Source organism: Ferrimonas balearica DSM 9799, assembly GCF_000148645.1.
In the GTDB taxonomy this organism is placed as follows: domain Bacteria; phylum Pseudomonadota; class Gammaproteobacteria; order Enterobacterales; family Shewanellaceae; genus Ferrimonas; species Ferrimonas balearica.
Genome location: NC_014541.1, coordinates 3,088,385 through 3,145,494 on the forward strand (window position 1 = coordinate 3,088,385; position 57,110 = coordinate 3,145,494).

Consider the following 57,110-nt stretch of genomic DNA (forward strand, 5'->3'; position numbering starts at 1 on the left):
CGCCTCATCGAGGTCGGGCGCCTGCTTCAAGGCCTTATCAAGATTGAATTTTGCCTGCTCCATGTCACCACGGCGCAGGTAAGTCAGGCCCAGGGCGATGCGCTCCCGGGCCGCAGAGACGGCGTCATAGGTCGGTTCGACAACCCGTTGGTCAGTGCCACTGTAGGTGGTCTGTTGTACGCATCCGGTGAGGCAAATCCCGGCCATCACCATCAGCCATGTGCGCTTCATTTCGACCCTGATCCTTTACCAAACAGGCGGTTAGACCATTGTGACGGAAATGCCGTCCTCTTGCATACGTTTTTTCAACATACGCTTGGTGCGGTCCCGCACGTCACCCACCAGCTGGCCACAGGCGGCATCGATGTCATCGCCACGGGTTTTACGCACGATAACGGTCATGCCGTACTCCATCAGAACCTTCGCGAAACGGTCGATGCGGGAGTTGGAGCTTTTGCCGTAGGGGCTGCCCGGGTAAGGGTTGAACGGGATCAGGTTGATCTTACACGGCGTGTCTTTCATCACCTTGGCCAGTTCATGGGCCTGGTCGGTGCTGTCGTTGATGTGATCCAGCATCACGTACTCAACGGTCACACGGCCTTTGTTGGCGTAGGACTTGGTCAGGTAGGTGCGCACCGAGGCCAGGAAGGTCTCGATGTTGTACTTTTTGTTGACCGGTACCAGCACGTCACGCAGCTCGTCGTTGGGCGCGTGCAGGCTGATGGCCAGGGCCACGTCAATCATGTCACCCAGCTTGTCCAGGGCCGGTACCACACCGGAGGTGGACAGGGTCACACGGCGCTTGGACAAACCAAAGCCGAAGTCATCCAGCATGATGTCCATGGCCGGAACCACGTTGGACAGGTTCAACAGCGGTTCACCCATGCCCATCATCACTACGTTGGAGATGGGACGCTCGCCGGTCTCGTTTTTCAGGCCCAGGTACTTGGCTACACGCCATACCTGGCCGATGATCTCGGCAACGCTCAGGTTGCGGTTAAAACCCTGCTGGGCGGTGGAGCAGAAGCTGCACTCCAGCGCACACCCTACCTGAGAGGAGACGCACAGCGTGGCGCGGTCGGATTCCGGGATGTACACGGTTTCCACTTCCTGACCGTTGCCCACATCGATGGCGAACTTGATGGTGCCATCGGAGGAGTGCTGGCTGGTGCTGATTTCGGGCGCAACGATCACCGCGCGTTCGGCCAGCTTGGCCCGCAGCGCTTTATTGATGTTGGTCATCTGCTCGAAATCATCGGCACCGAAGTGATAGATCCACTTCATCACCTGGTCGGCACGGAACGGCTTTTCGCCCATCTCGGCAAAAAACGCGCGCATCGCTTTGCGATCCAGGTTGAGCAAGTTGATTTTGTCTGTCATCGATCGGTTGCCTCGTGATAAAACCCGCCGAAAATGGCGCGCAATTGTACAGGTCCAAGCGCCGGTGAGTCCAGTCCGGCCGCTGCGGGTGTGGCTTTATAAAAGGTCGTCAGAGGTTAAGCTTCCGACCCAAAGGTAAAGTCGTGGTAAAATGCGCGCTCTTTTCACTATGGATCGTCTTATTGTAAGGCCAACCCGGCAATGACACTTTTGATCATCTACGTCACCGTCGCCATCGGCGTGTCGTTTATCTGCAGTATTTTTGAAGCGGTTCTGCTCAGTGTAACCCCTTCTTACATCGCGGGCCTTCGGGCCGAGCGACCCAAAGCGGCGGCCAACCTGGCTGAGCTGAAAGACAATGTCGAAGCCCCGCTGGTCGGGATCCTGACTCTGAATACCATCGCCCACACCGCCGGCGCTGCCGGTGCAGGCGCCCAGGCCACCATCGTGTTTGGCAGCGAAGCACTGGGCATCTTCTCGGCGGTGCTGACCTTCGGCATCCTGTTCTTCTCTGAGATCATCCCGAAAACCCTGGGTGCCAACTACTGGCGTACCCTGGCACCAACCGCCGCCGTGATCCTCAAAGGCATGGTGGTTGTGTGCAAGCCGTTGATCTGGATGTCGATGCGCATCACCTCACTGATGGGCAAAGGCGAAGCCGGTCATTACGTCCGTGCCGAAATGTCCGCCATGGCCGACATCGGTGCCGAATCCGGTGAACTGAACGAGCAGGAATCCAACATCCTTAAGCAGATGCTGAAAGCCCGTTCTGTGCCGGTCAGCGCGATCATGACCCCGCGTACCGTGATCCACTCTGTCAGCCAGAACATGACCCTGACCGAGTTTACTCACCTGCACGGTAAACGCCGCTTCTCCCGCATTCCGGTGTTCGATGAGGACAGCGATGACATCGTGGGTTACATCAACCGCTCTGAAGCCCTGCTGGCAGAGAAGCACACCCCGGACGCATCGCTGAAGTCGATCCGCCACAGCATCACCGCCGTGCCGGAAACCGCCCGCCTGATGAGCCTGTTTGAGTCCCTGCTGAAAAAGCACACCCAGATCGCCATCGTGGTGGACGAATACGGCAGCGTAATGGGTCTGGTGACCATGGAGGACATCGTCGAGTCCCTGCTCGGTCTGGAGATTGTTGACCTGAGCGACCCGGCCACCGACATGCAGCAGGTTGCCCGCAAGCTGTGGGAACACCGCCAGAAGCAACGCAAGATCCGCATCAGCCGCGACCAGGACTGATGACACAGACACAAAAAAAGCGCCCCTCGGGGCGCTTTTTTTTTGACCAGCGTATCGCTTAGCGAGTGCGCGGGCAGATCTCTTCAGCAGAGAAGAAGTACGCGATTTCGCGCTCGGCAGAAGCCAGGGCGTCGGAACCGTGTACGGCGTTCTCGTCGATGCTGTTGGCGTAGTCGCTGCGCAGGGTACCGCGAGCAGCGTCAGCCGGGTTGGTGGCGCCCATGATTTCGCGGTTGGCCAGAACGGCGTTCTCACCTTCCAGAACCTGAACCATGATCGGGCCAGAGGTCATGAAATCAACCAGGGCGCCGAAGAACGGACGCTCTTTGTGCTCAGCGTAGAAGCCTTCAGCTTGCTCGCGAGTCAGGTGAACCATTTTGGAGGCAACGATCTTCAGACCAGCGGACTCGAAACGGTTGTAGATAGCGCCGATCAGGTTTTTCGCTACGGCGTCAGGTTTGATGATGGAAAAAGTGCGCTCAAGGGCCATCGTCCACTCCATGTTGTATTCGGACAGTAATTTCTCGGCGCGGATTATATGCTAACTCCCGCCGCAAACACAGCCCCCTGTCACAGACAGCAAAAAGCCGGGCTGGGCCCGGCTCTCATTTCATGGCTTTGGCTTGCGCCGCATCACCATTTGGCGACGTACTTCACACCCACCCAAGCGCAATGCTTGTCGCAGTTTCGACGGTAGCGGGTTACAAAGCCTTTCTGGTTCGCGCAGGCGATGGCCGAATTCAGCTGTTCTCCCTCCCCTTTGGGCAGAGTGAGCATTAATCGACCGCCGTTACCCAAACGACGCCAGGATTGGTCCATCAACGGCTCATAGGGTTCGGTCAGGCGCTCCGGCAGGATGGCGATAGCGTCACACTGCTGCAGGTCAGCACTGGGGCCGGGAGCCACCACTTTCACCTGAGGCAGCAGGGTGAGATCACGTTGCAGGCTTTGGCGCTCGATGTCACTGACACCGGGCTCAGTCAACACGGTAACCTGACCGGTCTGGCCAACGGCCATGGCCAGCATCTCAACGATACCGAGGGCATGGGTGCCCATCAGCAAGACGTGTTCACCGCGTTTCAGGCACAACTTACGCAGCAGAAAGCGCAGCTGCCAAAGAGACAAAGTGCTTTCAACAGGGGATTGCACCTGTTGAGGTTCGATACTGCGGACAATTGGAGTCATTGTTGTCTCCGCAAGGCGTTTTTAAGAGTTATGAGAGAAGGCTCAGAGTCTGCAAGATGCAGATTCTCTGGCTAATAAAGCGACAACCAAGTGCCCAACATAAAGTGTACCGGGTGCAAAAAAAACCCCCATCGATGGATTTTTTCTCACTCTGCGACTAGCAATATTCCTAAGTCCTTCACAGGTCACAAAAAGTGGTTGTGACACTACTCTTATTTCATTTGTAAGTTGGAATGGTCGCCCCGCCCAAACTGCGAAAAAATGACGGTTGCGTCACGGATCCGAACCAAAACCGTGCAGCGCCCCTTTTTAGGGCAATAAAAAACGGAGCCCGAAGGCTCCGTCTGCTTAATCCATCTCGTCGATCCAGGCCTGCTGGATGGCTTCGAGGATCTTCTCACCGCAGTGGTCAGGGTCGTCATCAAACTCATCCAGCGCCAGTACCCATTCCCGTAAATCGGTAAAGCGCACCAGGGTGGGGTCCACCTCGGGTTTCTGCTCTGCCAGTTCGATGGCAATGTCCTGTACATCAATCCATTTCAGGCCCATGGGATCTCCTTAGTGGTTTTCAGATACCTGGTTGATGGTGTAGCGCGGGATCTCAACCACCAGATCCTCATCCGCGACACGCGCCTGGCAAGAGAGACGGGACTCCGGCTCAAGACCCCAGGCTTTGTCCAGCATGTCGTCTTCCAGCTCGTCGCTCTCTTCCAGCGAATCAAAGCCTTCACGCACAACGCAGTGGCAGGTGGTGCAAGCGCAGGACTTCTCGCAGGCGTGCTCAATGTGGATGCCATTTTTCAGTGCCACATCCAGAATGGTTTCACCGGCCTGGGCTTCCACTTCCAAGCCGTTAGGACACAGTTCCTGGTGGGGTAAAAAGACGAGTTTCGGCATCGTATCCTCTTATACGTTATCCACGGACTGGCCCGACAGCGCGCGGCGGATGGCCAGGTCCATGCGGCGAGCGGCGAAATCGCCACTGGCCTTGTCCAGAGCCTCGATGGCGGCCTTGATGGCTTCACCGTCGGTGCCCTCACACAGGGTTGTAAGTTCGCTCATGCGGGTTTCGAGATCAGCCCGCTCTTCGGCGTTCAGCAGTTCGTCACCGTCTTCGGCCAGGCCACGGCCCAGGCTCTCGATAACGCGACCCGCCTCGATGCGCTGTTCGGTCAGCATCCGCTTCACGATGTCATCCTTGGCGTGGGTCATGGAATCTTTCAGCATCTGCATCACTTCGCCGTCGGAGAGGCCGAAGGAGGGCTTCACTTCGATGGCCGCCTGCACGCCGGAGGTTTTCTCCATCGCGGTCACGCTGAGCAGACCATCGGCATCGACCTGGAAGGTCACGCGGATCACCGCGGTACCGGCCGCCATCGGCGGAATGCCCTGCAGCACAAAGCGCGCCAGTGAGCGGCAGTCATCCACCATCTCACGCTCGCCCTGCACCACGTGGATTGCCATCGCGGTCTGGCCATCCTTAAAGGTGGTGAACTCCTGGGCACGGGCCACCGGGATGGTGGTATTACGCGGCACCACCTTCTCAGTCAGGCCGCCCATGGTTTCCAGACCCAGGGACAGCGGCAGCACGTCCAGCAGCAGCATGTCGGAATCCGGTTTGTTGCCGGCCAGGATGTCCGCCTGCACCGCAGCACCGATAGCGACCACGCGGTCAGGGTCGATGCTGGTCAGGGGCTCACGACCATAGAATTCGCCGACGGCACTGCGAACGCGGGGCACGCGGGTGGAACCGCCCACCATCACCACTTCCAGCACTTCGTCTTTATCGACACCGGCGTCTTTCAGGCAGCGGCGGCAAGCGAGCAGCGTCTGCTTGATCAGCGGTTCAATCAGGGCGTCGAAGTCGGCGCGGGTGATCTCACCCTGCCATTCGCCCAGTTGAGCGGTCACGCTGTCGTTGTCGGTCAACGCTTCTTTGATGCGGCAGGCTTCCACCAGTACCGCACGCTGAAGGCCGGCGCTGTCGATGTCAATGCCGGCGCGGCGGGCCAGCTCGTCGGCCAGCAGGTGGTCGAAGTCATCGCCGCCAAGCGCGGAGTCGCCGCCGGTGGCCATCACTTCAAACACGCCCTTGTTCAGGCGCAGGATGGAGATGTCGAAGGTACCACCACCGAGGTCATACACCGCGATAACGCCTTCCTGACCGGAGTCGAGGCCGTAAGCGATGGCAGCGGCGGTGGGTTCGTTCAGCAGGCGCAGCACCTTAACGCCGATCAGTTCTGCGGCGTCTTTGGTGCCCTGACGCTGGGCGTCATCAAAGTAGGCCGGCACGGTGATGACCGCACCGGTCAGGTCACCACCCAGGGTCTCTTCCGCGCGCTGGATCAGCGGGCGCAGCACCTCGGCAGAGACCTGGATCGGGTTGACCCGGCCCTGGCGGGTCTCAAACAGCGGCAGGCCGTTGTCGGACGCGGCCAGTTGATAAGGCAGTTTGGGGTAACGCCCCTGAACGTCCGCCAGAGAGCGGCCAAGGAAGCGTTTTACCGAGATGATGGTGTTGTGGGGGTCGTTGACCGCCTGAGCCTGGGCTTCGAAGCCAGTGCTCAGCCCCTGCTCCAGATAACGCACCACGGAAGGCATACGATGACGGCCTTCGGCGTCCGGGAGGGTATCGGCCTGACCGCTGCGAACCGCAGCGACCAGAGAATTGGTGGTGCCGAGGTCGATGCCTACAGCCAGCTTATGCTGGTGAGGCGCGGCGCTCTGGCCGGGCTCGGCGATTTGCAGTAGTGCCATGATGCTGTGTTATCCGTCGCTCACTGCGCCCACTGCTCTTCCAGCAGGGACAGCTCGTCTTCCAGTTTATGGATGAATTTGAGTTTTCGCACCGTGTCGGCGGCGCCATCCCACTGCTGCTCTGCGAATTGACGCTGGAACTCAGCGAACATCGCTTTGCGGTCGCCAGCCAGGCGGTCGGCCAGGTCCATGGCAGCGCTTTCGGGGTCGGCACTGTCGGGCAGTTCCGCCATCGCTTCGCGCAGCTCCAGCTGCTCCATCAGGAACATCGGGTCCTTGATGGTGGTGGACTCACCGCGCAGCTCCAGCCCGTTCAGGCGAAGCAGGTATTCGGCACGGCCAAGGGGCGATTTAAGAGTTTGGAAGGCGTCGTTGATTTCGGCGGTTTTCTGAACCGCCATCAGGCGTTCTTGCTCACGGGCAGAAGCGAAATTGTCAGGATGGACCGCCCGTTGCAGCTCGCGATAGCGGCTGGCCAGGGCGGCTCCGTCAATTTCGAAACCCAGAGGCAGGCCAAAGAGTTCGAAGTAGTTCATGGTCAGACGGTAAAGCTCTCGCCGCAACCACACTCCCCTTTGGCGTTGGGGTTCTCAAACTTGAAGCCCTCGTTGAGGCCCTCTTTGACGTAATCCACCTCGAGCCCGTCGAGATACACCAGGCTCTTGGCGTCAATGATGAGGTTGACCCCCTGGGCTTCGATCACCTCGTCGCCCGGGCTCAGGTCGTCAACGAACTCCAGCACGTAGGCCAGACCCGAACAACCAGAGGTTTTCAGACCCAACCGCAGGCCAATCCCCTTGCCCCGATTTTTCAGGTAGGTTTTGACGCGCTCAGCAGCGGCTTCGGTCAGCGAAATGCCCATGGGTACAACTCCAGCTTGATTACTTGTCTTGCTTGCTCTTGTAGTCCGCAATGGCCGCCTTAATGGCGTCCTCTGCCAGGATAGAGCAGTGAATTTTCACCGGCGGCAAGGCCAGCTCTTCAGCAATGGCGGTGTTCTTGATCTGCTCCGCTTCATCCAGGGTTTTACCCTTCACCCATTCGGTGACCAGGGAGCTGGAAGCGATGGCGCTGCCACAACCGTAAGTCTTGAACTTGGCGTCTTCAATCACGCCGCCTTCGCTGATCTTCAGTTGCAGCTTCATTACGTCACCACAAGCGGGCGCACCCACCATGCCGGTGGCCACGTTCGGGTCGTTCTTGTCGAACGAGCCAACGTTGCGCGGGTTTTCGTAGTGGTCGATAACTTTATCACTGTAAGCCATGACTAACTCCAATACTTACTCTGTTCGTGAGGGCGATCCCGCCTTAATGACGGGACCCCGAAAACCCTTAGTGGGCGGTCCATTCCACCTTGGACAGGTCAACCCCGTCCTTAAACATCTCCCACAGCGGGGACATGTCGCGCAGCTTACCGATGGCATCGTTGATGATGCTGACGGCGTAGTCCACTTCCTCTTCAGTGGTGAAGCGACCAATGGAGAATCGGATGGAGCTGTGTGCCAGCTCGTCGTTCAGGCCCAGGGCACGCAGCACGTAGCTCGGCTCCAGAGACGCTGAGGTACAGGCACTGCCGGAGGAGACGGCCAGGTCTTTCAGGGCCATGATCAGGGACTCACCTTCAACAAAGTTGAAGCTGACGTTGAGGTTACCGGCCACACGTTGCTCGATGTCACCGTTGACGTACACCTCTTCCATGTCCTTGATGCCGTTCCACAGACGGTTACGCAGCGCCAGGATGCGGTCGTTCTCAGACGCCATCTCGGCTTTGGCGATGCGGGCAGCTTCGCCCAGGCCCACGATCTGGTGGGTCGCCAGGGTGCCGGAGCGCATGCCGCGCTCGTGGCCACCGCCGTGCATCTGGGCTTCCAGACGAACGCGGGGCTTACGACGTACGTACAGGGCACCGATGCCCTTGGGGCCGTACATCTTGTGGCCGGAGATGGAGATCAGGTCGACCTTCATGGTTTTCACGTCCAGCGGGATCTTACCGGCGCTCTGAGCCGCATCCACGTGCAGCAGAATGCCTTTGGCGCGACACAGTTCGCCGATGGCGGCGATATCGTGGATCACACCGATCTCGTTGTTCACGTGCATGATGGAAACCAGAATGGTGTCTTCACGCATCGCTTCTTCGAAGCGGGTCAGCGGGATGATGCCGTTGGCGTCCGGCTCCAGGTAGGTCACTTCGTAACCTTCGCGCTCGAGCTGACGAGTGGTATCCAGTACCGCTTTGTGTTCGGTTTTGCTGGTGATGATGTGCTTGCCCTTCTTACCGTAGAAGTGGGCCACACCTTTGATCGCCAGGTTGTTGGATTCGGTTGCGCCGGAGGTGAAGACGATCTCGCGGGGATCGGCGTTGATCAGCTCAGCCACCTGGTTACGGGCCACGTCCACGGCCTCTTCGGCTTGCCAGCCAAAGCGGTGGGAGCGAGACGCCGGGTTACCAAAGTTACCGTCCGGGGTCAGGTATTTAATCATCTCCTCGGCGACACGGGGGTCGGTCGGAGTGGTGGCGGAATAATCAAAATAGATCGGGAGTTTCATCTTCTTCTCCGCTTGCGGGCCGGTCAAATGTGGTACCGGCGAAGTACAACATAAAAGCGTGTGTTCAGGCGCGAGCCTGAACCCGGGTCTGGGCCTGCTCTTGGCGCAGGCTGACCACCTGGACATCACGATTGGCCATCAAATCGGCCAGGCTGATGCCGTTCAAAAAACTGGAGATGCGATCACTGAGATCGCCCCACAATGAGTGGGTCAGGCACCGGGCGCCGCCCTGGCAATTGCTCTTGCCGTGGCAACGGGTGGCATCGACGGATTCATCCACCGCATGCACCACCATACCGACAGCGATCTCCGCCGCCGGACGGCCCAGCAGGTAGCCACCGCCTGGTCCACGAACACTGGACACCAGGCCATGCTTACGCAGCTTGGCGAACAACTGCTCCAGGTACGACAGGGAGATGCCCTGTCGCTCAGAGATGTCCGCCAGGGGCACCGGCCCTTCGGGGGAGTGCAGTGCCACGTCCAGGATGGCTGTCACCGCGTAGCGGCCTTTCGATGTGAGTCTCATGCCAACTTCCTTCCTACTGTCTGCCGCCCAGTCTACATACCCGACCATTTTAGTCAAGTATTAAACCCAGTAATCTACTCGGGATTATTTCAGGGAATACCCCGGCGGCGGGCCCGGGTATTTAACCCCATTGACCGCTCGGGATCAATGACCGAACCCGCGGGAATTGACCGATTACATCGACCGGTTTTTTGAACTGGATCACGGCATTGCGCCAACGCGGCGTGACAGGGCAGCAACTTCCTCGGTTCAACTGCCTTTTTTTCGACCAGTCGTCTTATCCACTGAGGTCAATACACCGCGAAGAATGGCCAGTTCGGTCTGCTCAGGACGAGCACGATTGAACAGGCGACGCAGCTTGTTCATCACCTGCCCGGGGTGGGCCTTAATGATAAAGCCGGTGTGGCTGAGGGTCTGTTCGAGGTGCTGGTACAGCCCCTCCATCTGGCCCTGAGTCGGGTATTCCACCTCGGCCTCCGGGCTGGGTTGCTCGGTCTGGGCCAGGTGAGCCATGCGGGTCTCATAGCTGAGCAGCTGCACCGCCTGGGCCAGGTTCAGGGAGCTGTATTCCGGGTTGGCGGGAATGCAGACGTGGTAATGGCACATCTGCAGCTCTTCATTACTCAGTCCGGAATTCTCACGGCCAAACACCAGCGCCACCGGGCCGGTGTTGGCTTCGCTGGCCAGTTTGACCCCGGCTTCACGGGCGTCCAGCATGGGCCAGCTCAGGGTGCGACTGCGCGCGCTGGTGCCAATAACCAGTGAGCAATCGGCAATGGCGGACGCCAGATCGTCGGTGACCACCAGATTCTTAAGCAGGTCAGAGGCGCCCGCGGCCAGCGCAATGGACTGGCCATCCGGCGCCACTTTGGGTTCCGCCAGGAACAGTTGGGACAGGCCCATGGTTTTCATGGCACGGGCGGCGGAGCCGATGTTGCCGGGGTGGGTGGTGCCCACCAGGACGATACGGACGTTACTGAGCATTCTCTGTGGCCGATAGGTCAATTTCTGTGGTGGCGGAGTCTACCACAGCCACCGTCTATGCTAGATATCTATCCAACGGAAAGCGGGCGCGTGTGATGCAGTCGCTTGCACTGGGTGGCAGTTGCGGGTAGTATTTTGCGCCCTGCCGCAGGCGAGTGCCTGAGCCCGGCTCACCGTTCTTTCACATCCTGGGGTATCGATATGCATCCGATGCTGAACATCGCTGTGCGCGCTGCGCGCAACGCGGGTAACGTTATTGCCCGTGCTTTTGAAGATCTGGACAAAGTAGAAGCCGAACAGAAAGGCCTCAACGATTTTGTCACCAACGTAGACCGGGATGCGGAACGCGCCATCGTGGCCACCATCCAAAAGGCCTACCCGAAGCACACCATCATTGGTGAAGAGTGCGGCACCATCACTGGCGAACACGACGAGTTCCAATGGATTATCGATCCCCTGGATGGCACCACCAACTTCATGAAGGGTATCCCCCATTTCGCCGTCTCCATTGCTCTGCAGATCAAGGGCAAGATTGAGCACGGCGTTATCTACGACCCGATCCGCAACGAACTGTTCTCCGCCAGCCGTGGCGCCGGCGTTCAGCTAAACGGCTACCGCATTCGTGTTGCCAACAAGCGTGACCTGAAAGGTACCATTCTGGGCACTGGCTTCCCGTTCAAGCAGCGTCAGCACATGGAACCCTACATGGCGATCTTCGCTGAGCTGTTCAACGACGTGGCCGACATGCGTCGCGCCGGTTCTGCTGCGCTGGACCTGGCCTACGTGGCTGCTGGCCGCCTGGACGGTTTCTGGGAGATCGGCCTGAAGCCGTGGGACATCGCCGCTGGTGAACTGATGGTTCGCGAAGCCGGTGGTCTGGTCAGCGACTTTGTGGGTGGCCACGGTCAACTGACCTCCGGCAACATCGTTGCTGGCGCCCCGAAAGTGACCGCTTCCATCGTCAGCAAGATGCGCGCGCACCTGACCGAATCCCTCAAGCGCTAAGCTTGGGATTCCAAAACATCAAAAAACGCCGTCCTGTGACGGCGTTTTTTTTATCTTCATTGCCAGGCCGTTCAGGCCGTGGTGCGGCGCTGACTGTGCCACCAGCGACTGGTTCGCATCAGCGCAAACCACCCCAGTAGCCCAAGCGCCACCACCGGCGCCGTCAACACACACAGCAACCCCACCCAAAACGCCGGCAATCGCCTCGGATGCAACCAACGCTGGTGACGTGTCGATTCGTTTTGCATAGCGCCCCCTGATCCCGCAGCCCTGTGACATTAAGCATGGACGAAAAAATGCCGGGCGCGAGGGCCCGGCCAATAACGAGAAGCCATGTGAAAAAGTCTGGCGCCGGATCGCTCCGACACCCGGCACTGTGCATCATCATGATGACATTGCCATGACACGGGGCCCCAAAACCGCGCAATGGCAACCCGCCAGCCACCGGGGCAAGCGAAAAGACGCACAATTTCAGTTGGTACGGCAATTGCTGACGGACAGGCAGAGGCCTTTTCTAGGAGAGTGTTATGCCGTGGATCCCGTTACCGCCCGCTGACCTGCCATCCCTGCCCAACCACTTGCAGCTGAGTCAGACGTTTCCGGACCTGTTGCTGTATCAGGACCCCTACAGCCACCGCCTCTACGCCATGCACAACCGCAACCCGCTGAACCTGGCCGAAGCGTTGATGGATGGGGTTGTGGTGCACCTTGGGGAGCATCCTGTACTGGCGATCGCCGACGCCCATTTCGCCCTGGCCACCGGCGATTGCCTGGAGCTGCCGGCAATGGCACTGCCGGTGGTGCCAACCCGGCGTTGGCAACAACAGATGGAGATCTACCTGCCGAGCCATTGATTGAGTTCGCTTTATTGACAGAAATCCCTCTCGGCTGCGGGCACCAATTCTGCGATTGCGATCACAACATCCGACGTGGGCAGTTACATCCCCTGCCAGTAAACTAGTTCTCAGTCAATCCAACGGATCGAGTCAATGAACGGACTGTATAAACGCTTCGGCAGCAAAAGCCTGAAGATCGCCGAACACGGCATCCTGATCATCATCTCCATCGCGACCCTGTTCGCCATCTTTGAAGAGGTGATGCTGATGTTTAACCGCGGCAGTGTCGAACTGGGCGACCTGCTGCTGCTGTTTATCTACCTGGAAGTGCTGGCCATGGTGGCCAACTATGCGGAGGTGGGGAAACTGCCTATCCGGATGCCAATCTACATCGCCATCGTGGCGTTGGCGCGTTACCTGATTCTGGATATGAAGGCGATGGACGACTGGCGGGTACTGGCGATCGCCTTCTCCGCGCTGGTGCTGGCCGCCGCGGTTATCGTGATCCGCTTTGGCCAGCTGAAACTGCCCTATCCGAAGGACAATATCGACTGATTCTCAGCCGTGATTGCAGACCCGGGCGGCGTTTACCTGGTAACCGTCGCCCAGCTGGGTCAGCTTGTCCCGCTCCAGCAAGAACGCCAGCAAGGCATCGGTGGTCAGTTCACTGGCCTTGCAGGTGTGAAAGCGCACCTCGGCACCGAATCGCTCGGCGGCCATCTCTTTGAGCTGCGCCAGGGTTTTCGGCTCTTCCGCTTCGGCAACCATGGCCAGAAACTCGTGGGCGTGTACACTGCTCATAAATCGCTCCTTATCAGTTAATGGGTAGATGATATGCATCTTTTTGGCTGGGTTCGGTGATCCCGCTCCGATTTCTGCATCATCCCCTGGGCCACACGCCTGCATGGAAAACCTCGATCTCATCATCAGCCTGACCCAACAGATGAGCCTCTACCTGGTATTGGCCTACCTGTTGACCAAAACCCCGGTGCTCCGCCCCATGGTGGACCTGGCGGTGCACCTGCCCCACAAGCTGATGCTCTACATGGCCTTTTCGCTGTTGTGCATCATGGGCACCTATTTTGGCGAAGCCACCCACGGCGCCATCGCCAACACCCGCGCCATCGGCGCCATCCTCTCCGGCCTGCTCGGCGGCCCGGTGGTGGGCACGCTGGTGGGGCTGACCGGCGGGCTGCATCGTTACTCCCTCGGTGGGTTTACCGACGTCGCCTGCGCCATCTCCACCACTGCAGAGGGGTTGTTGGCGGGCCTGATGCACCAGCGCCTGGTGCGCAAAGGCAACCTCGACCGGCTGTTCGACCCACGCCGGGTGGCATTGACCGCCCTGACCGCCGAAACCGTGCAGATGCTGATCATCCTTGCGGTGGCCCGTCCCTTTGATGAGGCACTGGCCCTGGTCAAGGTGATCGCATTGCCGATGATGCTGGTGAACTCCCTCGGTGCGGCGCTGTTTATGAGCATGATCCGCGACCAGCGGGCGATTGCGGAAAAGCTGTCGTCGGTGCACTCCGCCAAGGCCCTTAAGATTGCCGAGCGCACCGTCGGCGTGCTGGTGAATGGGTTTAATCAGGAAACCACCGCCAAGGTGGCACGCATCATCTTTGAAGAGACCAAAGTCAGCGCCGTGGCCATCACCGACCGTGAAAAGCTGCTGGCCTTTATCGGCACCGGGGCGGACCACCACATTCCCGGCACGCCCATCTCCTCGAAAATGACGCTGGAAGCGATCGCCACCAACCAGGTGGTGTTTGCCGATGGGGTCGAGCGCCCCTACCGCTGCTCGCTGTCCGACCACTGCCAGCTGGGCTCCAGCCTGATTGTGCCCCTGCGCAGCGAGAATGAGGTGATCGGCACCATTAAGCTGTACGAAACCAAAAAGCGGCTGTTCCTGAGCCTGAACCAGACATTGGGCGAGGGGATCGCCCGCCTGCTGTCGAACCAGATCCTGACCGGCCGTTACCTGGAACAGAAAAGCCTGCTGACCCAGGCTGAGCTCAAGCTGCTGCATGCCCAGGTCAACCCGCACTTCCTGTTTAACGCGCTCAACACCCTGGCCGCCATCACCCGGCGTTCGCCGGAGCAGGCGCGGGAGCTGATCCAACACCTGGCCGCATTCCTGCGGGGCAACCTCAAGCGGGGCACCGGCGAGATCACCCTGGCGGAGGAGCTGGAGCACATCCAGGCCTACCTCACCATCGAACAGGCCCGTTTCGGCGACCGCCTGCAGGTGTCAATTCAGGTGCCGGATGCCCTGCGTCACTGCCGACTGCCCACCTTCACCCTGCAGCCGCTGGTGGAGAACGCCATCAAGCACGGCACCTCCACCCTGCTGGAGCCGGGCAAAATCGAGATTGGCGCACGGCAAGAGCAGGAGACCCTCGCCCTCTGGGTCAGCGACAACGCCGGCGCCTATGAAGCCAAGAGCAGCTCAGATGGACTGGGCATGAACATCGTCGACCGCCGTATCAAGAATGAGTACGGTGAACAATATGGCGTGCAGGTGCACTGCGAACCGCAGGTGCGTACCGAGATTGAAGTGCGCCTGCCCAAGAGAGAACTGGCATGATTCGAACCCTGTTGATCGATGACGAACCGCTGGCCCGGGAGGAGCTGGCCATCCTGCTGGAACACCACGACGACATCGAGATCGTCGGCGAGGCCAATAACGCCATTGAGGGCATGGCCCAGATTAACCAGCTCAAACCGGATCTGGTGTTTCTCGACATCCAGATGCCCAAGATCACCGGTATGGAGATGCTGGCCATGCTCGACCCGGGCACCATGCCCCGGGTGGTGTTTGTCACCGCCTACGACCAGCACGCCGTCGCCGCGTTTGAAAAGAACGCCTTTGACTACCTGCTGAAGCCGGTGGTGGAGTCCCGCCTGGCCACCACACTTGAGCGGGTGCGGGCGGCGCAATCGCCCCAGCAGCCCCTGGCCGAGGTGCTGGGAGAAACCATCCGCCACCTGCCCTGCTATCAGCGTAACACCCTGAAAGTGGTACGGATGGAGCAGGTGGAGTACGTCTTTTCTGACCTCAGCGGCGTGCACGTAGCCACCGCCGCCGACACCAGCCACACCCAGCTCACCCTGAAGGTGCTGGAGGAGCGTTCGCCCCTGATCCGTTGCCACCGCCAGTATCTGGTGAACCCGGAGGCGATTGCTGCCATCCGGCTGCAGGAAGGGGGGTATGGCGAGATTGAAACCCACAGTGGCCAGAAGCTGCCGGTCAGCCGCCGCTATATGAAAGGGCTGAAACAAACCTTCGGATTTCAGTAGCCCTTGTGGCACATCGCCGTGCCCCGTCTACACTCAGATAACCCCTGCGGGGTGCATTTTGATGTGGTAATTGAGTGAGGTACTGGCATGTCTCTGACCAAGGCGGACTTAACCGCCCACCTGGTCGACCATCTTCACCTCAAGGTCACCGACGCTAAGGTGCTGGTGGACACTTTCTTTGAGGAGATCCGACATACCCTTGAAAAGGGTGAAGAGGTCAAGCTAAGTGGATTCGGTGTGTTTCATCTGAGAGACAAAAACCCCAGGCCGGGACGGAACCCGAAAACCGGTGAAGAACATGAGATCACGGCCAGGCGGGTCGTGACCTTTGCCGCAGGGGGCAAGCTTAAAGGGCGGGTAGCCACCCTAAAAGCCTGAATCACAACGCCGCGGTTTCCGCGGCGTTGTCTTTATGGGCAGAACCAAACCGCTTATCCCCCATTTTCTGCCACTCACTGCGCCAGCCTGCCGCTCGCCCTCCCCTACCACCGCTCGGGTGAAAAATCCTTCCGCTTAGCTGAACGAAACGCCGTTTACCGGTTTGGCCGAACCGCTTATCGCCGGATAGTGCCGCTCAACCAGTGTTGGCAACCGCTCGACAGATAGCACAGGAATGAGCGCGATTCAGTCAGTAAACTGCCGCTAATCTCATTCGAGGACAATAACAATGCTCTGGTTCTTCACTTGCGTTGGCCTGCTGATCGGCGGCTACTTCATCTACGGCGCCTTCATCGAGAAGGTGTTTGGCATCAACGAACAGCGCCAGACTCCGGCGCACACCAAAACCGACGGCGTGGACTACGTGCCCATGTCCAAGAACAAGGTGTACCTGGTTCAGCTGCTCAACATCGCCGGTGTCGGTCCGATCTTCGGCCCGATCATGGGTGCCCTGTACGGCCCGGCCGCACTGCTGTGGATCGTTATCGGCTGTGTCTTCGCCGGTGCCGTTCACGACTACTTCTCCGGTATGCTGTCCGTGCGTAACGGCGGTGCCTCCGTACCGTCCATCGTGGGCAAGTACCTGGGCAACGGCGCCAAGCACTTTATGAACCTGTTTGCGATTGTCCTGCTGCTGCTGGTGGGTGTGGTGTTCGTTTCCGCGCCGGCTGGCATGATCACTAGCCTGATCAACGAGCAAACCAGCATGACCGTCAGCCTGGGCATGATGGTGGCCGTTATCTTCGCGTACTACGTGATCGCCACCATCGTTCCGGTGGACAAGATCATCGGTCGCTTCTACCCCTTCTTCGGCGCCCTGCTGATCTTCATGTCCGTTGGCCTGATTGGCGCGCTGATCGTCTCCAGCGAGCACAGCCTGATGGCGGGTTACCAGGTGAGCGACATGTTCACCAACATGAACCCGAACGACATGCCGCTGTGGCCTGCCCTGTTCATCACCATCGCCTGTGGTGCCATCTCCGGCTTCCACGCCACTCAGTCTCCGCTGATGGCGCGCTGCATGGAGAACGAGAAGAACGGCCGTTTCGTGTTCTACGGAGCCATGATTGGTGAGGGTGTGATTGCCCTGATCTGGTGTGCCCTGGCCCTGTCCTACTTCCCGGACGTACAGTCTCTGGCCGAAGCCGTGAAGAACGGCGGCCCGGGTAACGTGGTGTACTCCGCTTCCTTCGGCCTGCTCGGCGTGTTCGGCGGCATCATCGCCTTCCTGGGTGTGGTGATTCTGCCCATCACCTCCGGTGACACCGCGTTCCGCTCCAGCCGTCTGATTCTGGCTGAGTACTTCAACATGGAGCAGACCAGCATCAAGAACCGCCTGGTGATTGCTGCCCCGCTGTTCGCCATCGGTGCGGTACTGACCCAAGTGGACTTCGGCATCATCTGGCGCTACTTCGGTTTCGCCAACCAGCTGACCGCCGTCATGATGCTGTGGACCGCCAGCGCCTACCTGGCCCGTGCTGACAAGCTGCACTGGATCACCACCATCCCGGCCATGTTTATGACCTCGGTCGTGACCACCTTCATCCTCAACAACGCCACCCTGGGCTTTGGTCTGGATATGACCATCTCCACCGCCTGTGGCGTACTGACCGCTGCCGTTGTGGCCTTCGTTGTCACCAACGTTATCGGTAAGCAGGCACTGCCGGCTGATGCGGAAGCCTAATCCCGCAGACTGAGTCAAACGCAAAAACGGAGCCAGCTGGCTCCGTTTTTTTGTGCCCTTTCGGCACGGGGTTTGTCTTCGCTTTGTCACTGCTGCGCCGCCAAACCGTCATTGACCGACGCCAGACTGCGCCCGTGTTTTATCAAGACCGGTTGACCCGCCATGCCATCACCTGACATCGACCTGACCGCCACCACCGACGCCAGCCGCACTGACCACTGGAAGGTGGAAGGGATATGGCGGGGCCCGCAAGGGAGCGCCCGAGACATTCGCCACTTCCGTGGCAGCCGCAGCCATGTGGAGCGGGTGCTTACCCGTCTGGAGGGAAAAGGTCGGCTGCTGCGTCGCCTCAGTCTGCAGCCAGCGTGATCGCACCAGGGGTGAACCGCCCCGGCTTAAGTTGGGCCAGCTCAGTGGCGTACTGCGCCTGCTCCGCTGCGCTCAGCACCAGCAGGATTTGCTCGCCTTCACTCAGCTTTGCGGCAAAGTCGGTTTCGGGAGAGAACCGGTGTCGCTCGGCATCCCGTCGACAGAAACGTTCCAACGAATCAGGCAAAGGTTGCGTGCTGTAAAGCCCATCCAGGCCCTGTAGCACCTCCAGCGAGGCGATGGGCAACCGGGTAGGGTCAGAGGCCGGGTCTATTAGCCAACAGCGTCCTGGGGCGTTCTGGCCCCGTTCTGCTCGGCTCAGCCGTGCTGGTGTGTGTTCATCCCAGTTCAATCCATTGTCACTGAGAAAACGCTGCCACACCGCTCTGGGTTGCGCCTGTTCCCGCATCACCCGGGGTCGCTGCTCGCCGATAAAGCGCGCCAACCGACCCAGGGTGGCCGGCAACACCCCCTCCAGCAACGCCCGCAGGCTGCGCACCAGCACCGGGGCCCCGCCTTCGCTGCCGATGGCCACCACCACGGGAGCCCGGTCCACAATGGCCGGGGTAATGACGCTGCAGGCTTCGGGGTCATCCACCACGTTCACCCATAATCCCCGGGCGCGGGCGTGTTCACTGACGGTGCGATTGAGGGCGGGATCATCGGTGGCGGTGATCACCCCCTGGTGACCATTGAGCTGCTGATCATGGTAGAACTGGGCCAGATGGCGGATTCGACCGCTGCGGATAAGGGTCTCGATGGCGGGCACAATGCGCGGTGCAATTACGGTGAGGTGGGCTTCGGTTCGGCTCCATAACGCCAGCTTTCGGGCCGCCACTTCGCCACCGCCAATCACCACCACCGACAGATTCTGGGTGTCATGGAACAGGGGGAAGTAACGCATCAGGCCTCCGGCTCGGCGCCACAGCGCCAGCACACCTCGAAATGGCCATCATTTTGTTCACCACAGGCGGCACACTGCCACGGCGCCAGCTCCTGCTGATAGCGTTGCAGCAGGGTCAGGGCCTCGCTCTGGTGACGGCGCTCCACCAGCAGGCGCACCTCCTGGCTTTCCACCGGTAACTCACCGGCTGCACCGCCGAGCGCTTCTCCCAGCACCCGCACGAGAATGCCGTGCTGTTCCAGGTAACCTTTGACAGCATGGGCTTCGATCATATTGGCTGCGCGATACAGCTCGACATAACTATCCATGTGGACTTCATCTCCTTGTCGCATGGATGACGGCATTACCCCATCCGGGCCAGCTAACAAAAAGCCACCCCGAGGGGTGGCTTGTCAAGTGACTTCGCAAAAGTCAGGGGATCAGCGGGTCCTGATCCGCCCCTTCCTTCTCGACCTGCACCGGCAGCATGTGCTCGCGGGTCAGGCCCAGGCGGATGGAAGCGTAGCTGGCCACGTAGATAGAGGAGTAGGTACCCACACCAATACCCAGCAGCAGCGCCGTGGCAAAACCGTGGATCATGGTGCCGCCCAGCAGGAACAGGGCCACCACTACCGCCAGCGTGGTGCCGGTGGTGATGATGGTACGGCTCATGGTCTGGGTTACGGAGGTGTTCACCACGTGTTCCGGGCTGCCCTTACGCATCTTGCGGAAGTTTTCACGAACCCGGTCAAACACCACGATGGTATCGTTCAACGAGTAACCCACCACCGCCAACAGCGCGGCCAGTACGGTCAGGTCAAACTCCATCTGCAGTAGCGAGAACACACCCAGGGTCACGATCACGTCGTGCGCCAAAGCGATTACGGCACCCAGTGCCAGACGCCATTCAAAGCGCGCTGCCACGTAGGCGAGGATACAGATCAGCGCCACCAGTACGGCCAGGCCGCCCTGCTCCGCCAGCTCTTTACCCACCTGCGGGCCGACAAACTCTACCCGCTTGATCTCGGCGCCATTGCCCAGACCCTTAGCGGCGGCTTCCACCTTGGTCACCAGCTCGTTGCCTTCGCCGGCTTTCGGTGGAATGCGGACGATCAGGTCACGGGCGCTACCGAACTGCTGCACCACGGCGCCTTCGATATCCTGCCCTTCGACCGCACGACGCAGGTCAGCGGGGGAGACCGCTTTGCCGTAGTTCACCTCGATAACGTAACCGCCGGTGAAATCCAGACCCCAGTTGATGCCGCGCACACCCAGGCTGACCAGAGAGGCCACCACCAGAACGATCGACAACAGGCTCACCACCTTGGCGTGCTTCAGGAAGTCGATGGTGCCTTTGACTTTTAATAGCTCAAACATCACATCGCTCCTTTAAATGTCCAGCTTCTTGAGGCGCTTACCGCCCCACAGCGCATTCACCACGGCGCGGGAGCCCACGATGGAGGTGAACATGGAAGTGGCGATACCGATCATCAGGGTCACGGCAAAGCCTTTCACCGGACCGGTACCCACCGCAAACAGGATCAGTGCGGTGATCAGGGTGGTGATGTTGGCGTCAGCAATGGTCGACAGGGCGTTGCTGTAGCCTTCATGAATCGCCTGCTGGACGCTGCGTCCGGCTTTCAGCTCTTCACGAATACGCTCGAAGATCAGCACGTTGCCATCCACCGCCATACCTACCGTCAGTACGATACCGGCGATGCCAGGCAGGGTCAGGGTGGCCCCCGGAATCATCGACATGATGCCGACGATCATCACCAGGTTCACCACCAGGGCGCCCACGGCGATCAGACCAAACTTGCGGTAGTAGATGGCCATAAAGACCACCACCGCCAGCATGCCCCACATCAGCGCGGCCATACCGTTGTTGATGTTTTCCTGACCCAGGGACGGACCGATGGTGCGTTCCTGCACGATGGTGATCGGCGCAATCAGGGCACCGGCACGCAGCAGCAGCGCCAGGTTGTGGGCTTCGGCCGGAGAGCCGATGCCGGTGATGCGGAAGTTGCGACCCAGACGCGCCTGGATGGTGGCGACGTTGATCACCTCTTCGATCTTGTCGAACTGCGGGCTGCCATCAGCGTTACGCTCGCCGGTCGGCTTGTACTCGATAAAGACGGTGGCCATGGCGGCACCAATCTTGTCACGGGTAAAGTCGGCCATCTTGTTACCACCGGCGGCATCCAGGTTGATGTTCACCTGCGGTTGGCTGGTTTCGCTGAAGCCGGACTGGGCGCCGGTGATGTGATCACCGGTCAGGATAACCTGCTGCTCCAGTACCACCGGACGACCATCGCGGTCTTCATACAGACGGGTGCCCGGCGGAACCAGGCCACGGGTCGCGGCATTCAGGTCAACGTTCTGGGCCACCATGCGGAACTCCAGGGTCGCGGTCGCGCCCAGGATCTCTTTGGCACGAGCGGTGTCCTGTACACCGGGCAGTTCCACCGTGATGCGCTCGGCACCCTGGCGCTGAACCACCGGCTCGGCAACGCCCAGCTCGTTCACACGGTTACGCAGAATGTTGATGTTCTGGTTGAGGGCGTACTCTTTGATCTCTTTCAGGTAGGGCTCAGAGAGGGTGGCCAGGATCACCAGGTCATCGGGCTGGCTGAACACCAGGTTGGCGTTGCGGCCACGCAGGTAGCTGTAGGCCTGTTCGGCCACAGCGGCGTCACGGAAGCGCACCTCTACGGCGTCTCCCACCACGCGCACACCGGAGTAACGCAGGCGCTGCTCACGCAGGTCGGCGCGGAAGTCGGTGACAATCTGCTCCTGCTGCTTGTGCACCGCCTCGTTCATGTCCACTTCCATCAGGAAGTTCACACCGCCGCGCAGGTCGAGACCCAGCTTCATCGGGTTGCCGCCCAGCGACTTCAACCATTCGGGGGTGGCCGGCGCCAGGTTCAGAGCAACGATGTAGTCGCCCCCCAATGCCTGTGCTACCACTTCCTTGGCTTCGATCTGATCCTCGGCGTTGCTGAAACGCGCCAGGATCTGACCCTCTTCCATAATGACGCTCTTGGCAGACAGCCCTTCCCCTTGTAAGGCGGTCTGGACCTGGTCCAGCGTGGCGCTGTCCAGAGCCACGTTCCGGGTTGCAGAGATCTGCAGTGCCGGATCCTCACCGTAGAGGTTTGGCGCCGCGTAGAGCGCCCCGATGGCGATCACGAAGATCACCAGCAGGTTTTTCCACATCGGGTATTTATTCAACACGCCGGTGCCCCTTAATGTCTTGGTGGTCTTATTCTTCTATTACAGAGACTTCACAGAGCCTTTCGGCAGCACTGCGGTGATGAAGTCTTTCTTGATGGTCACTTCGGTGTTCTCGCCCAGGGCCAGAACCAGGTAATCATCGTCAGCAGTCACTTTTACGATCTTGCCTACCAGGCCGCCGTTGGTCAGCACTTCGTCGCCCTTGGCCAGAGACTCAACCAGGTTCTTGTGCTCTTTTACGCGCTTGTTCTGCGGACGCAGGATCATGAAGTAGAAGATCAGGCCGAACACCGCCAGCATGATAACCATCTCCATGCCACCACCCTGAGGGGCACCGGTATTGGCGTAGGCGTTTGCGATAAACATAAGCGTTAACTCTCTCGTTAGTTATTGTGATTCAGTCGTTTAACGGCGGTACTTCCCGGCCTTGGCGGGCGTAGAATTCGGCCACAAAGTCGTCTAGGGTACCGCGCTCAATGGCCCCCCGCAAACCTTCCATAACGCGCTGGTAGTAGCGCAGGTTGTGGATGGTGTTGAGGCGTGCACCGAGGATCTCATTACAGCGATCCAGGTGGTACAGGTAGGCCCGGGTGTAGTTCTTACAGGTGTAACAATCGCAGTCGGCATCCAGCGGCGAGGTATCGTCGCGGTGCTTGGCGTTACGGATCTTCACCACCCCTTCACCGGTAAACAGGTGACCGTTACGGGCGTTACGGGTCGGCATCACGCAGTCGAACATGTCGACGCCACGACGCACGCCTTCCACCAGGTCTTCCGGCTTGCCCACGCCCATCAGGTAGCGCGGCTTATCTTCCGGGATTTTCGGGCAGATGTGCTCGAGGATGCGGTGCATGTCCTCTTTCGGCTCACCCACGGCCAGGCCACCAATGGCGTAGCCATCGAAGCCGATGTTCATCAGGCCGTCCAGGGACTCGTCACGCAGGTATTCGTAAACGCCACCCTGGATGATGCCGAACAGGGCGTTCTTATTACCCAGTTTGTCGAAGGCATCACGGGAACGCTGCGCCCAGCGCAGGGACATGCGCATGGAGGTGGCGGCTTCCTCTTCGGTGGCCGGGTACGGGGTACACTCGTCGAAGATCATGACGATGTCGGAGCCCAGGTAGTACTGGATCTCCATGGAACCTTCCGGGTCGAGGAAGATCTTGTCGCCATTGATGGGGTGACGGAAGTGCACGCCCTGCTCGGTGATCTTGCGCATATGGCCCAGGCTGAACACCTGGAAACCGCCGGAATCGGTCAGGATCGGCTTATGCCAGTTCATAAAACCGTGCAGGTCACCATGCTTCTGCATGATCTCGTTGCCCGGGCGCAGCCACAGGTGGAAGGTGTTACCCAGGCAGATCTCTGCGCCGGTGGCTTCCACCTCTTCCGGGGTCATGCCTTTAACGGTGCCGTAGGTGCCCACCGGCATAAAGGCCGGGGTCTCAACGGTGCCACGCTCAAACGTGAGGCGGCCGCGGCGGGCGCGTCCATCGGTGGTGATCAATTCAAACTTCATTGCTACCTCATACCAGAGAAACAGTCCGGAGATGGTCTAGTGTAGGCCGCAGCATGCGGCACATTAGGGGTAAAATGGGGCCGGCCGGGGCGCGCTTCAAGCGTCCCGGCCAGAAAAATGGGGTTTTCGTGACGTAAGCCCGTTCAAGCGGTGGTGTTTTGTTCCTGACGGGTCACAAACATGGCATCGCCGTAGCTGAAGAAGCGGTACTTCTGTGCCACCGCGTGCTGATACGCGTTCATCACATGGTCCTGACCGGCGAAGGCGGACACCAGCATGATCAGGGTGGATTCCGGCAGGTGGAAGTTGGTGATCATGGCGTCCACCAGCAGGAATTCGCAACCCGGGTAGAGGAAGATGTCGGTTTCCTGAGCGTAAGGGGCCAGCACTTCGCCATGCTCTCGGGCCGCCCGCGCCGCAGACTCCAGTGAACGTACCGAGGTGGTGCCCACGGCAATCACGCGGCCACCACGGGCACGGGTGCGCTTCACCGCTTCCACCACATCGCTGCCCACTTCGGCAAACTCAGAGTGCATATGGTGGTCTTCCACCTTGTCCACACGTACCGGCTGGAAGGTGCCCGCACCCACGTGCAGGGTCACGTAGGCGGTTTCCACGCCCTTCTCTTTCAGCCTGGCCAGCATCGACTCATCGAAGTGCAGACCGGCAGTCGGGGCGGCCACCGCACCGGGGCGCTGGTTATAGACGGTTTGGTAGCGCTCACGGTCGCTGTTTTCGTCGGGACGATCAATGTAGGGCGGCAGCGGCATGTGGCCGATGCGGTCGAGAATATTGAGCACGGTGTCATTACCGTGAAACGCCAGCTCAAACAGCGCGTCATGACGGGCCACCATGGTGGCGGTCACGCCGTCATCAAACTGCAGCTCAGTACCGGGCTTGGGGGATTTGGAGGAACGCACATGAGCGAGCACCCGCTCACTGTCCAGCACGCGCTCCACCAGAACTTCAATTTTGCCACCAGAGGCTTTCTGGCCGTGCAGGCGGGCCGGGATCACCCGGGTGTTGTTGAACACCATCAGGTCACCGGGGCGAACCAGCTCCAGCAGATCGGGGAATTGGCCATCGTGCAGGGCGCCGGTGTCGCCATCCAGGTGCAGCAAGCGGGACGCGGTGCGCTCTTGGGTGGGATAACGGGCGATCAGCTCATCGGGCAGATCAAAGTCAAAATCGGCTACCTGCATCGTTTTAGCACTCTCTGGCGGTAAGGCGCCCAGTGATGGGCGGGGGCGCTAGTCTAAAAAGAGGCAGGGCCGGGATCAAGTCGGTGAAGGTTACTCGCTTTCGCGAGCGGAAGAATCGCGCTGACTCTGGTGATTTTCCAGCAGGTCACGCATGCTGTGGGGCACATCGTGTGTTTCGAACGGAATATCCAGCTCGATGCGTTGGCGCCTGCGCAGGGCGCGTTGGATCTGGTGTTGTAGCCATTTAATTGTCATGGGAACTCCTTTCCCGTCAAACCTGGCCGTATCCACGGCCGACACTGAACGCCATCCAATGGCGTTAAATTAATGTAATTTCTGATGGTATTTTGAGCAAGCGTTAATGTGAATTTCCTCGCCCATCTGTTGATTGCCGACCACACCAACACCAGCCTGGCGGGCGCGGTGGGTGCCGACTTTGTCCGCGGCCCGTTGGATGCGTGGCCCGAACCCCTTCGCACCGGCATGATGCTGCACCGTTTTATCGACGCCCGCATCGATCACCACCCCCGGGTGCTGGCCCTTAAAGCCGCCTTTGCCGCAGAACACCGGCGCATGGCCGGGATCTGCCTGGACCTGGCCTTTGACCACCAGCTGGCCCGTCACTGGCCCCGCTACCACGCCTGGCCCCTGCCCCGCTTCAGCCAGTACTGCTACCAGCAGATGCAGGCCAGTGCGCCACTGCCGGAACGGTTTGTGCCGGTGCTGGGGGCGATGCAGCGCACCGATTGGCTGGTGCAGTATCAGCAGCGGGAGAACATCGATGGGGCGCTCTACAACATCGCCCGCCGCCTCTCCCGGCCAGAGCGGCTGCGCGCTGCCATTCCGGAGATCTGGCGGCTGGAACACGCCATTGCTGACGCCTTCAGCGAACTGATGCCGGAGATGCTTAGCGACGCCGAGCAGTACGTCAGGCAAAAAAAACGCCCCGCCATTGGCGGGGCGTCATCACCGAAGTGACCTTCAGGCTTCACTGACCGGGGTGTGTGGCTGGGCCCGGTTCGCCGCTGTCCGCTCTCGCAGACGCTGGAACAGGGCAAAGAAGCCGGGGATAAAGCAGGTGCCGACAATCAGCACACAGGTCAGGCCCCCCAGCAACGTCCAACCCAGTGACCACTGGGATATCTCTCCCGCCCCGGAGGCCAGTACCATCGGGATCATGCCGCAGATAAAGGACCAGGAGGTCATGTTCACGGCGCGGAAACGCAGCTTACCGGCCTCCACCGCAGCGTCGTCGATGCTGCGCCCCTCCTCCTCCCGCTTGAGGCGGGCAAACTCCACAATCAGGATGGCGTTCTTGGCCGCCAGCGCAATCAACAACACCAATCCCATCTGGGCATAGAGGTTGAGTGGCAGCGCCATCGCCTTGAGCGCCATCAGCGCGCCCAGTACCGCCATCGGCACCACCAGGATGATCGCCGTAGGCATGGTCCAGGACTCGTACTGCGCCACCATAAACAGGTAGATAAACAGCAGCGCCAGGGCAAAGGCGTAGATCGCCAGGTCACCCGCCGCCTTCTCCTGGAACGCCATGCCGGTCCATTCGAAGGTGTAGCCGTCCGGCAGCATCTGCGCCGCCAGCCGTTCCATCGCCGCCAATGCCTCACCAGAGGCGTAGCCCGGTGCCGCCTGGCCGCTGATGGTGGCCGCGTTGTAGAGGTTGTAGCGCCAGGCCACGTCCGGCGCCAGGGTCGGCGACAGGGTGACCAGCGTGGAGAGCGGAATCATCTCACCACCGGCACTGCGCACATGGAAGCGCCCCAAATCCTCGGTGTCCCGCCGGAACTCGGCCTGGGCCTGCATGTTGACCCGGTAGGTTTTGCCATACAGGGTGACGTCGTTCACCCGCATCGCGCCGAGGTTAGTCTGCAGGGTGGAGAAGATTTCGGTGATCGGGATCCCCAACTGACGCGCCTTCAGGTAATCCACGTCCACGTAGTAGTGCGGCACATTGGCACGGAAGAAGCTGAATACCCGGGTCAGTTCCGGCTGTTGGTTGGCCGCGCGGATAAAGTCATCCATCACCGCCGCCAGCTCCTCCCGGGGGCGCCCGCGGGTATCCTCCAGCATAAATTCGAAGCCGTTGGAGGCACCGATGCCGGGAATGGCAGGCATACCAAACGCCATCACCTGGGCATCGTGGTACTGGGTGGCGGCCCAGACATTCAGGCGATGGGTGATCTCACTCAGGCCCGCGTCCCGGTCTGCCCAGTCGTACAGGCGCACGAAGAAGGTGGAGGTGTTGGACTGCAGGGAGAAGGAGAGCAGGCCAAAGCCCCGCGCTGCCCCCACCGCGTCCACTTCCGGGTAGCTCATCAGCACCGCTTCGATGTCATCGGACACCTCCATGGTACGGCGCAGTGACGCCCCATCCGGCAACTGCACGTTCACCAGCATCATCCCCTTATCCTCCTCCGGCACGAATCCAGTGGGAATGGAGGGGGTGATCAGGGCCAGCAGCGCCAGTGCGGCGGCAAACAGCCCCAGCAGCAGGCCGGATTTGCGCACCAGGGTGGCCGCCACCCGCCCGTAGCGTTCGGTCAGTCGCTCAAAGCCACGGTTAAAGGCCTGATACCAGCGGGGACCGCTTTGGCCGGGCTTCAGCAACATGGCACAGAGCGCCGGAGACAGGGTCAGGGCGTTGACACTGGACAGCACCACGGAGATCACGATGGTTACCGCGAACTGCGCGTACATCTCGCCGGTAATGCCCGGCAGCAGGGATACCGGAATAAACACCGCCAGCAGCACCAGGGTCGAGGTGATGATGGGTCCGGTCACCTCCTTCATGGCGATGATGGTGGCCTCGGCCCCGCTGATGGTGGGGTTTTCGCGCATATTGCGCTCAACGTTCTCGATCACCAGGATGGCGTCATCCACCACGATACCGATGGCCAGGATCAGGCCAAACAGGGTCACGGTGTTGATGGTAAAGCCCATCGAGAGCATAAAGGCGAAGGTGCCGATCAAGGACACCGGGATCGCCACCAGCGGCACGGCGGTAGCGCGCATGGAGCCAAGGAACAGATAGGTGACCGCCACCACCAGCAGCACCGCCTGAATCAAGGTTTCCAATACGGAGGCGATCGACTCCTCCACAAACACCGTGGTGTCGTAGACGATGTCGTAGGCCATATCCTCAGGGAACTGCTCCGCTGCCGAGGCCAGGAACGCTTTCACCTGTTGGCCGGTTTCCAGCGCATTGGCGTCCGGCTGCAGCGACAGGCTGAGCATGGCCGCCAGTTGGCCGTTTCGGGTGGCCTCGAAGTCGTACATCTCCTTGCCGAGGTCGACCTGAGCCACGTCCTTGAGGTAGAGCGTGCTGCCGTCAGATTCGGCGCGCACCACCACATGCTCAAACTCGTCAACGGTCTTGAGCCGGCCCTGGGTAACCAGCGGAATGGTCATGGCGGGCTGGTCCAGATCCGGCGCCCCGCCGATACGGCCCGCCGGCATCACCACGTTCTGCTCCGCCAGCGCGCCGTACACGTCAGTGGTGGTCAGCCCGTACTGGGCCAGGCGCTCAGGGTCGAGCCAGACCCGCATCGAGTAGCGGGCCCCACCCAACAGGGACACATCCGAGATGCCGGGGATGCGCTTAAGCTGCTCCTCCAGGTTGAGCGCCACGTAGTTGGTCAGGAAGATGTCGTCATGGGTCTCGTTGGGGGAGTACACCGTCATCGCCATCAGCAGGTCCGGCGATTTCTTCGAGACCTTAATGCCCCGCTCCCGCACATCCGCAGGCAGCCGTGGCGTGGCCTCGTTCACCCGGTTCTGCACCAGTACCGTGGCCATATCCGGGTCGGTGCCGATGTCAAAGGTCACCTCCAGGAAGTAGCCGCCATCGTTGGCGGAGCGGGAGCGCATGTAGAGCATGTTCTCCACACCGTTTACCGCTTCCTCAATGGGCTGGGCCAGGGTTTGTTCCACCACCTCGGCGTTGGAACCCGGGTACATGGCAGACACCTGCACCACCGGTGGCGTAATGCGGGGGAATTCGTTGACCGGCATGGTGCGCATGGCGATCAGGCCCACCAGCACCATCACCAGGGCGATGACGATGGCGAACTTGGGCCGGTTAATGAAAAAGCGTGAAATCATACGTCATCACCCACGATGCTGACCTGGCCGCCACTGCGCACACGGTGCAGGCCAGACGTGACCACCCGCTCGCCGGATTCCAGCCCCTCAAGCACCACAATCTCCTGACCCAGGCGACTGCCCGGTTCGATGGCACGACGCTCAACCGTGTTGTCTGCGGCCACCACCATCACAAAGCTGCCCTGCTGATCGTTCTGCACCGCCCGGTTGGGGATCACCACGCCATTCAGGGCCTGCTGGGGCCGCACCTGAACCTGAACAAACTGCCCCGGCAGCAGGACCCCTTCGGGGTTGGCAAAGTCCGCGTGCAACGCCAGGGTGCCGGTGGCCAGGTCGATGCGGTTATCGAAGAAGCTGATGGTGCCGGGCTGCTGATAGTTCTTGCCCTGTCCCAGGTTAAGGCTGACCTCAACGGTATCGTCGTCCATCAGCCCATTCACCACCATCGCCAGGCGCTCCCGTTCGGAGATGCGGAAGCTGGTGCGGATCGGGTCCTGCTGCACCAGGGTCATCAGCGGCCCACTCTGGGAGCCGACCAGATCACCCACCGCAGCCATAGCGGCCCCAACCTGGCCATCAATGGGGGCCACGATGGTGGTGTGGGACAGGTCCAGTTCCGCTTTTTCCAGGGCCGCTTGTGCCTGCAGAACCCGTGCCTCCGCCATCGCCAGACTGGCGCTGAGGTTATCGATATCGGATTCGCTGACACTGCCGCGACCCAACAGCTCTTTGTTACGGGTCAGGTTGACCTGGGCGATGTCCCGGGAAGCGAGGGCTTCCGCCAGGGTGGCCTTGGCGGCACTCAGCGCTGCGCGATAGGGGCGCGGGTCAATCTCAAACAGCGGCGTGCCCGCCGTTACCCGCTGACCATCGCTGACCAGCCTTTGGGTCAGGTAGCCGGACACCTGAGCGCTGATGCGGATGTCTTCAATCGCTTCGATGCGGCCGGAGAACAGGCGCACTGGCTGGTAGTCCTGCATCGTCGCTGCCGTCACCTGCACGGACGGCGGCGGCAGGGCGGTCGGGGTCGACGCCTGCTCACAACCGAGCAGACCAAAGGGCAGCAGCAGCGCAAGGCACCGCTTGGAGACAAACTTCATGGTGGGTCCCTATCAAAAGGCGGACAAAAAGAAACCCACTGTAAAAGGCGTGGCTGAACGGCAGCTCAACGGAAAAACCGAAAAATCGGTGTAATTTCGCCGACTTGTATCCAAATATGCAGAAAACGCAATTCCGACACATCCCCTTGCAAAGCCCAACCCAGGCGCAACAGTCCCCTCACCGATCGCTTGCATCCACCCTCAGCCAGCGACACCGGCAACAATCCCCACCAAGGCGGCCACGCCACCTCAGCGCCATCGCAACATACCGGTGAAAAAGCAAAAAAAAGGTTCTTCGCGGATTAGCAGGAAAGAAGGCAGAAGCGATTTCTCCAACAAAATACCTTTTCATGGTCTCTGCTCACCTTGAGGGATTGATGCTGTTTCCGAATAAGAATGAGCACCCAGCTATCACGGCTCAGCCGTCCACCAAAGGCCGACTCGCGGCGCTGAGCGGGAACGACTGGGAGTGAAGCCGAGGGCCAGGGATGGCCCGAGTGCCAGTCGAGCAGGGATGCGAGTCTGGCCAGTGCTGAACGGGAAGGAATGGGAGCGAAGGGCTTTCGCCGCGCCGGAGGCAGGGGTGTCAAGAGCGGGGCGCGCAGCCGGGCAACGCCCTTCTGGTGCCCGCCGGGGCATCCCGGCAATGGCTCGGTAGGTGGAAACGGGCTCGGAGCCAAGGTTCCCACGGAAATATGCGATGAACCAAAAAAAAGGGGAGGGCCAAAGCCCTCCCAAAGCACAAGCAACGTGGGAACTCGAAGGGAACCGTTAGAACTGGTTCATGGTGTTGTCTTTACCGGCTGCTTTCAGCGCCGCGTCACCGGAGAAGTACTCCTTGTGATCATCACCCATGTCGGAACCGGCCATGTTCTGGTGTCTCACGCAGGCGATACCCTGACGGATCTCCTTACGCTGTACCCCGGACACGTAAGCCAGCATGCCTTGGTCACCGAAGTAGCCTTTGGCCAGGTTGTCGGTGGACAGTGCCGCGGTGTGGTAGGTCGGCAGGGTAATCAGGTGGTGGAAGATGCCAGCTTCGCGCGCCGCATCGGCCTGGAAGGAGCGGATCTTGTCATCGGCTTCCACCGCCAGTTCAGTGTCATCGTACTGGGCACTCATCAGGTTGGTGCGGTCGTAAGCGGACAGGTCGCGGCCGGCCGCTTCCCAGGCATCGAACACCTGCTGACGGAAGTTCAGGGTCCAGTTGAAGGAGGGGCTGTTGTTGTAAACCAGCTTTGCATTGGGGATCACCTCGCGGATGCGATTAACCATCCCGGCAATCTGGCCAACGTGCGGCTTCTCGGTTTCAATCCACAGCAGGTCAGCGCCGTGCTGCAAAGAGGTGATGCAGTCCAGCACCACCCGGTCTTCACCGGAACCTTTGCGGAACTGGAACAGGCCACTGGCCAGACGGGAAGGCTTCAGCAGTTTGCCGTTGGCCTTCACCACCACATCACCGTTGGCGATGTCGTCAGCGCTCTCGACGTACTCACCGTCGAGGTAGCTGTTGTACTGGTCGCCCAGATCGCCCGGCTCGTTGGTGACCGCAATCTGCTTGGTCAGGCCGGCACCCAGGGAGTCGGTACGGGCAACGATAACACCGTCATCCACCCCCAGCTCCAGGAAGGCGTAGCGAACGGCGCGGATCTTGGCGAGGAAGTCGGCGTGGGGCACGGTGACCTTACCGTCCTGGTGACCACACTGCTTCTCGTCGGACACCTGGTTTTCGATCTGGATGCAGCAGGCGCCGGCTTCAATCATCTTCTTGGCCAACAGGTAGGTGGCCTCTTCGTTACCAAAACCGGCATCGATGTCGGCAATGATCGGCACCACGTGGGTCTGGAAGTTGTCGATCTGCGCCTGCACTTCGGCTTCTTTGGCCTTATCGCCAGCCTCACGGGCCGCATCCAGCGCACGGAAGTAACCGCCCAGCTCGCGAGCGTCCGCCTGGCGCAGGAAGGTGTACAGCTCTTCAATCAGCGCGGCCACAGAGGTCTTCTCATGCATGGACTGGTCCGGCAGCGGGCCGAACTCACTGCGCAGCGCCGCCACCATCCAGCCGGACAGGTACAGGTAGCGACCCTTGGTGCTTTCCAGATGCTTCTTGATGGCGATCAGCTTCTGCTGACCGATAAAGCCGTGCCAGCAGCCCAGGGACTGGGTGTACTGAGTCGGGTCAGCGTCATAGGCGGCCATATCCTGGCGCATGATCGCAGCGGTGTAACGGGCAATATCAAGGCCGGTTTTGAAACGGTTCTGCGCCTTCATGCGCGCGACGTTCTCGGCGTTTACCCCCCACGTTTGCCCCTGGGTTTCAATCAAGCTGTTGGCGGTATCAATGTCGTTTTGGTAAGTGGCCATGGTGTGGGACTCCTTTACAGTGCTTGTCCATGAGCAAGGGTGGATTGGGTCAGGATCTGGTACCCGGGCAGGGTCAGGAAATCGGTCAATTGATCGGCACAGGTCAGGCGCTCGAAGATGGTGGCGGCTTCATCAAACCGTCCGCCGTCAAAGCGCTCTGCCCCCAGCTCCTCACGAACCACGCTGAGCTCCTCCTTGAGCAGGGTGCGGAACAGATCGGCGGTCACCAGCTGGCCATTGTCCAGATGGGTGCCGTGCTTAATCCATTGCCAGATGGAAGCCCGGGAGATCTCCGCCGTGGCGGCGTCCTCCATCAGGCCATAAATCGGAACGCAGCCATTGCCGGAGATCCAGGCTTCGATGTACTGCACGGCGATGCGAATGTTGGCGCGCATGCCCGCTTCGGTGGCCTGGCCCTCACAGGGTGCCAGCAAATCCTCAGCGGTGATGGGGGCATCCACATCACGGGATACCTGAAGCTGGTTGGGGCGGTCGCCGATGTACTCGTTCATCACCGCCATGGCGGTGTCCGCCAGGCCGGGGTGGGCGATCCAGGTGCCGTCGTGACCGTTACGGGCTTCCAGCTCCTTGTCCTGCTGCACTTTGGCCAGCACCTGTGCCTGACGCTCCGGGTCTTTGGCAGGAATAAAGGCCGCCATGCCGCCCATCGCCAGCGCACCACGCTTGTGACAGGTCTTAATCAGCAGTCGGGAGTAGGCGGACAGGAACGGCTTATCCATGGTGACCACCTGACGATCCGGCAGCACCCGATCCGGGTAGTTCTTCAAGGTCTTGATGTAGCTGAAGATGTAGTCCCAGCGTCCGCAGTTCAGCCCCACGATGTTGTTACGCAGCTCGTAGAGGATCTCATCCATCTCAAACACCGCCGGCAGGGTTTCGATCAGGCAGGTGGCCTTGATGGTGCCGGGAGTCAGGCAGAAACGCTCTTCGGTGTAAGCGAACACTTCGGCCCACCAACGCGCCTCAAGGTGACTTTGCAGCTTGGGAATGTAGAAGTAGGGACCAGAACCCTTCGCCAGCAAGGCGCGATAGTTGTGGTAGAAGTAGAGGGCGAAATCCACCAGAGCGCCGGGCAGCGGCTCCCCCTGATAGGTCAGGTGGGCTTCATCCAGGTGCAGCCCACGTACCCGGGCGATCAACACGGCCGGGTCGGGGTTGAGTCGATACTCTTTGCCATTGGCCGGATTGGTGTATTCGATGGTGCCATCCACCGCGTCTTTCAGGTTCTGCTGACCCTGGACCACCTTCTCCCAGCTGGGCGCCAGTGAGTCCTCAAAGTCCGCCATAAACACTTTGACGTCGGCATTCAGGGCATTGATCACCATCTTGCGGTCCACTGGACCGGTGATCTCGACCCGGCGGTCCTGCAGGTCTGCCGGAATGCCCAGGATCTGCCAGTTGCCTTCCCGCACATTGCGGGTTTCCGGCAGAAAGTCCGGCAGTTTGCCGGCATCAATCTCGGCCTGCTTTTGCAGGCGGGCCTGCAGCAGGGTTTGTCTTGGCGCGGCAAAGCGCTCGGCCAGCTCGGCCAGAAACCCCAGCGCCTCGGCGCTCAGCACCTGATCTTCGCCGGCCACGAACTGGCCACGCTTAATAATGCGGTCTTTCGACTCAATGACTGCCTGACTCATTCGCCCCTCCACACTGGAATTTTCAAATGAAAGTTTAGAACCACGTTTGCGTCCATTGGACTTTGGTGGATTCTGCACCGTCCTGGTGCTCAAGAGTGAAATTTAAGCTGCTTTATGGTGCATGAAAAATCAAGACAGAAATCACAATAATTTAATAAAGTTGCGTTAAGTCCCTATTTCATGGGCTTTACTGAGCACAAGCAAGATTGGAGCATTAACTTTAAACGGCCGTTTCACTGCTTTTGGGGCCTGGCGAAAAAGAAACCGCCAAATGTAGTTTTATTACGTACCTTATTTTCCCGCCGTAACCATTTGTTGACAAACCACCGCGTTGGCTCAGAAAACTTTTTGCTTAAGCTGCTCGCATCTACGTTTATCCCTGACCTTAACGTTAGCCCTAAACCCCGCATTTGACGGGCCTTTGCGGTGATTCTTTTTTAACCTCTGGTTCAAACGCACGTTTAATTGTTACGTTAACGTAAACATACCCTTGGCGAGACTGAGGGATTACCGCCACAACAGGCTGGCAACGATTGGAAATGAAATACGTCAATCGGATCCGGCAAAGCCGCACCAGGCAAGGGTTTGCAAGGATAGAGGGTCTGACCAATTCGGTGCAGCGCAGGACGCCAACGCCCTCCCGAAGGGCTCCCCCTGCCACAGTGGATTCTCACCAGACAAGCACAAAAAAGGGCCCGCTTGAGCGGGCCCTTTGCTGTCAAAAATGACGATTAGGCGCTGGCTTCGCCTTTAAAGCGCTCCCGCATCCGCTGCAACACGACATAGAACACCGGAACCAGCAGAGTGCCCACGATGCCCGCCGCAATCATGCCGCCAAACACCGCGTAACCCAGTGAGTGGCGACTCGCCGCCCCGGCCCCGCTGGCCAGAACCAGCGGCAGCACACCGAGAATAAAGGAGAAAGCGGTCATCAGTACTGCCCGGAAGCGCATCCGTGCCGCCTCCTGACCCGCATCGACGATGCTGTGCCCGGCTTCACGCTGCTGCTTGGCGAACTCCACAATCAGGATGGCGTTCTTCGATGCCATACCGATCAACAGCACCAGACCAATCTGGGTGTAGAGGTTCACGTCGGCCTGAGCGATCAACACATTGAGGAAGGCCCCCAACACCGCCACCGGCACCGACAGCATCACCGCCAGCGGAATGGTCCAGCTTTCGTACTGAGCCACCAGGAACAGGTAGGTGAAGACCAACGCCAGCGAGAAGATAAAGGGCGCCAGGTTGCCCGCCTGGATCTCCTGGTAGGTCTGGCCCGTCCATTCGTACTGGTAGCCGGAGGGCAGTACCCGATCAGCCACCCGCTGCATCGCCGCAATCGCTTCACCGGAGCTGAATCCCGGCGCCGGGATGCCGTTGATGGTGACCGACCCGTACAGGTTGTATCGGGAGACCACTTCCGGCCCCAGTGTCGGCGTGACGCTGACCAGTGTGGACAGCGGCACCATCTCACCGGTGGCGGTACGGACGTAGAAGTTGCTGATGTCCTGTTCCGAGTTGCGGAAATCCATCTCGGCCTGCGCCATCACCCGGAAGGTTTTGCCAAAGCGGTTAAAGTCGTTGACGTACGCCCCGCCCAACATGGTTTGCAGGGTCGAGAACACTTCCGTCAGCGGGATCCCCAACGCCTTGGCTTTCTGACGGTCGACGTCCACGTACATCTGCGGAACATCAGCCCGGAAGTTGGAGAACGCCATGGCGATGGCCGGTTCGTGGTTGGCTTCAATGATCAGCCCCCGCATCACCGACGCCAACTCCGCCGCACTGCGGCCCATGGTGTCCTGCAACACAAACTCAAACCCCCCGACGTTACCCACACCGGGCAGCGGCGGCAGGGCAAAGGCCATGGCGTTAACCCGGGGATCCGCGGCGTATTTAGCCTGCAGCGTTTGCAGAATCACCTTGTCGGACAACTCCGGCGCGGTGCGCTCCTCCCAGGTATCCAGCACCACAATCAGCAGGCCGCCATTGGACGCCACTGAGCCGGTGAGTACCGAGAACCCGGACGCGTGAATCACGTTGGAGACACCGGGCTGCTGCAGGGTGAGATCGACCAGATCTTTCATCACCTCTTCGGTCCGGTTCAGCGAGGCGCCGTCCGGCAGTTGCAGGTCCACCATAAAGCTCTTCTTGTCTTCCGCCGGGACAAAGCCACTGGGCAGTGAGGTGCCCAGATAGCCGGTCGCCCCAATCGCGATGACAAACGCCACCATCACCAGAGCCGATTTGCGGATAAGCCCCGCCACCAGCGTGCTGTAGTTGCTGGTCAGACGGTCAAACTGGCGGTTAAAGGCGGCATGGAAGCCCCGCTCATGCTGTTGCGGCGGCTTCAGCAGCGAAGCACACAGCGCCGGCGACAGGGTCAGGGCGTTAATGGAGGAGATCAGTACCGAGACGCAGATGGTGACGGAGAACTGGGCGTACATCTGGCCGGTAATCCCCGGCATCACCGCCGTGGGCGCAAACACCGCCAACAGCACCAGCGAGGTGGCGACGATGGGGCCAGTCACCTCTTTCATCGCTTCGATGGTGGCGGTGCGCGGGTCCATCCCCTTCTCTTCCATCAGGCGGGTGACGTTCTCCACCACTACGATGGCGTCATCCACCACGATGCCGATGGCGAGAATCAAGGCAAACAGCGACACCGTGTTGATGGTCATGCCGAATATCAGCAGGAACAGGAAGGTGCCGATCAGGGAGACCGGAATGGCGATGGCAGGCACCAGCGTGGAGCGGAAATCCTGCAGGAAGATGTACACCACCAGCACCACCAGGCCGACGGAGATAAACAGGGTTTCCACCACCTCCTGAATCGACACCTCGACGAACTCGGTGGTGTCATAAAGGATGTCGTAGGCCATGTCGTCGGAGAAGCCCTGGGACAGGCGCGTCATCTCGGCACGGATCCCCTTGGCCACCTCCAGCGCGTTGGCATCGGGGCTCTGGTACACCGCGATAATGGCGCTCGGCGCGTTATCCAGCTTACCCTGGGCATCGTAGAACTGGCTGCCCAGCTCCACCCGGGCCACGTCACCCACGACAATGCGGGAGCCGTCCGGATTGGAGCGGATGATCACGCTGGCGAACTCTTCCGGATGGGACAGTCGGCCCTGGGCCTGGAGGCTGTACTGGAACTGCTGGTTGGGATCCACCGGCGCGGCACCAATCCGCCCCGCCGCCACCTGGATGTTCTGCTCACGCAGCGCCGCAATCACATCGGCGCTGGTCACCGCCAGCGCCGCCATGGCATTGGGGTCGAGCCAGATCCGCATGGCGTAATCCATGCCACCGATGATCTGCACCTCAGAGACGCCGCTGACCCGGGCCAGGGTGTCCTTGATGTTCAGACCGGCATAGTTGGTCAGGTAAAGCCCGTCAAAGGTGCCTTCCGGTGAGTAGAGGTTGGCGATCATCAGGAAGTTGGGGCTTTTCTTCTTAACCTTCACCCCCTGCTGGGTCACCTCAGCGGGCAAGCGCGGCTGCGCCTGTTGCACCCGGTTTTGCACGTTCACCTGAGCCATATCGGCGTCGGTGCCCACCTCAAAGGTCACGGTCAGCGAGTAGGAGCCGTCGTTGGAGGACTTCGACTCCATGTAGATCATGCCCTCCACCCCGTTGACCTCACTCTCGATGACCTGGCCAATGGTGTCCTTCACCACATCGGCACTGGCACCGGGGTAGCTGGTACTGACGGAGATCTGTGGCGGCGACACATCCGGGAATTCGGCCACCGGCAGAGCCGGAATGGCCAGCAGGCCCGCCAGCGACAATACGATGGAGATAACAAAGGCGAACTTGGGCCTGGAGACAAAAAACTGGCTAATCATGGTAAGTCTCCCGGCTTAGCGCTGCGCGCCCTGACTGAAGGGCTGTACCTCCTGCACCACCGGTTTGACCACGGCACCAGGACGGATCTTCTGCAGCCCTTCCACCACGATCTGCTCACCCTCTTCCAGGCCCTCCAGCACGGCCCACTGAATGCCATAGCGCTGGCCCAGAGTGACCATCCGCTTTTGGACGGTGTTATCGTCGTTCAACACCATCACGTAGCGGCCCTGCTGGTCCTCCTGCACTGAGGCCTGGGGCACCAGCAAGCGGGGCGCGGTTTGTTGCGGCTGAATCACCAGCGTGACGTACATGCCCGGCAGTACCCAGCCATCGGGGTTCTGGAACTTGGCGCGCATGTTTACTGTACCGGTGGCGGCATCCACCCGATTGTCGACAAAGTCGATAAAACCGGTTTGCTCAAACATTTCACCGTCGGGCATCCGCATGCCCACTTCCAGATCACTGAGGCGGAGCGACTCTTCAGGGTTCTCACGAATGAGAGTTCGGGCTGAAGCCATCTCGCGCTCAGAGGCCTGGAAGGTCACCCAGAAGGGATCGCTCTGCACCAGGGTGGCCAGCTGGGTTTGTGGCGTGATCAGGTCACCGGTGGAGACAAAGGCGTTGGAGATGCGGCCATCGATGGGGGCGCGCACCTGGGCGTAATTCAGTTGCAGCGCAGCGGCATCCAGCGCCGCAGTGGCCTGCACGACCTGAGCTTCCGCCTGCAGCTTACGGCTGGTCAGCTCATCCATATCGGTATCGGAGATCACCCCTTCCGGGTGCAGACGCTTGCCCCGCTCCCAGTTAATCACCGCCACATCACGCGCTGCCTCGGCCTGGGCCAGCACCGCATTGGCCTGGTTAACCTCGGCCTGGAACGGCTCCGGGTCGAGGGAGAACAGCAGGTCGCCCTTCGCCACTTTATCCCCTTCGGTAAAATGCCGCTGAACCAGCTGGCCGGAGACCTGAGCCTGAATATGAACGTCCTCAAAGGCCTGAGTTCGGCCGACAAACTCCGCCGAGGGGCGCACCTGCTCCAGCATCACGGCTTTTACCTGCACACTGGGTGGTGGCAGGTCCGGCTGATTCGCCACCTTGCCACAGCCAGCCAGCAGCAACCCGATCATGCCTACGGCGACCTGAATCCTTCTCATCCTTATCCCCCGACGAACTCGTCACACATTGTTCCAATTGGTCACAATCTTATCAGCCAAATCCGACAAATACCCCCACAAACTTACTGATTTCTTTTTAACAACCAGTGATTTGGTTACAGTGGCAGGGCGTGCTAATCAGGAGGTTCCATGAAAAAAGCGCACTACGAAGCGGAGCTTAAGCGGCTTCAGGTGGAACTGGTCGCCCTGCAGGAGTGGATCAAGCAGGAGGGACTGAAGGTGGTGGTGATCTTTGAGGGCCGGGATGCGGCCGGTAAAGGGGGCACCATCAAGCGCATCACCGAGAAGCTGAATCCTCGGGTATGCCGCATTGCCGCCCTGCCCGCCCCCTCCGACCGGGAGAAAACCCAGTGGTACTTCCAGCGCTACGTTGCCCACCTCCCCGCTGCGGGCGAGATGGTGCTGTTTGACCGCAGCTGGTACAACCGGGCCGGGGTGGAGCACGTCATGGGATTCTGTACCGAAACGGAGTACAACGACTTCCTGCGCGCCTGCCCGGAGTTTGAGCGGATGCTGATCCGCTCCGGCATCACCCTGATTAAGTACTGGTTCTCGGTGTCGGACCAGGTTCAGGAGGCGCGTTTTCTGGAGCGCCTCAATGATCCGGTCAAGCGCTGGAAGTTCAGCCCGATGGATCTGGAGTCCCGCAGCCGCTGGCAACTCTACTCCCAGGCCAAAGACCGGATGTTTGCCCATACCGATACCCGTCATGCGCCCTGGTTTGTGATCGATTCAGACGATAAGCGCAAAGCCCGGCTTAACTGCATCCGCCACCTGCTGAGCCAGATCCCCTACGAGAAGATCGAATACCCCGAGATTGTCCTGCCCGCGCTGGACAGCCGCGGCTATGTCCGTCCGCCGATGGAGGAGCAGACCATCGTGACCGACCACTACGATGGGGAAGAGGAGTAGCGCCTCTCCCACACCCGGCCAAAATAAAACGCCCGGCATCAAGCCGGGCGTTTTGCGTGATTCCTTTGGGGATCACTTCAGCAGGTCTTCCACCTGATTCATATCCAGGTGGCGTACGTCCTTCCCCTTGACGTAGTAGATGATGTATTCGCAGATGTTCTGGCAACGGTCACCGACCCGCTCCAACGCCCGGGCGGCCCACAGCACGTCCAGCACATTGGGGATGGAGCGCGGGTCTTCCATCATAAAGGTCATCAGCTGGCGCACCACCGCCTCGTACTCAGCATCGACCTTGGCGTCCTCTTTATGGATGCGCAAGGCAGCATCAACGTCCATACGGGCAAAAGCGTCGAGCACTTCGTGCAGCATCTTCAGGGTGTGGCGCCCCATGGCGTCCATCGACACCAGCATGCCGCGCTGGCGCTTGGAGTGGTGTTCGGTGGCCAGGCGGGCGATGCGCTCTGCGCTGTCACCAATCCGCTCAAGGTCTGAGACGGTTTTCGAGATCGCCAGCACCAGGCGCAGGTCCGATGCCGCCGGCTGCCGCTTGGCGATGATCCGGGTGCACTCCTCGTCGATGGAGACCTCCAGCGTGTTCACCTTGCGATCCCGGGCCACCACCTTTTTGGCCAGTTCGTCGTCGCCGGATTGCAGCACGGACAGGGCGTTGGTCAGTTGCTCCTCCACCAGGCCGCCCATGGCCATCACGCGGTTGCGAACGTCCTCCAGTTCAGCATTGAACTGGCCGGAGATGTGCTTGCTCAGGTTCATGTTGTCCATGACAAACTCCGTCATCAGCCGTAGCGGCCGGTAATGTAATCCTCGGTCTGCTTCTTGGCCGGGGTGGTGAACAGGGTGTTGGTGTCGCTGTATTCAATCAGCTTGCCCAGATACATAAAGGCGGTGTTATCAGAAACCCGCGCCGCCTGCTGCATATTATGGGTCACGATCACCACGGTGAAACGCCGTTTCAGGCCGGTGATCAGTTCCTCGATGGTCAGGGTTGAGATCGGATCCAGCGCCGAGGTGGGCTCATCCAGCAGCAGCACTTCCGGCTCAATGGCGATGGCCCGGGCGATCACCAGACGTTGTTGCTGACCGCCGGACAGGCCAAAGGCGTTGTCGTTCAGGCGGTCTTTCACCTCGTCCCACAACGCGGCGCCCTTCAGTGCTTTCTCCACCGCGTCGTCCAGCCGGCGCCGGTCATTGATGCCCTGCAGGCGCAGGCCATAGACCACGTTCTCGTAGATCGACTTGGGGAACGGGTTGGGGCGCTGAAACACCATGCCCACGTTACGACGCAGCGCCGCCACATCCACATTGCGATGATGGATGTCGCTGTTGTTCAGCATGATCTCACCGGTCACCTTGCAGCCGTCGATCAGGTCATTCATCCGATTCAGGCAGCGCAGCAGGGTAGACTTGCCGCAACCGGACGGGCCGATAAAGGCGGTCACCTGATTTTTCGGGATCTTCATGGAGATCCCCTCCAGCGCCGGCTTGCCGTCGTAGTACAGATTCAGGTCGCGAATATCAAACGCGGTCTGCTCCGGGCTCAATGCGGTCAGGTCCTGCGTGTCGCCATGGTGGGCGGCGGTATCGATAGACAACATGGTATCGCCCTCGCTTAATGATCAAAGGCGCGGAATTTCTCCCGCAGGTGGTTGCGTACCCCGATGGCGGTGAGGTTGAGTGCCACAATCACCGTCACCAACAGGAATGAGGTCGCGTACACCAAAGGCCGCGCCGCTTCGACGTTGGGGCTTTGGAAGCCAACGTCGTAAATATGAAAGCCCAGGTGCATAAACTTACGGTCCAGATGCACATAGGGGAAATTGCCATCCACCGGCAGCTGCGGGGCCAGCTTCACCACCCCCACCAACATCAGCGGCGCCACCTCGCCAGCGGCCCGGGCCACGGCCAGGATCAGGCCGGTCATAATGGCCGGGCTGGCCATCGGCAACACGATGCGCCACAGGGTTTCCGCTTTGGTGGCCCCCAGCGCCAGACTGCCTTGTCGGACCGCAGACGGGATCCGGCTTAAGCCCTCTTCGGTGGACACAATCACCACCGGCAGGGTGAGGATCGCCAGGGTCAGAGCCGACCACAACACCCCCGGCGTGCCGAAGGTGGGGTTCGGCAGCGCTTCCGGGTAGAACAACTCATCCAGAGAGCCCCCCACCATGTAGACGAAGAAGCCCAGGCCGAACACCCCATAAACAATGGAGGGCACACCGGCCAGGTTGATGACGGCAATGCGGATAAGGCGGGTGATGGGGCCTTTGTGGGCGTACTCGTGCAGGTAAACCGCCGCCATCACGCCAAAGGGGGTCACGATCACCGCCATCAGCATCACCATAAAGACGGTGCCAAAGATGGCCGGGAACACGCCCCCTTCGGTGTTGGCCTCCCGCGGTTCATCCACCACAAAGCTGCCCACGGCCTTCATCCAATGCCACACCTTGCCCGGCGTGGAGAGCGCGTTGGAGTAGGTTACATCCAACACATCATTGAGAAACAGCCGTACCTCCTGGCCCCGCATATCGCGCACCAGCAGGGCACTCTTTCCGGCTTGCTCGCGCAGGTCGAACAGGCGTCGCTCCAGGATCTGATACTCGGCATTCAGCGCCTCACGCCGCGCGTCGATCTCCGCCAGCGCCTCCGGCGTATCCTGGCCATCCAGCGCCAGTTTGCGCTGCTCCAGACGCAGACGCTCAAGCTGATGGTTGATGCGGCCAATGTCGCTGCTTTGCAGCCTGTCGGCCTCTTTGGTCAGCGCCCGGGCATCGTCTATCGCCCGTGCCAGGGCGGCATCCAGCTCCGGTCCGCGGATTTCACGGTCGCCCTGCTGCAGTGCCACCGGGTAGCCGTAGAAGTTGCCGTTACGGGCACGCTCCACCACCGCCAGCTCTTTCGGCACTTTGGTGCTGACGATGCTGGGCACCAACACCCAGCGGAAATCCAGCGGAACGTATTCGCGGTTGCCGGTTTTCACCAGCAGCCGTTCCACAAACTCCTCATCACCCGGCAGCGTGATACCGGCGTCCCGCAAGCGCTCCATCGGCACCCATTCACGGTCGTAGATCTCGCCAATCAGCAACTCCTGACGGCCATCGGGATGCACCAGTTGCCACTCATAGAGACTGGAGGGCCAGAAGTAGGTCAGGCCCCGCCACGCAATCAGCAACAGCAGACCGAGCACCGCCACCAGGGAGAGGCTGACCGCACCGGCGGTCATCCAGATCCAGGGGCTGCCCGATTTAAACCACTTACCCATGTTCATCCCTACAAGGTGCTGTACTTTTCACGCAGCCGCTGTCGGACATACTCCGCCAGGGTGTTGAAAACGAAAGTAAAAATAAAGAGGACAAAGGCGGTCAGGAACAACACCCGATAGTGGGTGCTGTCGATCGCCGATTCCGGCATCTCCACCGCAATATTGGCGGCCAGCGTGCGCATTCCCTGAAAGATGTTCCACTCCATCAGCGGCGTGTTGCCGGTGGCCATCAGCACGATCATGGTTTCGCCCACGGCGCGGCCAAAGCCCATCATCACCGCGGAAAAGATGCCCGGACTGGCAGTCAGAAGCACCACCCGGGTGAGGGTCTGCCACTGGGTCGCCCCCAGCGCCAGAGAGCCGTTGACCAGATGGCGGGGCACGGAGAACACCGCATCTTCGGCAATGGAGAAGATGGTGGGGATCACCGCAAAGCCCATCGCCAGGCCCACCACCAGGGCATTACGCTGGTCAAAGGTGATGCCGAGGGTGTTAGTCACAAAGCCACGGGCGTCACCGCCCATCAGGTAAAGCTCCAGATAGGGGCTGCTGGCCATCACTCCCCAGCCCACCAGCAGCAGCAGGGGCACCAGCATCAGTTCGCGATAGTCACCCCAGTGGCTGTTGCGAATCGAATCCGGCAGCGCGTGCCAAGCCAGCGCCGCCAGCAACATGGTCAGCGGCAGGGCCAACAGCAACAGCACCACACCGGGCAGGTTGGCCTCCACCAGCGGCGCCAGCCACAGGCCCGCCAGGAAACCCAGGATCACCGTCGGCAGTGCCTCCATGATCTCCACCGTGGGTTTCACAAAACCCCGTACCCGGGAGGACATGAAGTAGGCGGTGTAGATGGCACCGGCAATCGCCAGCGGCACCGCAAACAGCATGGCGTACAGCGCCGCCTTAAGGGTGCCGAACGCCAGGGGCATCAGCCCCAGTTTGGCCTCGAAATCGTCAGAACCCGAGGTGGACTGCCAGACGTGTGCCGGCTCCGGGTAGCCCTCGTACCACACCTTCTGCCACAGCGCGCTGAACGACACCTCCGGATGGGGGTTGTCCACCTCGAACACGCGGATGGTGTCGCCGCTTTGCAACACCAGGCCGTTGGAGCGCGGACTGAAGGCCGCATCGTGGAGCCGCTCACCGTCAAACTCGGCGCTCAGCAGCGCTTTCTGCGAGGTGGTGTAGTACAGCGCCAGCCCACCGTTGCTGTCGCCGACGGCAAAGGTTTTGCGGAAGTATTCGGTGGTCAGCGCGGTGATCGGCGCGCCGTGGTCAAAGTCCCGGATACGGGTAAACTGGCGCCCTTCCGGCGTATTGACGGTAAACCACTGGCTGACCACACCATTGTCGTTGGCCACCATCAGGGAGCTGGCTCCCGCCAGCAGGGCGATATCGGTAATGCGGGCGTTGGGCTCCGCCGCCGCGATTACCTGGCTCTGTTTAATCGCGTTGGTGTTGCGGATGTCCCAGACACTGACCTCGTTATTGGCCAGCACAAACAGTTGGCGCTGGTCCGGACTGATCAACAACTCCTCCACCGAGGCCGGCAGGCGAGGCAGAGTCACGTCACTGCGTACCCAGGTGATCTCGTCGGACAGAAAGTCCACCTCTGAGGCCATCCGGGTCAGCACCATCTGGGCATCGTCAGCGCCCGCCCAGACAAAGGTGGTGGCATCGTCATTCAGCTCAAACGCCAAGGCCTTGATGGCATCGCCGTCCGGGTCAAGAGCCAGCAATGGCTCATACAGCGGGTAGCTCAGGCCCGGCACGATGGTGCGGATGTCGTTGGGGTAGCTGATGTCGAACTGGGATTTGACCACCAATACTTGGCCGTTATCCAGGCCAAGGGCCGCTGTGGCCGACGCCGGTTGCGACAGGGCGTGACTGGTTACCTGATGCCCTTCGGGTACGCCCAGCGGCAGGCGCAGCGCCTCGCCTCCCTCTACCGGGTAATATTCGGCGTTACCGTCGGTGGCAAACCGGTAGGCCCAGGTATTGGCTTCATCCAGTCCCAGTTTGACGGTTTGGGCCTGGGACAGGGGCGCCATCTCCGCCCGGGATTCAATGCTGGCGCCACGGAAAGTGGGTGCCACCACATACAGCAGGTAAACAAAGATGAGGATGAGCGCCACCAGCACCATAATGCCGCCGATGGTGATACCGAGTTCAGCCAATTTGTCTTTGATACGGCGGCGCTGACTGCCTTTAAACCGATCTGCGCTGGCGACTTCCATCCCTTTCCTTTCCACGTGCGGCGAGGTGCTGACAATAACGATGCGGCATTATATGTCGTTTATATGACAGTCCGGTGACATTCGCTGGCGACTTGAGCACGATCACGGTTACACGCCACAGGTACAGTAACCTGACTGATATCATTAGAAAAATATCATGAATAGCGTCATTTGCTCAGGCTTAAGTCGCAATGCCTGACAACGCAACTGATGATAAAGTGGTCAATATCACGGCTGGATTTCATCAGGATGACATCTGGATGAACCAGACTGCCGTCTGTTTTTACCTTTAGGGACTTCAGGGGCACCATGTCGGCACAAATCACCATTCCGTATCTGGAAAAAGAACTCAGTTGGCTCTCATTCAACGAACGCGTGCTGCAGGAAGCCGCAGACCCGGAAAACCCGGTGATCGAGCGGGTGCGTTTTCTCGGCATTTTCTCCAACAACCAGGATGAGTTTTTCCGCGTCCGTGTGGCCGACCTGCGCCGCCGCATTCTGATTGCAGAGGCCAAGGGCGGCGGTCAACGCTCGCGCACCCTGATGGCCGAGATCAACAGCAAGGTGTTGGCGCTGACCACCCAGTTCGATGAGATCTATCGGCAACTGCTGCTGGATCTGGCCCGCCGCAACATCTTTCTGGTCAACGAAACCCAGCTCTCGGACAATCAGGGCAACTGGCTGAAACGCCATTTCCGCGACAAGATCCGCCGCCACATCATTCCGGTGCTGCTGACCAAGGACACCCGGCTGGATAAGTGCCTGGAGGATGGCATCACCTACCTGACCACCGAGATCCGCCACAACGATACGGTGCAGTACGCCTTTATCCCGGTGCCCTCCGGTAAACTGCCGCGCTTTGTGCAGCTGCCCTCCGAAGGCGGCAAAACCAAGAAAACCCTGATCCTGCTGGATAACATCATCCGCCACTGCCTGAACGAACTGTTCGAGGGCATTATCGAGTTCGACTCGTTGCGCTGTTACTCCATGAAGCTGACCCGTGATGCCGAGTACGACCTCTCTGACGAGATTGAGCTGAGTCTGCTGGAGAAGATGTCCTCCGGCCTGAAACAGCGTCTGACCGCCGAGCCGGTTCGCCTGGTGCACGACCGCGAGATGCCGGAAACCATGCTGGAGGTGCTGCGCAATGCCCTGGGCATCGCCAACTTCGATTCGGTCACACCCGGCGGGCGTTACCACAACTTCCGCGACTTTATGTCCTTCCCCAATCCGGGCCGAAAGTATCTTGAACACAAGAAGCTGCCCGCCCTGTCGACCCGTCAGTTCACCGACTACAAAACCGGTTTCGAGGCGATCAGTGCCGGGGATGTGTTGCTCTACTACCCCTACCACAAGTTCAGCCACCTGACAGAGTGGCTGCGTCAGGCCGCCTACGACCCGGCAGTGCGGGTTATCAAGATCAACATCTATCGGGTGGCGTCCAAGTCTCAGGTGATCAACACCCTCACCGACGCCGTGAAGAACGGCAAAGACGTCACCGTGGTGGTCGAGCTGCGCGCCCGTTTCGATGAAGAGGCCAATATCGAGTGGGCCCGCCACCTGACCGATGCCGGGGTAAAGGTCAGCTTTGGCGTGCCAAGCCTCAAGATCCACTCCAAGCTGTGCCTGATAAGCCGGGTTGAGGATGGCGAACTGGTCAACTACGCCCACGTCGGCACCGGCAACTTCCATGAGAAAACCGCCAAGGTGTATACCGACTACGCGTTGTTTACCAAGCATCCGGAGATCACCAGAGAGGTGGAGACGGTGTTCGATTTTATTGAGCACCCCTACCGGCGGGTTAAGTTCCTGCACCTGCTGGTGTCCCCGGTAGACTCCCGGCGTAAGCTTTACAGCCTCATTGACCGCGAGGTGCAGAACAAACTGGCCGGGCAGCCCTGTGGCATCACCCTGAAGGTCAATAACCTGGTGGACACCGGCCTTATCAAGAAGCTGTATGACGCCTCCCGCAATGGCGTCAAAGTGCGCCTGATCATCCGGGGCATGTGCGCCCTGCTGCCGGGCGTGCCCGGCGTGTCCGATAACATTAAGGCCATCTCGGTGGTCGACCGCTTCCTCGAACACCCGCGGGTGATGGTGTTTGAAAATGGCGGGGAGCCGAAAGTGTTTATCACCAGTGCCGACTGGATGGGCCGCAATATCGACAACCGCATTGAAGTGGGGTGCCCCATCTATGCGCCGCGCCTGAAGCAACAGGTCCTCGATATGCTCAACATCCAGTGGCAGGACACCACCAAAGCCCGGGTGATCAACCGATTCCAGGACAACCAATATGTGTCCCGTGGCAACCGTAAGAAGATCCGAAGTCAGGTGGCGATCTACGATTACCTGGTAGAAGCGGAGCAGAAGCCTTTGGCACAATGACGCTAAGCCACTGAACGGTAACGTTATGCCACACACTCAGAAACCGGCCCAGGTCGGGGCGACCATCGCCGCCATCGACATGGGCTCCAACAGCTTTCATCTGGCGATCGCCCGGGTGATGGAGAACAACGTCCAGATCCTCCATCGGGTCAAACAGCGGGTGTCCCTGGCCGAGGGGATGGACAAGCAGGGCAATCTGGCCCCGGCCGCCATGCAACGGGGCTGGGACTGCCTCGCTCAGTTTGCGCAGCGCCTGCAGGAGAGCCAGATCAGCGCGGTGCGCCTGGTCGCCACCTACGCCCTGCGCCAAGCCCCCAATCGTCATGACTTTCTCGCCCCGGCCCGGGATATCCTCGATGCCCCCATTGAGGTGATCGCCGGTCGTGAAGAGGCTCGCCTGATCTTCCATGGCGTCAGCCACGCCGAGGAGCTGAATGAGCCCACGCTGGTGATCGACATCGGCGGTGGCAGCACCGAACTGATCATCGGCCAGGATGGCGAACCGTTTCAGTTGGAAAGCCTCAATATGGGCTGCGTCAGCTTTCAGGACCGCTTCTTTAACGAGGGCAAACTCAGCCACAAACGCTTCGACAAAGCCATTGTCAGTGCCCAGCAGCAGCTGGAACCCCTGCTGGAGCGCTACCGCCAACAGGGCTGGCAGGCCACCCTCGGCACCTCTGGCACCATCAAGGCGCTGGCTCAGGTGTGTCAGCAGGAGTTTGAGAAGCCGGTTATCACCCGCAAGAGCCTGGAAAAGCTGGTGGACAAGCTCGCCGACGCGGGCCACATCGACAAGATGGGCATGGAATACCTGTCCGACACCCGTCGACCGGTACTGCCCGCCGGACTGTCGGTGCTGCTGGGCTGCTTTCGCGCCCTTAATATCGACGAGATGCGCTTCTGCGATGCCGCCCTGCGCGAAGGGGTGATCTTTGAGATGGCCAACCGGGTGCCTCAGGCCTCCGTCTGCCAGCACACCGTTGAAGCGATGCAGCGGCTCTACCATGTCGACACCCAGCACGCCCGTCGGGTGGCGGACACCGCCTGCCAGTTATACCGGGCCCAGCCGCAACACGATGAGGAGTTGGAGGAGCTGCTTTACTGGAGTGGCCAACTGCACGAAGTGGGGCTGGCGCTGAACTCCAAGGGGGTGCAACGGCACTCCGGCTACATCATTGCCAACGGCAATATGGCGGGCTTCCATCTGGAGCAACAACAACTGTTGGCGTTCCTCGGCCGCTGGCACCGCAAACGTCTGGACGACTGCGAACTGCCCTCCCTGCAACTGGCCAAGCCCACCACCCTGCAGCGGCTGTTGATCTGCCTGCGCCTCTCGGTGCTGTGGCACCTGGGCCGTCGCCATCGCATCGAACTGCCAGAGGTCGAATGGGGTAAGCGGGAGGTTCGGCTGACACTGCCAACCCCTCTGGCTGACGATGCCCTGTTGCTGGCAGATCTGGAGCAGGAAAACGAACTACTCCAGACACTGGGCTGGGAGTTGCAGTTTCGCTAGTTTAGGGAGTGCGCTGAGCGCATCGTGAAACCCTCAGCCCACGGAACTGATAAGGACACCCGTCATGGATCGACGACTCTCTCTGACCGCCGCACTGCTGGTGGTGCTGAACGGCTGCAGCGCCACCCCGGAATCCGCCAGTGCCGTTGACGCCCAGCCACAGCCGGATCTGCTGACCCAGGCACCCTGGAATAAGCTGAATCGCCCCGTCCCGCTCTACCCCATAGAAGCCGCCCGGGCCTTTGAGACGGGCTGCGCCACCGTCGCATACACCCTGTCACCGGATGGCTTGGTCAGTGATATCGAGGTGGTTCAGCAGGACAACCGTCACTTCGGAAAGGCGGCTAAAGGCGCCGTGCGTCGCTGGGATTGGCAAAGCCTCCCCCAACAGACTCTGCAACAGCCGGTACGGGTGCAAACCCGCTTTGATTTCTGTTTCGAGACCGAGCGCGATGGCCAACGCTGTGATGCCCTGACCGAAACCTTTACCTGTCCGGGGAAAGATCGCCTGGCCAGCATCGCCAGCGTCAAGGTTCGCCCTTAACAAGACTCGCTGACCACCCCGGCCATCGCCAGAATGTTGTGCCATTCCGCCTCAGTCACCGGCTGGATGCTGAGGCGGGAGCGGTTAACCAGCACCATCTCCGCTAACGCCGGGTTGGCCTTTATCGCCTTCAGACTCACCAGCGGCAGATGCTGCTGATACGCCACATCCACCATGATCCAACGCGGGTTTTCGGGGTCGGATTTGGGGTCAAAGTAGGGGCTTTCAGGGTTGAACTGATGGTGGTCGGGGTAGGCTTCCCGGGTCACCGTGGCGATGCCCGCCACCCCCACATGCTTGCAGGAGGAGTGGTAGATAAACACCTTATCCCCCAACTTCACTTCGTCACGCATCAGGTTACGGGCCTGGTAATTGCGTACCCCCTCCCAGCAGCTGGTGCCCTGGGCTTTCAGGGTGTCGATGGAAAAGGTGTCCGGCTCGGTTTTAAACAGCCAGTAGGCCATAGTGTTGTTTGTCCTTGAGTTACCGGCCTTCAGTGTACCCCAAAGCCGATCCGTTACCGCCCATCCCAACAAAAACGCCCCGCTGAGCGGGGCGTTTTCATCGGCAGGACCAAATTACAACTGGATGCCCAGCTGTGCCAGGTCCTTGGCGATCACGGCGCGTGGCAGCGGCACGTAACCGTCTTTCTCGACCACCATCTGGCCCTGACGGGACAGCATAAACTTGACGAACTCGGCGACCATCGGGTCCAGCGGACGGTTCGGGTGCTTGTTCACGTACACATACAGATAGCGGCTCAGCGGGTATTGGCCATTGGCGGCATTGGCGGCAGTGGCCTCGACAAAATCACTGCCGGACTTGGCCAGCGGTACCGCACGAACACCCGCGGTTTTGTAACCGATGCCGGAGTAACCGATGGCGTTGAGTGAGGTGGAGACCGACTGCACCACCGAGGCGGAGCCAGGCTGCTCGTTCACGTTGGGCTTAAAGTCGCCCTTACACAACGCCTTCTTCTTAAAGTAACCGTAGGTACCGGATACGGAGTTACGGCCGTAAAGCTGAATATCGCGGTTGGCCCAGGAGCCGGTCAGACCCAGATCACCCCAGCGTCTCACCGCATCACCACCGCACTTCAGGGTGGAGGAGAAGATGCCGTCCACCTGCTCGATGGTCAGGCCCTGGATCGGATTGTCCTTGTGGGCAAACACCGCCAGCGCATCGATGGCCACGCGGATCGCCGTGGGCTTGTAGCCATAGCGCTTCACGAAGGCTTCCTCTTCGTTCGGCTTCATCTTGCGGCTCATCGGCCCGAACTGGGAGGTGCCCTCGGTCAGCGCCGGCGGCGCGGTCGAGGAGCCAGCGGCCTGGATCTGCGGGTTGATGTTGGGGTACTGCTTGCGGAACTCCTCCGCCCACAGGGTCATCATGTTCGCCAGGGTATCGGAACCCACCGAGGACAGGTTACCGGAGACGCCGCTGGTCTTCTGGTATTCCGGCAGGGTCGGATCAATAGCCGCTGCGGCAGAGGCACTGAATACGGAGGCAACGGCCAGGCTCAGCGCACCAACAAGGTGTTTGATTCTCATGGGTAACTCCAGGTTCATCCAGATCGGGTTACGATTCACACCGCAGTATTGTCAGCCCAGATGACAAAACCGTGACACTTTCGTGTACAAGCGGTGATCACATCCCGTTAACTGGCTTTTTGCACCACCAGCGTGGCCGGCAGTTCAAAGGCAAAGCGACTGCCCTGCCCCACCACTGAGCTGATCTCCAGCTGACTGTTATGGTGATTGAGGGCGTGTTTGACGATGGCCAGTCCCAGCCCACTGCCCCCGGTATCGCGGGAGCGGGCCTTGTCCACCCGGTAGAAACGTTCCGTCAGGCGGGGCAGATGTTCCGGTGCGATCCCCTCGCCCTGATCCTGCACCTCAAAGCGGGCACGTTCGCCATTGCGGCGCCAGCTGACGCGGATCTCTCCCCCCGGCGGGGTATAGCGGATGGCGTTCTGAACCAGGTTGGCGCAGGCACTGTGCAGCTGCATCTCGTCGCCATAGACCTTGAGCTCAGGGTCTACCTCAAACACCAGTTGATGACTGCCAGCGGCCAGGGTTTCCCCCTCCTGCTGTATGGTGCTCATCAGTGCTGGAATGTCTACCGGGCGCTCCAGATCCAGGTCCGTAGACGATTCGATGCGGGACAATGTCAGCAGCCGGTCAATCAGGGTTTTCATCCGAACCGACTGCTCCTCCATCGCCTTAAACTGGCGCCCCTGCATCGACTCCGGATCGCAGGTCATCTGCATCATCTCGACGTAGCCCTGCAGCACCGTCAGCGGGGTTTTCAACTCGTGGGAGACGTTGGCCACAAAGTCGCGACGCATCTGCTCGAGCTGGCGCAGGCGGGTCACGTCCCGCGCCACCAAAAGACGCTGGCTGTCGCCATAGGCCATGATCCGCACCTCCAGCAACCAGCTGTCATTCACCGGTGACACCAACTCCAGCGGTTCAGAGAAGCGGCGCTTATTCCAGTACTTCACAAAGCGGGGGTGGCGCAGCAGGTTGTGGATGCGGTTGCCGGCATCCTGCGGCCAACGGATGCCAAGGATGTGCTCGGCCAGCTGGTTACTCCACAGGATCTGCCCCTCCGGGCCCAACACCATGGCGGCGTCCGGCAACGCCTCTGCCCCTTCGCGAAAGCGGGAGAGCAGCCGCGCCAGCTGAGCCCGGCGTCGCCGGTTCTTGCCCTGCAGACGGTAGATGCCGTTAAAGATGGGTTCCCAACTGCCGCTGCCATGGGGCGGGGTCAGGCGCCGGTCATGCCAGAGCCAGTGGGCCAGTTTGTTGAGGTGACGGTAGTGCCAGAACAGCAGCAGCCAGGAGCCGATAAGCAGACAAAGGGCCAGCTGGTCTACCAGCAGGCCCAACAGTGCCCAGGGGGCCATCCACATTACCAGCTTCAGCAGCAAGCGGTAGCCGGAGTACGACTCAAACATCTTTCACGTCCAAGTGCGCTTGCCTCGATATTGCTCAAACCTTGGTGGAGAACCGATAACCGGCGCCCCGCACGGTCTGGATCAGTTTGTCATGGCCGGTTTCCTGAATCGCCTTGCGCAGGCGACGGATGTGCACGTCCACGGTGCGGTCCTCAACGTACACGTTGGTGCCCCACACGTTGTCGAGCAGCTGCTCGCGGCTGTAGACCCGCTCAGGGTGGGTCATAAAGAAGTGCAGCAGACGGAACTCGGTCGGCCCCATATCCAGCCCCTGTTCCTCAACGGTGACGCGGTGGGAAACCGGGTCCAGGCGCAGGCCCTGCACCTCAACGGCCTCTTCGAGGCGGGTCGGGGCGGAGCGACGCAGCACCGCTTTGATGCGGGCCACCAGCTCTTTGGGAGAGAACGGCTTGGTGATGTAGTCGTCCGCGCCCACTTCAAGGCCGCGCACACGGTCCTCTTCCTCGCCACGGGCGGTGAGCATGATGATGGGGATCTGGCGGGTATGCTCATCCTGACGCAGCGCTTTGGCCAACTGGATACCACTGCCACCAGGCAGCATCCAATCCAGCAGGACCAGGTCGGGATAGGGTTCGCTGATGGCGTTCAGGCCCTGGTCATAATCCGCGGCACTGGTGGTACGAAACCCGTGCTGATCCAACACAAAGGTCAGCATTTCACGGATGGCGGATTCGTCTTCAACAATCAGGATATTGGCAGTCATAACAGGCTTTTGGATCCACGGTGACAGTTCGCGGATGATTATCTGTCCAACAAATGACAGAAATATGAATCACTGACAAGGAGTGTAATAAAAAGAGGGCCGATTGGCCCCCTTTTTGCGGTTTGCTGATGGCTAAGCTGAGCTGGGCTCAGAACCGATCAGAAGTCGTAGCGCATGCCGACAGCAAACACGCTGTCGTTGTCCTGAGTGTCGTAGCTGGTGCCGGTGTAGTAGGCGTTCAAACGCAGCTGCTTGGACATTTTGTGTTCCGCGCCCACTGAGTAAACCGAGCCGGAGTCGGCAAACTTGTTGCTGCCATCGGCATCCTGGTACTGCGCTTTCAGCTTGGTCGCCCCCAGGCTGTAGGCTGCAGACACCATAAAGCCGTCATAGGACACACCGGTGGAGACTTTCTCCTGGTCGTTATACATGGCACCCAGTTCGAAGCCGGCGATCTTACCGCCGACGGTGACACGCAAAACGTCGTAGTCATGCACTTTGCTGTCGTAAGCCACGGCGGCGTAAAAGGGCTGTTTTTTGTAGTTGGCGTCACCCACCATACCGGCCACGGAGAAGCCGCTGTCATCAACCTGCTTGCTGTCGCCTTCGGCAACGTAGGTGACTTCAGCAGAGAACAAGTTAGCGATGGTCGGCGTGGCGTAGGAGATCTGTTGGGAGGCCCGGTTTTCACCACGGAACAGGGCGTTGATATCCCCTTCATAGTCGCTGAACTGGTCAACTTTACCCTGAGAACGCTTCAGGGCCGTATCCCGACGACCGATGGTGGTGGTACCGAAGCCGCCTTTCAGGCCAATAAACTGGTTACGGTTGGAGAACACGTCGCTCCCATCAACCACATCAATGCCAAACTCCGCCTGATAGATGGCTTCCAGCCCTTCGGCAAACTCATGGCTGCCCTTAACACCCAGACGGGAGGAGTGAGAGGCGATACGGGTTTCGCCATCGCTGCTGTCACCGCCCAGATCGGCATACTGAGCGGTCAGGTTCAGACGGCCGTACACGTTCACGTCGGCAGCAGCGGTGGCAGGCAGGATAGCGGCAGCCACAGCGGCAGCCAGGAAAGTGCGATTCAGAGACATGGTTTTAATTTCCTTGTTAAACGGGTGTTTTCCGGGTTCAGGAGAAAACGCCGCAAAGTGTGCCAAGCCTTTGTGACAGTTGAATGTCAATCGTCCGTGACAGTTTTGTGACACTTCGGAATGCCATTCAATAGCATTAACACCCATTTAACAAGAGGTTGTGCGGGATCTATCGCTCGATAATCCGCAGTTGGCTGGTCCCTCCTCCTGCTGCACTCAGTTGCACCCGGGTACCGATCCGCTCCACCAGGGTCTGCACATGGGAGATCACCCCCACCTGACGACCGGCCGCCTGCAACGCGTCAAGGCAGGACAGCGCCATCTCCAGTGAGTCCGGGTCCAGCGTGCCAAAGCCTTCATCAATAAACAGCGAACCGATACGACCGCCACCGGTGGTCAGGGCCGATAACGCCAGCGCCAACGCCAACGAGACCAGGAAGGTTTCACCGCCAGAGAGACTCTCAATGGCGCGGATCTCCTCGCCCATATCGCCATCCACCACCTGCAGGTCCAGTCCGTTGCCCGGGGTCGGCTGCAAGCGGTAGCGGGGGGCCAGTTCAGCCAGCTGAGCGTTGGCCAGCTGCAACAGCTGCCCCAGCGTCAGTGCCTGCGCCATGGCCCGGAAGCGACTGCCATCGGCAGAGCCAATCACCTCTTTCAGCTGCAGCCACACCCGACAGTCCTGCTCAGCTTGCAGGGCCTGACTCTGCAGCTGTTCCGCCTTGTCCCGCAGCGCCGCCTGCTGAGCCTGCTGGTGGCGGCACTCAAAGTGCTGACGCTCCAACGCTTCCAGTGCGGTGTTCAGGCCGTCCAGATCCGTGGCCTCAAACTCACTGTCGAGCAGGCGCTGCTGCCAGTCCTGCTGTGCCTGTTGGTGTTGTGCCTGACGCTGGGCCAGTTCATCCACGGCCCGTTGATGGTCACGACGGGCACTTTCACAAGCCAGCTGGAACTCCGACAGGCGCTGCTGTTGTTGCTGGCGCCACAGATGATCACGCCCCATCAGCGACAACACCTGCTGCTCAGCCAGCCCCAGCGTCTGCAGCAAGGCGCTCCAGCGGGTCAGGCACTCGCGTCGCTGCGCCTGCTGGGCCGTTTGGGTTTGCTCCAGCTGAATCAGCGCACTGCGCAGGCCGGCCTGTTCGGTCCGGGCGTTGTGCAGCGCCGACTGGGCCTGCTGCAACGCCTCCTGAGCCTGCTGCCACTGCTGCTGCAGCCGTTGGTGACGCGCCTCCAGCGTCTCCCCCTGCAAAATCTGCTGCAGGGCCTGATCAAGCCGTTCGGCCAACTGGGTCAGTTCCGCCTGCTTGGGCTCCAGCAACGCCAGATTGGCGCGCTGTTCCCGCACCTCCAGCTCCCGCTGTTGGCGGGCCTGCTGGCCGGTTTGCAGGGCCTGCGCCACCTCGTCCAGCTGGCTCATCGCCTGGTTCAGCTGGGTCAACTCATGGTCAAGTGCCTCCACCAGAGCAGGCAGTTGGGCCGGTTGCTGAGCCAGTTCCGCCCAGGGCAGTTGCGGCAACACCGCCGCCAGCTCAGCCTGTTCGGTTTTCAGGGCGTTCTGCAAACGAGTCAGTTCGGTTTCCAGCTGCCCCTGGCGCTCCTGGCCAGCCTGCAGTGCCAGCTCTGCCTGGTGGTGTTGCTGGCGCGCTTCCGCCAGCGCCTGATGCAGAGCCTCGGCATCCGCCTGCAACCGCTGGTGCTGCTGCTGCCAGTGGCGCCACTGCTGCTGTTGCTGGTGGCCCAGCTGAAGTGCCTGATCCAGTTTCTGGCCTTGCTGCTGCAGGGCCTGGGCTGACAAGCCCTGCCAGTCCGGATGGTCGGCCAGCAGCCCCTGCTGCTCCTGCTGCCAGTGGCCGAGCTGTTGTTGATATTCCGCCAGCTCCCGCTGCCAGCGCTGCTGCTGGGCCGCACTCTGCTCCGCCACCGCCAGACCACGATGCAGCGCGGCCCGATCCTGCTCAAGGGCCAGAGCCAGTTGCTCCAACCGGCCCTGCATCCCCGCCAGCAAGGCGTCCACCACCGGCGCACTCTCGGCATAGGGATGTTCATGCGCGCCACACAGGGGACAGGGCTGCTCCGGTTGCAACAGCGGAC

52 protein-coding genes (2 of these 52 running past the window's edge) are annotated in these 57,110 nt (G+C 60.3%); 14 read left to right on the forward strand and 38 right to left on the reverse strand.

Features of this window, described 5'->3' with window-relative positions:
* Both pilW and rlmN read right to left on the reverse strand, forming a co-directional pair.
* A protein-coding gene (gene pilW / locus FBAL_RS14105; RefSeq protein ID WP_013346257.1) for a type IV pilus biogenesis/stability protein PilW crosses the window boundary here: on the reverse strand, positions 1–231 show its 5' end (the start). It extends 543 nt beyond the left edge of the window; the window shows 231 of its 774 coding nt (coding positions 1–231); the start codon lies at positions 229–231; the stop codon falls past the left edge of the window.
* A 30-nt stretch (positions 232–261) separates the two neighbouring features.
* Positions 262–1,380 (reverse strand): dual-specificity RNA methyltransferase RlmN, encoded by a 1,119-nt coding sequence (gene rlmN / locus FBAL_RS14110; RefSeq protein ID WP_013346258.1) that lies wholly within the window; start codon positions 1,378–1,380, stop codon positions 262–264.
* 201 nt (positions 1,381–1,581) lie between these two features.
* Between rlmN and FBAL_RS14115 the strand changes: the two genes are divergently transcribed.
* A complete protein-coding gene (locus FBAL_RS14115; RefSeq protein WP_013346259.1) occupies positions 1,582–2,634 on the forward strand; it encodes a CNNM domain-containing protein in 1,053 nt (350 codons plus the stop codon).
* A gap of 58 nt (positions 2,635–2,692) precedes the next feature.
* Here the strand turns inward: FBAL_RS14115 and ndk are convergent, their stop codons facing one another.
* From ndk to trmJ, 11 genes are all read right to left on the reverse strand, one after another.
* A complete protein-coding gene (gene ndk / locus FBAL_RS14120; RefSeq protein ID WP_013346260.1) occupies positions 2,693–3,124 on the reverse strand; it encodes a nucleoside-diphosphate kinase in 432 nt (143 codons plus the stop codon).
* Positions 3,125–3,267: 143 nt separating this feature from the next.
* The gene (locus FBAL_RS14125) at positions 3,268–3,819 is read right to left on the reverse strand and encodes a hypothetical protein (RefSeq protein WP_013346261.1); all 552 of its coding nucleotides are present in this window, start codon (positions 3,817–3,819) and stop codon (positions 3,268–3,270) included.
* A gap of 348 nt (positions 3,820–4,167) precedes the next feature.
* Positions 4,168–4,368 carry a Fe-S cluster assembly protein IscX gene (iscX, locus tag FBAL_RS14130; protein WP_013346262.1) on the reverse strand — a complete coding sequence of 67 codons (201 nt, stop codon included), beginning with the start codon at positions 4,366–4,368 and terminating at the stop codon, positions 4,168–4,170.
* A gap of 9 nt (positions 4,369–4,377) precedes the next feature.
* Entirely contained in the window at positions 4,378–4,716 is a 339-nt protein-coding gene (gene fdx, locus FBAL_RS14135) for an ISC system 2Fe-2S type ferredoxin (protein ID WP_013346263.1), read from the reverse strand.
* 9 nt (positions 4,717–4,725) lie between these two features.
* Positions 4,726–6,576 (reverse strand): Fe-S protein assembly chaperone HscA, encoded by a 1,851-nt coding sequence (gene hscA / locus FBAL_RS14140; RefSeq protein WP_013346264.1) that lies wholly within the window; start codon positions 6,574–6,576, stop codon positions 4,726–4,728.
* Between the two features lie 20 nt (positions 6,577–6,596).
* Positions 6,597–7,112: a co-chaperone HscB gene (gene hscB, locus FBAL_RS14145; RefSeq protein ID WP_013346265.1), complete on the reverse strand. Its 516-nt coding sequence runs from the start codon at positions 7,110–7,112 to the stop codon at positions 6,597–6,599.
* Between the two features lie 2 nt (positions 7,113–7,114).
* Positions 7,115–7,438, reverse strand: a complete 324-nt coding sequence (gene iscA, locus FBAL_RS14150; protein WP_013346266.1) for an iron-sulfur cluster assembly protein IscA — start codon at positions 7,436–7,438, stop codon at positions 7,115–7,117.
* A gap of 19 nt (positions 7,439–7,457) precedes the next feature.
* Complete coding sequence (gene iscU, locus FBAL_RS14155; RefSeq protein WP_013346267.1) at positions 7,458–7,841, reverse strand: Fe-S cluster assembly scaffold IscU; 384 nt, start codon at positions 7,839–7,841, stop codon at positions 7,458–7,460.
* 67 nt (positions 7,842–7,908) lie between these two features.
* Positions 7,909–9,123: an IscS subfamily cysteine desulfurase gene (locus FBAL_RS14160; protein WP_013346268.1), complete on the reverse strand. Its 1,215-nt coding sequence runs from the start codon at positions 9,121–9,123 to the stop codon at positions 7,909–7,911.
* A gap of 64 nt (positions 9,124–9,187) precedes the next feature.
* Positions 9,188–9,649, reverse strand: a complete 462-nt coding sequence (gene iscR / locus FBAL_RS14165; RefSeq protein WP_013346269.1) for a Fe-S cluster assembly transcriptional regulator IscR — start codon at positions 9,647–9,649, stop codon at positions 9,188–9,190.
* A gap of 249 nt (positions 9,650–9,898) precedes the next feature.
* Complete coding sequence (gene trmJ / locus FBAL_RS14170) at positions 9,899–10,633, reverse strand: tRNA (cytosine(32)/uridine(32)-2'-O)-methyltransferase TrmJ (RefSeq protein ID WP_013346270.1); 735 nt, start codon at positions 10,631–10,633, stop codon at positions 9,899–9,901.
* Between the two features lie 201 nt (positions 10,634–10,834).
* On the opposite strand from trmJ, the gene suhB reads away from it, so the two are divergent.
* The 3 genes from suhB to FBAL_RS14185 all read left to right on the forward strand — a co-directional run bounded on the left by suhB (position 10,835) and on the right by FBAL_RS14185 (position 13,029).
* Positions 10,835–11,638, forward strand: a complete 804-nt coding sequence (gene suhB, locus FBAL_RS14175; RefSeq protein ID WP_013346271.1) for an inositol-1-monophosphatase — start codon at positions 10,835–10,837, stop codon at positions 11,636–11,638.
* Between the two features lie 527 nt (positions 11,639–12,165).
* The gene (locus tag FBAL_RS14180) at positions 12,166–12,492 is read left to right on the forward strand and encodes a nitrite reductase (NAD(P)H) small subunit (protein WP_013346272.1); all 327 of its coding nucleotides are present in this window, start codon (positions 12,166–12,168) and stop codon (positions 12,490–12,492) included.
* A 135-nt stretch (positions 12,493–12,627) separates the two neighbouring features.
* Positions 12,628–13,029: a phosphate-starvation-inducible protein PsiE gene (locus tag FBAL_RS14185; RefSeq protein ID WP_013346273.1), complete on the forward strand. Its 402-nt coding sequence runs from the start codon at positions 12,628–12,630 to the stop codon at positions 13,027–13,029.
* 3 nt (positions 13,030–13,032) lie between these two features.
* Here FBAL_RS14185 and FBAL_RS14190 read toward each other — a convergent pair whose 3' ends face one another.
* Complete coding sequence (locus FBAL_RS14190) at positions 13,033–13,275, reverse strand: YecH family metal-binding protein (protein WP_013346274.1); 243 nt, start codon at positions 13,273–13,275, stop codon at positions 13,033–13,035.
* Positions 13,276–13,378: 103 nt separating this feature from the next.
* Between FBAL_RS14190 and FBAL_RS14195 the strand changes: the two genes are divergently transcribed.
* The 5 genes from FBAL_RS14195 to FBAL_RS19990 all read left to right on the forward strand — a co-directional run bounded on the left by FBAL_RS14195 (position 13,379) and on the right by FBAL_RS19990 (position 18,265).
* Entirely contained in the window at positions 13,379–15,061 is a 1,683-nt protein-coding gene (locus tag FBAL_RS14195) for a sensor histidine kinase (RefSeq protein WP_013346275.1), read from the forward strand.
* Positions 15,058–15,774, forward strand: a complete 717-nt coding sequence (gene btsR / locus FBAL_RS14200) for a two-component system response regulator BtsR (RefSeq protein WP_013346276.1) — start codon at positions 15,058–15,060, stop codon at positions 15,772–15,774. Before FBAL_RS14195 ends, btsR begins: the two co-directional genes overlap by 4 nt.
* An 87-nt stretch (positions 15,775–15,861) precedes the next feature.
* Complete coding sequence (locus tag FBAL_RS14205; RefSeq protein ID WP_013346277.1) at positions 15,862–16,152, forward strand: integration host factor subunit alpha; 291 nt, start codon at positions 15,862–15,864, stop codon at positions 16,150–16,152.
* A gap of 289 nt (positions 16,153–16,441) precedes the next feature.
* Positions 16,442–17,896 carry a carbon starvation CstA family protein gene (locus FBAL_RS14210; protein ID WP_013346278.1) on the forward strand — a complete coding sequence of 485 codons (1,455 nt, stop codon included), beginning with the start codon at positions 16,442–16,444 and terminating at the stop codon, positions 17,894–17,896.
* A gap of 162 nt (positions 17,897–18,058) precedes the next feature.
* The gene (locus FBAL_RS19990) at positions 18,059–18,265 is read left to right on the forward strand and encodes a hypothetical protein (protein ID WP_013346279.1); all 207 of its coding nucleotides are present in this window, start codon (positions 18,059–18,061) and stop codon (positions 18,263–18,265) included.
* Here the strand turns inward: FBAL_RS19990 and FBAL_RS19665 are convergent.
* From FBAL_RS19665 to FBAL_RS20475, 8 genes are all read right to left on the reverse strand, one after another.
* Entirely contained in the window at positions 18,246–19,169 is a 924-nt protein-coding gene (locus FBAL_RS19665) for a precorrin-2 dehydrogenase/sirohydrochlorin ferrochelatase family protein (protein WP_013346280.1), read from the reverse strand. The two genes, FBAL_RS19990 and FBAL_RS19665, sit on opposite strands and share 20 nt — an antisense overlap.
* Entirely contained in the window at positions 19,169–19,477 is a 309-nt protein-coding gene (locus FBAL_RS14225) for a putative signal transducing protein (RefSeq protein WP_013346281.1), read from the reverse strand. The genes FBAL_RS19665 and FBAL_RS14225 overlap by 1 nt, the downstream gene beginning before the upstream one ends.
* 103 nt (positions 19,478–19,580) lie before the next feature.
* On the reverse strand, positions 19,581–20,525 hold the full coding sequence (secF, locus tag FBAL_RS14230) for a protein translocase subunit SecF (RefSeq protein ID WP_013346282.1): 945 nt from the start codon (positions 20,523–20,525) through the stop codon (positions 19,581–19,583).
* Between the two features lie 12 nt (positions 20,526–20,537).
* Complete coding sequence (gene secD, locus FBAL_RS14235) at positions 20,538–22,382, reverse strand: protein translocase subunit SecD (RefSeq protein ID WP_013346283.1); 1,845 nt, start codon at positions 22,380–22,382, stop codon at positions 20,538–20,540.
* A gap of 39 nt (positions 22,383–22,421) precedes the next feature.
* Positions 22,422–22,748, reverse strand: coding sequence for a preprotein translocase subunit YajC (gene yajC, locus FBAL_RS14240; RefSeq protein ID WP_013346284.1), 327 nt, complete (start codon positions 22,746–22,748; stop codon positions 22,422–22,424).
* A 31-nt stretch (positions 22,749–22,779) separates the two neighbouring features.
* Positions 22,780–23,904: a tRNA guanosine(34) transglycosylase Tgt gene (gene tgt / locus FBAL_RS14245; protein ID WP_013346285.1), complete on the reverse strand. Its 1,125-nt coding sequence runs from the start codon at positions 23,902–23,904 to the stop codon at positions 22,780–22,782.
* A 143-nt stretch (positions 23,905–24,047) separates the two neighbouring features.
* Positions 24,048–25,106 carry a tRNA preQ1(34) S-adenosylmethionine ribosyltransferase-isomerase QueA gene (gene queA / locus FBAL_RS14250; RefSeq protein ID WP_013346286.1) on the reverse strand — a complete coding sequence of 353 codons (1,059 nt, stop codon included), beginning with the start codon at positions 25,104–25,106 and terminating at the stop codon, positions 24,048–24,050.
* Between the two features lie 90 nt (positions 25,107–25,196).
* Positions 25,197–25,361 carry a hypothetical protein gene (locus FBAL_RS20475; protein WP_013346287.1) on the reverse strand — a complete coding sequence of 55 codons (165 nt, stop codon included), beginning with the start codon at positions 25,359–25,361 and terminating at the stop codon, positions 25,197–25,199.
* A 108-nt stretch (positions 25,362–25,469) separates the two neighbouring features.
* Between FBAL_RS20475 and FBAL_RS14255 the strand changes: the two genes are divergently transcribed.
* Entirely contained in the window at positions 25,470–26,084 is a 615-nt protein-coding gene (locus FBAL_RS14255) for an acyl carrier protein phosphodiesterase (RefSeq protein ID WP_013346288.1), read from the forward strand.
* A gap of 3 nt (positions 26,085–26,087) precedes the next feature.
* Here FBAL_RS14255 and FBAL_RS14260 read toward each other — a convergent pair whose 3' ends face one another.
* From FBAL_RS14260 to FBAL_RS14285, 6 genes are all read right to left on the reverse strand, one after another.
* Positions 26,088–29,225 carry an efflux RND transporter permease subunit gene (locus FBAL_RS14260; protein ID WP_013346289.1) on the reverse strand — a complete coding sequence of 1,046 codons (3,138 nt, stop codon included), beginning with the start codon at positions 29,223–29,225 and terminating at the stop codon, positions 26,088–26,090.
* Positions 29,222–30,325 carry an efflux RND transporter periplasmic adaptor subunit gene (locus FBAL_RS14265; RefSeq protein ID WP_013346290.1) on the reverse strand — a complete coding sequence of 368 codons (1,104 nt, stop codon included), beginning with the start codon at positions 30,323–30,325 and terminating at the stop codon, positions 29,222–29,224. Before FBAL_RS14265 ends, FBAL_RS14260 begins: the two co-directional genes overlap by 4 nt.
* Positions 30,326–31,096: 771 nt before the next feature.
* Positions 31,097–32,689 carry an isocitrate lyase gene (locus FBAL_RS14270; RefSeq protein ID WP_013346292.1) on the reverse strand — a complete coding sequence of 531 codons (1,593 nt, stop codon included), beginning with the start codon at positions 32,687–32,689 and terminating at the stop codon, positions 31,097–31,099.
* A 14-nt stretch (positions 32,690–32,703) separates the two neighbouring features.
* Positions 32,704–34,341 carry a malate synthase A gene (gene aceB, locus FBAL_RS14275; RefSeq protein ID WP_013346293.1) on the reverse strand — a complete coding sequence of 546 codons (1,638 nt, stop codon included), beginning with the start codon at positions 34,339–34,341 and terminating at the stop codon, positions 32,704–32,706.
* A 731-nt stretch (positions 34,342–35,072) separates the two neighbouring features.
* On the reverse strand, positions 35,073–38,189 hold the full coding sequence (locus tag FBAL_RS14280; protein ID WP_013346294.1) for an efflux RND transporter permease subunit: 3,117 nt from the start codon (positions 38,187–38,189) through the stop codon (positions 35,073–35,075).
* 15 nt (positions 38,190–38,204) lie between these two features.
* Entirely contained in the window at positions 38,205–39,344 is a 1,140-nt protein-coding gene (locus FBAL_RS14285; RefSeq protein ID WP_013346295.1) for an efflux RND transporter periplasmic adaptor subunit, read from the reverse strand.
* A 150-nt stretch (positions 39,345–39,494) separates the two neighbouring features.
* Between FBAL_RS14285 and ppk2 the strand changes: the two genes are divergently transcribed.
* The gene (ppk2, locus tag FBAL_RS14290; protein WP_013346296.1) at positions 39,495–40,277 is read left to right on the forward strand and encodes a polyphosphate kinase 2; all 783 of its coding nucleotides are present in this window, start codon (positions 39,495–39,497) and stop codon (positions 40,275–40,277) included.
* 72 nt (positions 40,278–40,349) lie between these two features.
* Here the strand turns inward: ppk2 and phoU are convergent, their stop codons facing one another.
* The 4 genes from phoU to FBAL_RS14310 are packed head-to-tail and all read right to left on the reverse strand — an operon-like array spanning position 40,350 to position 45,791.
* Positions 40,350–41,057, reverse strand: a complete 708-nt coding sequence (gene phoU / locus FBAL_RS14295) for a phosphate signaling complex protein PhoU (RefSeq protein WP_013346297.1) — start codon at positions 41,055–41,057, stop codon at positions 40,350–40,352.
* Between the two features lie 14 nt (positions 41,058–41,071).
* A complete protein-coding gene (gene pstB, locus FBAL_RS14300) occupies positions 41,072–41,890 on the reverse strand; it encodes a phosphate ABC transporter ATP-binding protein PstB (protein WP_013346298.1) in 819 nt (272 codons plus the stop codon).
* A 14-nt stretch (positions 41,891–41,904) separates the two neighbouring features.
* On the reverse strand, positions 41,905–43,554 hold the full coding sequence (gene pstA / locus FBAL_RS14305) for a phosphate ABC transporter permease PstA (protein WP_013346299.1): 1,650 nt from the start codon (positions 43,552–43,554) through the stop codon (positions 41,905–41,907).
* An 8-nt stretch (positions 43,555–43,562) separates the two neighbouring features.
* Entirely contained in the window at positions 43,563–45,791 is a 2,229-nt protein-coding gene (locus FBAL_RS14310) for an ABC transporter permease subunit (protein ID WP_013346300.1), read from the reverse strand.
* Positions 45,792–46,100: 309 nt separating this feature from the next.
* Between FBAL_RS14310 and ppk1 the strand changes: the two genes are divergently transcribed.
* From ppk1 to FBAL_RS19670, 3 genes are all read left to right on the forward strand, one after another.
* Entirely contained in the window at positions 46,101–48,176 is a 2,076-nt protein-coding gene (gene ppk1 / locus FBAL_RS14315; protein ID WP_013346301.1) for a polyphosphate kinase 1, read from the forward strand.
* A gap of 25 nt (positions 48,177–48,201) precedes the next feature.
* The gene (ppx, locus tag FBAL_RS14320; RefSeq protein ID WP_013346302.1) at positions 48,202–49,689 is read left to right on the forward strand and encodes an exopolyphosphatase; all 1,488 of its coding nucleotides are present in this window, start codon (positions 48,202–48,204) and stop codon (positions 49,687–49,689) included.
* Positions 49,690–49,753: 64 nt separating this feature from the next.
* Positions 49,754–50,233, forward strand: a complete 480-nt coding sequence (locus FBAL_RS19670) for an energy transducer TonB (protein ID WP_013346303.1) — start codon at positions 49,754–49,756, stop codon at positions 50,231–50,233.
* Here the strand turns inward: FBAL_RS19670 and FBAL_RS14330 are convergent.
* The 6 genes from FBAL_RS14330 to FBAL_RS14355 form a co-directional block, all read right to left on the reverse strand.
* Complete coding sequence (locus FBAL_RS14330) at positions 50,230–50,697, reverse strand: EVE domain-containing protein (protein WP_013346304.1); 468 nt, start codon at positions 50,695–50,697, stop codon at positions 50,230–50,232. The genes FBAL_RS19670 and FBAL_RS14330 overlap by 4 nt on opposite strands.
* A 114-nt stretch (positions 50,698–50,811) precedes the next feature.
* Positions 50,812–51,783 carry a PstS family phosphate ABC transporter substrate-binding protein gene (locus tag FBAL_RS14335; protein WP_013346305.1) on the reverse strand — a complete coding sequence of 324 codons (972 nt, stop codon included), beginning with the start codon at positions 51,781–51,783 and terminating at the stop codon, positions 50,812–50,814.
* 107 nt (positions 51,784–51,890) lie between these two features.
* Positions 51,891–53,192: a phosphate regulon sensor histidine kinase PhoR gene (gene phoR, locus FBAL_RS14340; RefSeq protein ID WP_013346306.1), complete on the reverse strand. Its 1,302-nt coding sequence runs from the start codon at positions 53,190–53,192 to the stop codon at positions 51,891–51,893.
* A 34-nt stretch (positions 53,193–53,226) separates the two neighbouring features.
* A complete protein-coding gene (gene phoB / locus FBAL_RS14345; RefSeq protein WP_013346307.1) occupies positions 53,227–53,916 on the reverse strand; it encodes a phosphate regulon transcriptional regulator PhoB in 690 nt (229 codons plus the stop codon).
* Positions 53,917–54,074: 158 nt separating this feature from the next.
* Positions 54,075–55,016 (reverse strand): porin, encoded by a 942-nt coding sequence (locus FBAL_RS14350; RefSeq protein WP_013346308.1) that lies wholly within the window; start codon positions 55,014–55,016, stop codon positions 54,075–54,077.
* Positions 55,017–55,185: 169 nt separating this feature from the next.
* On the reverse strand, positions 55,186–57,110 hold the 3' portion of the coding sequence (locus tag FBAL_RS14355; RefSeq protein WP_013346309.1) for an AAA family ATPase. The gene runs 1,807 nt beyond the window's last position; only the last 1,925 of its 3,732 coding nucleotides appear in the window; the start codon falls outside the window, past its right edge; its stop codon occupies positions 55,186–55,188.

Bases quoted from the DNA above. Each gene is read 5' to 3' on its own strand.
- rlmN (WP_013346258.1), bottom strand. From the start codon at position 1,380: ATGACAGACAAAATCAACTTGCTCAACCTGGATCGCAAAGCGATGCGC.
- FBAL_RS14115 (WP_013346259.1), top strand. From the start codon at position 1,582: ATGACACTTTTGATCATCTACGTCACCGTCGCCATCGGCGTGTCGTTT.
- ndk (WP_013346260.1), bottom strand. From the start codon at position 3,124: ATGGCCCTTGAGCGCACTTTTTCCATCATCAAACCTGACGCCGTAGCG.
- FBAL_RS14125 (WP_013346261.1), bottom strand. From the start codon at position 3,819: ATGACTCCAATTGTCCGCAGTATCGAACCTCAACAGGTGCAATCCCCT.
- iscX (WP_013346262.1), bottom strand. From the start codon at position 4,368: ATGGGCCTGAAATGGATTGATGTACAGGACATTGCCATCGAACTGGCA.
- fdx (WP_013346263.1), bottom strand. From the start codon at position 4,716: ATGCCGAAACTCGTCTTTTTACCCCACCAGGAACTGTGTCCTAACGGC.
- hscA (WP_013346264.1), bottom strand. From the start codon at position 6,576: ATGGCACTACTGCAAATCGCCGAGCCCGGCCAGAGCGCCGCGCCTCAC.
- hscB (WP_013346265.1), bottom strand. From the start codon at position 7,112: ATGAACTACTTCGAACTCTTTGGCCTGCCTCTGGGTTTCGAAATTGAC.
- iscA (WP_013346266.1), bottom strand. From the start codon at position 7,438: ATGGGCATTTCGCTGACCGAAGCCGCTGCTGAGCGCGTCAAAACCTAC.
- iscU (WP_013346267.1), bottom strand. From the start codon at position 7,841: ATGGCTTACAGTGATAAAGTTATCGACCACTACGAAAACCCGCGCAAC.
- FBAL_RS14160 (WP_013346268.1), bottom strand. From the start codon at position 9,123: ATGAAACTCCCGATCTATTTTGATTATTCCGCCACCACTCCGACCGAC.
- iscR (WP_013346269.1), bottom strand. From the start codon at position 9,649: ATGAGACTCACATCGAAAGGCCGCTACGCGGTGACAGCCATCCTGGAC.
- trmJ (WP_013346270.1), bottom strand. From the start codon at position 10,633: ATGCTCAGTAACGTCCGTATCGTCCTGGTGGGCACCACCCACCCCGGC.
- suhB (WP_013346271.1), top strand. From the start codon at position 10,835: ATGCATCCGATGCTGAACATCGCTGTGCGCGCTGCGCGCAACGCGGGT.
- FBAL_RS14180 (WP_013346272.1), top strand. From the start codon at position 12,166: ATGCCGTGGATCCCGTTACCGCCCGCTGACCTGCCATCCCTGCCCAAC.
- FBAL_RS14185 (WP_013346273.1), top strand. From the start codon at position 12,628: ATGAACGGACTGTATAAACGCTTCGGCAGCAAAAGCCTGAAGATCGCC.
- FBAL_RS14190 (WP_013346274.1), bottom strand. From the start codon at position 13,275: ATGAGCAGTGTACACGCCCACGAGTTTCTGGCCATGGTTGCCGAAGCG.
- FBAL_RS14195 (WP_013346275.1), top strand. From the start codon at position 13,379: ATGGAAAACCTCGATCTCATCATCAGCCTGACCCAACAGATGAGCCTC.
- btsR (WP_013346276.1), top strand. From the start codon at position 15,058: ATGATTCGAACCCTGTTGATCGATGACGAACCGCTGGCCCGGGAGGAG.
- FBAL_RS14205 (WP_013346277.1), top strand. From the start codon at position 15,862: ATGTCTCTGACCAAGGCGGACTTAACCGCCCACCTGGTCGACCATCTT.
- FBAL_RS14210 (WP_013346278.1), top strand. From the start codon at position 16,442: ATGCTCTGGTTCTTCACTTGCGTTGGCCTGCTGATCGGCGGCTACTTC.
- FBAL_RS19990 (WP_013346279.1), top strand. From the start codon at position 18,059: ATGCCATCACCTGACATCGACCTGACCGCCACCACCGACGCCAGCCGC.
- FBAL_RS19665 (WP_013346280.1), bottom strand. From the start codon at position 19,169: ATGCGTTACTTCCCCCTGTTCCATGACACCCAGAATCTGTCGGTGGTG.
- FBAL_RS14225 (WP_013346281.1), bottom strand. From the start codon at position 19,477: ATGGATAGTTATGTCGAGCTGTATCGCGCAGCCAATATGATCGAAGCC.
- secF (WP_013346282.1), bottom strand. From the start codon at position 20,525: ATGTTTGAGCTATTAAAAGTCAAAGGCACCATCGACTTCCTGAAGCAC.
- yajC (WP_013346284.1), bottom strand. From the start codon at position 22,748: ATGTTTATCGCAAACGCCTACGCCAATACCGGTGCCCCTCAGGGTGGT.
- tgt (WP_013346285.1), bottom strand. From the start codon at position 23,904: ATGAAGTTTGAATTGATCACCACCGATGGACGCGCCCGCCGCGGCCGC.
- queA (WP_013346286.1), bottom strand. From the start codon at position 25,106: ATGCAGGTAGCCGATTTTGACTTTGATCTGCCCGATGAGCTGATCGCC.
- FBAL_RS20475 (WP_013346287.1), bottom strand. From the start codon at position 25,361: ATGACAATTAAATGGCTACAACACCAGATCCAACGCGCCCTGCGCAGG.
- FBAL_RS14260 (WP_013346289.1), bottom strand. From the start codon at position 29,225: ATGATTTCACGCTTTTTCATTAACCGGCCCAAGTTCGCCATCGTCATC.
- FBAL_RS14265 (WP_013346290.1), bottom strand. From the start codon at position 30,325: ATGAAGTTTGTCTCCAAGCGGTGCCTTGCGCTGCTGCTGCCCTTTGGT.
- FBAL_RS14270 (WP_013346292.1), bottom strand. From the start codon at position 32,689: ATGGCCACTTACCAAAACGACATTGATACCGCCAACAGCTTGATTGAA.
- aceB (WP_013346293.1), bottom strand. From the start codon at position 34,341: ATGAGTCAGGCAGTCATTGAGTCGAAAGACCGCATTATTAAGCGTGGC.
- FBAL_RS14280 (WP_013346294.1), bottom strand. From the start codon at position 38,189: ATGATTAGCCAGTTTTTTGTCTCCAGGCCCAAGTTCGCCTTTGTTATC.
- FBAL_RS14285 (WP_013346295.1), bottom strand. From the start codon at position 39,344: ATGAGAAGGATTCAGGTCGCCGTAGGCATGATCGGGTTGCTGCTGGCT.
- ppk2 (WP_013346296.1), top strand. From the start codon at position 39,495: ATGAAAAAAGCGCACTACGAAGCGGAGCTTAAGCGGCTTCAGGTGGAA.
- phoU (WP_013346297.1), bottom strand. From the start codon at position 41,057: ATGGACAACATGAACCTGAGCAAGCACATCTCCGGCCAGTTCAATGCT.
- pstB (WP_013346298.1), bottom strand. From the start codon at position 41,890: ATGTTGTCTATCGATACCGCCGCCCACCATGGCGACACGCAGGACCTG.
- pstA (WP_013346299.1), bottom strand. From the start codon at position 43,554: ATGGGTAAGTGGTTTAAATCGGGCAGCCCCTGGATCTGGATGACCGCC.
- FBAL_RS14310 (WP_013346300.1), bottom strand. From the start codon at position 45,791: ATGGAAGTCGCCAGCGCAGATCGGTTTAAAGGCAGTCAGCGCCGCCGT.
- ppk1 (WP_013346301.1), top strand. From the start codon at position 46,101: ATGTCGGCACAAATCACCATTCCGTATCTGGAAAAAGAACTCAGTTGG.
- ppx (WP_013346302.1), top strand. From the start codon at position 48,202: ATGCCACACACTCAGAAACCGGCCCAGGTCGGGGCGACCATCGCCGCC.
- FBAL_RS19670 (WP_013346303.1), top strand. From the start codon at position 49,754: ATGGATCGACGACTCTCTCTGACCGCCGCACTGCTGGTGGTGCTGAAC.
- FBAL_RS14330 (WP_013346304.1), bottom strand. From the start codon at position 50,697: ATGGCCTACTGGCTGTTTAAAACCGAGCCGGACACCTTTTCCATCGAC.
- FBAL_RS14335 (WP_013346305.1), bottom strand. From the start codon at position 51,783: ATGAGAATCAAACACCTTGTTGGTGCGCTGAGCCTGGCCGTTGCCTCC.
- phoR (WP_013346306.1), bottom strand. From the start codon at position 53,192: ATGTTTGAGTCGTACTCCGGCTACCGCTTGCTGCTGAAGCTGGTAATG.
- phoB (WP_013346307.1), bottom strand. From the start codon at position 53,916: ATGACTGCCAATATCCTGATTGTTGAAGACGAATCCGCCATCCGTGAA.
- FBAL_RS14350 (WP_013346308.1), bottom strand. From the start codon at position 55,016: ATGTCTCTGAATCGCACTTTCCTGGCTGCCGCTGTGGCTGCCGCTATC.